This window comes from Microbulbifer elongatus, from assembly GCF_021165935.1.
Classification (GTDB): domain Bacteria; phylum Pseudomonadota; class Gammaproteobacteria; order Pseudomonadales; family Cellvibrionaceae; genus Microbulbifer; species Microbulbifer elongatus.
The window spans coordinates 3,627,843-3,685,513 of record NZ_CP088953.1; the positions used below are offsets into that span (position 1 = coordinate 3,627,843).

The 57,671-nt window shown below is 59.6% G+C and carries 43 protein-coding genes and 2 pseudogenes (2 of these 45 cut by a window edge); 17 read left to right on the forward strand and 28 right to left on the reverse strand.

Going from position 1 to position 57,671, the window contains the following annotated elements:
* From LRR79_RS15000 to LRR79_RS15010, 3 genes are all read left to right on the forward strand, one after another.
* Positions 1-1,254, forward strand: the 3' portion of a protein-coding gene (locus LRR79_RS15000; protein WP_231757984.1) for a BCCT family transporter. The gene continues 738 nt to the left of window position 1, outside the view; only the last 1,254 of its 1,992 coding nucleotides appear in the window; the start codon falls outside the window, past its left edge; it ends in the stop codon at positions 1,252-1,254.
* Between the two features lie 62 nt (positions 1,255-1,316).
* On the forward strand, positions 1,317-3,305 hold the full coding sequence (locus LRR79_RS15005) for a BCCT family transporter (RefSeq protein ID WP_231757985.1): 1,989 nt from the start codon (positions 1,317-1,319) through the stop codon (positions 3,303-3,305).
* A gap of 83 nt (positions 3,306-3,388) precedes the next feature.
* Entirely contained in the window at positions 3,389-3,907 is a 519-nt protein-coding gene (locus LRR79_RS15010; protein ID WP_231757986.1) for a GNAT family N-acetyltransferase, read from the forward strand.
* Between the two features lie 94 nt (positions 3,908-4,001).
* On the opposite strand, the pseudogene LRR79_RS15015 reads toward LRR79_RS15010, so the two are convergent.
* The 3 genes and pseudogenes from LRR79_RS15015 to LRR79_RS15025 form a co-directional block, all read right to left on the reverse strand.
* A pseudogene (locus LRR79_RS15015) lies at positions 4,002-5,701 on the reverse strand (sodium:solute symporter family protein).
* A 3-nt stretch (positions 5,702-5,704) separates the two neighbouring features.
* Positions 5,705-6,067, reverse strand: coding sequence for a DUF4212 domain-containing protein (locus LRR79_RS15020; protein WP_407665216.1), 363 nt, complete (start codon positions 6,065-6,067; stop codon positions 5,705-5,707).
* Positions 6,068-6,125: 58 nt separating this feature from the next.
* Positions 6,126-7,415, reverse strand: a complete 1,290-nt coding sequence (locus LRR79_RS15025; protein WP_231757987.1) for a DcaP family trimeric outer membrane transporter — start codon at positions 7,413-7,415, stop codon at positions 6,126-6,128.
* A 223-nt stretch (positions 7,416-7,638) separates the two neighbouring features.
* On the opposite strand from LRR79_RS15025, the gene acs reads away from it, so the two are divergent.
* On the forward strand, positions 7,639-9,594 hold the full coding sequence (gene acs, locus LRR79_RS15030; RefSeq protein ID WP_231757988.1) for an acetate--CoA ligase: 1,956 nt from the start codon (positions 7,639-7,641) through the stop codon (positions 9,592-9,594).
* A gap of 149 nt (positions 9,595-9,743) precedes the next feature.
* Positions 9,744-10,469 carry a response regulator transcription factor gene (locus tag LRR79_RS15035; protein ID WP_231757989.1) on the forward strand — a complete coding sequence of 242 codons (726 nt, stop codon included), beginning with the start codon at positions 9,744-9,746 and terminating at the stop codon, positions 10,467-10,469.
* A 5-nt stretch (positions 10,470-10,474) separates the two neighbouring features.
* Here LRR79_RS15035 and LRR79_RS15040 read toward each other — a convergent pair whose 3' ends face one another.
* Positions 10,475-14,071: a hybrid sensor histidine kinase/response regulator gene (locus tag LRR79_RS15040; RefSeq protein WP_231757990.1), complete on the reverse strand. Its 3,597-nt coding sequence runs from the start codon at positions 14,069-14,071 to the stop codon at positions 10,475-10,477.
* Between the two features lie 180 nt (positions 14,072-14,251).
* On the opposite strand from LRR79_RS15040, the gene LRR79_RS15045 reads away from it, so the two are divergent.
* Complete coding sequence (locus LRR79_RS15045) at positions 14,252-14,542, forward strand: DUF1540 domain-containing protein (RefSeq protein ID WP_043320249.1); 291 nt, start codon at positions 14,252-14,254, stop codon at positions 14,540-14,542.
* 125 nt (positions 14,543-14,667) lie between these two features.
* Here LRR79_RS15045 and LRR79_RS15050 read toward each other — a convergent pair whose 3' ends face one another.
* Positions 14,668-16,725, reverse strand: coding sequence for a cellulase family glycosylhydrolase (locus LRR79_RS15050; RefSeq protein ID WP_231757991.1), 2,058 nt, complete (start codon positions 16,723-16,725; stop codon positions 14,668-14,670).
* 422 nt (positions 16,726-17,147) lie between these two features.
* On the opposite strand from LRR79_RS15050, the gene LRR79_RS15055 reads away from it, so the two are divergent.
* Positions 17,148-18,452, forward strand: a complete 1,305-nt coding sequence (locus LRR79_RS15055) for an IS4 family transposase (RefSeq protein WP_407665239.1) — start codon at positions 17,148-17,150, stop codon at positions 18,450-18,452.
* Between the two features lie 46 nt (positions 18,453-18,498).
* Here the strand turns inward: LRR79_RS15055 and lipA are convergent, their stop codons facing one another.
* The 14 genes from lipA to LRR79_RS15125 form a co-directional block, all read right to left on the reverse strand.
* On the reverse strand, positions 18,499-19,560 hold the full coding sequence (gene lipA / locus LRR79_RS15060; protein ID WP_231757993.1) for a lipoyl synthase: 1,062 nt from the start codon (positions 19,558-19,560) through the stop codon (positions 18,499-18,501).
* Positions 19,553-20,311 carry a lipoyl(octanoyl) transferase LipB gene (gene lipB, locus LRR79_RS15065; RefSeq protein WP_231757994.1) on the reverse strand — a complete coding sequence of 253 codons (759 nt, stop codon included), beginning with the start codon at positions 20,309-20,311 and terminating at the stop codon, positions 19,553-19,555. Before lipB ends, lipA begins: the two co-directional genes overlap by 8 nt.
* Complete coding sequence (locus LRR79_RS15070; protein ID WP_231757995.1) at positions 20,311-20,592, reverse strand: YbeD family protein; 282 nt, start codon at positions 20,590-20,592, stop codon at positions 20,311-20,313. The genes lipB and LRR79_RS15070 overlap by 1 nt, the downstream gene beginning before the upstream one ends.
* Before the next feature lie 382 nt (positions 20,593-20,974).
* A complete protein-coding gene (locus LRR79_RS15075; protein WP_231757996.1) occupies positions 20,975-22,123 on the reverse strand; it encodes a D-alanyl-D-alanine carboxypeptidase family protein in 1,149 nt (382 codons plus the stop codon).
* Positions 22,124-22,204: 81 nt separating this feature from the next.
* Positions 22,205-23,107: a septal ring lytic transglycosylase RlpA family protein gene (locus tag LRR79_RS15080; RefSeq protein ID WP_231757997.1), complete on the reverse strand. Its 903-nt coding sequence runs from the start codon at positions 23,105-23,107 to the stop codon at positions 22,205-22,207.
* Positions 23,108-23,219: 112 nt separating this feature from the next.
* Entirely contained in the window at positions 23,220-24,209 is a 990-nt protein-coding gene (gene mltB / locus LRR79_RS15085; protein WP_231757998.1) for a lytic murein transglycosylase B, read from the reverse strand.
* 213 nt (positions 24,210-24,422) lie between these two features.
* Complete coding sequence (rodA, locus tag LRR79_RS15090) at positions 24,423-25,568, reverse strand: rod shape-determining protein RodA (RefSeq protein ID WP_231757999.1); 1,146 nt, start codon at positions 25,566-25,568, stop codon at positions 24,423-24,425.
* Positions 25,569-27,482, reverse strand: coding sequence for a penicillin-binding protein 2 (gene mrdA / locus LRR79_RS15095; protein ID WP_231758000.1), 1,914 nt, complete (start codon positions 27,480-27,482; stop codon positions 25,569-25,571). It lies immediately after the preceding gene.
* Positions 27,483-27,690: 208 nt separating this feature from the next.
* Positions 27,691-28,167, reverse strand: coding sequence for a 23S rRNA (pseudouridine(1915)-N(3))-methyltransferase RlmH (rlmH, locus tag LRR79_RS15100; protein ID WP_231758001.1), 477 nt, complete (start codon positions 28,165-28,167; stop codon positions 27,691-27,693).
* Between the two features lie 18 nt (positions 28,168-28,185).
* Complete coding sequence (rsfS, locus tag LRR79_RS15105; RefSeq protein ID WP_231758002.1) at positions 28,186-28,548, reverse strand: ribosome silencing factor; 363 nt, start codon at positions 28,546-28,548, stop codon at positions 28,186-28,188.
* A 33-nt stretch (positions 28,549-28,581) separates the two neighbouring features.
* Positions 28,582-29,238 (reverse strand): nicotinate-nucleotide adenylyltransferase, encoded by a 657-nt coding sequence (gene nadD, locus LRR79_RS15110; RefSeq protein ID WP_231758003.1) that lies wholly within the window; start codon positions 29,236-29,238, stop codon positions 28,582-28,584.
* A gap of 13 nt (positions 29,239-29,251) precedes the next feature.
* On the reverse strand, positions 29,252-30,490 hold the full coding sequence (locus LRR79_RS15115) for a glutamate-5-semialdehyde dehydrogenase (protein ID WP_231760040.1): 1,239 nt from the start codon (positions 30,488-30,490) through the stop codon (positions 29,252-29,254).
* A 206-nt stretch (positions 30,491-30,696) separates the two neighbouring features.
* Positions 30,697-33,393, reverse strand: a complete 2,697-nt coding sequence (locus LRR79_RS15120) for a DUF2339 domain-containing protein (RefSeq protein WP_231758004.1) — start codon at positions 33,391-33,393, stop codon at positions 30,697-30,699.
* A gap of 76 nt (positions 33,394-33,469) precedes the next feature.
* Positions 33,470-34,045 (reverse strand): LON peptidase substrate-binding domain-containing protein, encoded by a 576-nt coding sequence (locus LRR79_RS15125; protein ID WP_231758005.1) that lies wholly within the window; start codon positions 34,043-34,045, stop codon positions 33,470-33,472.
* A gap of 151 nt (positions 34,046-34,196) precedes the next feature.
* On the opposite strand from LRR79_RS15125, the gene ypfJ reads away from it, so the two are divergent.
* Both ypfJ and LRR79_RS15135 read left to right on the forward strand, forming a co-directional pair.
* Positions 34,197-35,102: a KPN_02809 family neutral zinc metallopeptidase gene (gene ypfJ, locus LRR79_RS15130; RefSeq protein WP_231758006.1), complete on the forward strand. Its 906-nt coding sequence runs from the start codon at positions 34,197-34,199 to the stop codon at positions 35,100-35,102.
* 285 nt (positions 35,103-35,387) lie between these two features.
* Positions 35,388-35,669 carry a peptidylprolyl isomerase gene (locus LRR79_RS15135; protein WP_231758007.1) on the forward strand — a complete coding sequence of 94 codons (282 nt, stop codon included), beginning with the start codon at positions 35,388-35,390 and terminating at the stop codon, positions 35,667-35,669.
* 214 nt (positions 35,670-35,883) lie between these two features.
* On the opposite strand, the gene LRR79_RS15140 is transcribed toward LRR79_RS15135, so the two are convergent.
* The 7 genes and pseudogenes from LRR79_RS15140 to LRR79_RS15170 all read right to left on the reverse strand — a co-directional run bounded on the left by LRR79_RS15140 (position 35,884) and on the right by LRR79_RS15170 (position 45,868).
* Positions 35,884-36,723, reverse strand: a complete 840-nt coding sequence (locus tag LRR79_RS15140; RefSeq protein ID WP_231758008.1) for a hypothetical protein — start codon at positions 36,721-36,723, stop codon at positions 35,884-35,886.
* Positions 36,724-36,880: 157 nt separating this feature from the next.
* The gene (locus tag LRR79_RS17330) at positions 36,881-40,996 is read right to left on the reverse strand and encodes a YhdP family phospholipid transporter (RefSeq protein ID WP_322790449.1); all 4,116 of its coding nucleotides are present in this window, start codon (positions 40,994-40,996) and stop codon (positions 36,881-36,883) included.
* Between the two features lie 57 nt (positions 40,997-41,053).
* Positions 41,054-42,538, reverse strand: a pseudogene (rng, locus tag LRR79_RS15150) (ribonuclease G); the annotation flags it as partial.
* 11 nt (positions 42,539-42,549) lie between these two features.
* Complete coding sequence (locus tag LRR79_RS15155; RefSeq protein WP_231758009.1) at positions 42,550-43,119, reverse strand: Maf family protein; 570 nt, start codon at positions 43,117-43,119, stop codon at positions 42,550-42,552.
* 249 nt (positions 43,120-43,368) lie between these two features.
* Complete coding sequence (mreD, locus tag LRR79_RS15160) at positions 43,369-43,848, reverse strand: rod shape-determining protein MreD (protein ID WP_231758010.1); 480 nt, start codon at positions 43,846-43,848, stop codon at positions 43,369-43,371.
* A gap of 4 nt (positions 43,849-43,852) precedes the next feature.
* On the reverse strand, positions 43,853-44,644 hold the full coding sequence (gene mreC / locus LRR79_RS15165; protein ID WP_231758011.1) for a rod shape-determining protein MreC: 792 nt from the start codon (positions 44,642-44,644) through the stop codon (positions 43,853-43,855).
* Between the two features lie 189 nt (positions 44,645-44,833).
* A complete protein-coding gene (locus LRR79_RS15170) occupies positions 44,834-45,868 on the reverse strand; it encodes a rod shape-determining protein (protein ID WP_231758012.1) in 1,035 nt (344 codons plus the stop codon).
* 364 nt (positions 45,869-46,232) lie between these two features.
* Between LRR79_RS15170 and gatC the strand changes: the two genes are divergently transcribed.
* From gatC to LRR79_RS15200, 6 genes are all read left to right on the forward strand, one after another.
* A complete protein-coding gene (gatC, locus tag LRR79_RS15175; RefSeq protein ID WP_231758013.1) occupies positions 46,233-46,520 on the forward strand; it encodes an Asp-tRNA(Asn)/Glu-tRNA(Gln) amidotransferase subunit GatC in 288 nt (95 codons plus the stop codon).
* 62 nt (positions 46,521-46,582) lie between these two features.
* A complete protein-coding gene (gene gatA / locus LRR79_RS15180; protein ID WP_231758014.1) occupies positions 46,583-48,037 on the forward strand; it encodes an Asp-tRNA(Asn)/Glu-tRNA(Gln) amidotransferase subunit GatA in 1,455 nt (484 codons plus the stop codon).
* A gap of 11 nt (positions 48,038-48,048) precedes the next feature.
* Positions 48,049-49,512, forward strand: a complete 1,464-nt coding sequence (gene gatB / locus LRR79_RS15185; RefSeq protein WP_231758015.1) for an Asp-tRNA(Asn)/Glu-tRNA(Gln) amidotransferase subunit GatB — start codon at positions 48,049-48,051, stop codon at positions 49,510-49,512.
* Positions 49,513-50,022: 510 nt separating this feature from the next.
* Entirely contained in the window at positions 50,023-50,319 is a 297-nt protein-coding gene (locus tag LRR79_RS15190; protein ID WP_231758016.1) for a PA4642 family protein, read from the forward strand.
* A gap of 3 nt (positions 50,320-50,322) precedes the next feature.
* Positions 50,323-51,225 (forward strand): sulfate transporter CysZ, encoded by a 903-nt coding sequence (gene cysZ / locus LRR79_RS15195; protein WP_231758017.1) that lies wholly within the window; start codon positions 50,323-50,325, stop codon positions 51,223-51,225.
* Between the two features lie 241 nt (positions 51,226-51,466).
* Entirely contained in the window at positions 51,467-52,345 is an 879-nt protein-coding gene (locus LRR79_RS15200) for a PPK2 family polyphosphate kinase (protein ID WP_231758018.1), read from the forward strand.
* 71 nt (positions 52,346-52,416) lie between these two features.
* On the opposite strand, the gene rhlB is transcribed toward LRR79_RS15200, so the two are convergent.
* Together rhlB and LRR79_RS15210 are read right to left on the reverse strand one after the other, a co-directional pair.
* Positions 52,417-53,961: an ATP-dependent RNA helicase RhlB gene (rhlB, locus tag LRR79_RS15205; RefSeq protein ID WP_231758019.1), complete on the reverse strand. Its 1,545-nt coding sequence runs from the start codon at positions 53,959-53,961 to the stop codon at positions 52,417-52,419.
* A gap of 171 nt (positions 53,962-54,132) precedes the next feature.
* The gene (locus LRR79_RS15210; protein ID WP_231758020.1) at positions 54,133-54,765 is read right to left on the reverse strand and encodes an HvfX family Cu-binding RiPP maturation protein; all 633 of its coding nucleotides are present in this window, start codon (positions 54,763-54,765) and stop codon (positions 54,133-54,135) included.
* A 159-nt stretch (positions 54,766-54,924) separates the two neighbouring features.
* Here LRR79_RS15210 and LRR79_RS15215 point away from each other — a divergent pair, with 159 nt between their 5' ends.
* Together LRR79_RS15215 and LRR79_RS15220 are read left to right on the forward strand one after the other, a co-directional pair.
* The gene (locus LRR79_RS15215; RefSeq protein WP_231758021.1) at positions 54,925-56,277 is read left to right on the forward strand and encodes an MATE family efflux transporter; all 1,353 of its coding nucleotides are present in this window, start codon (positions 54,925-54,927) and stop codon (positions 56,275-56,277) included.
* A 152-nt stretch (positions 56,278-56,429) separates the two neighbouring features.
* Positions 56,430-57,671 carry the 5' portion of a succinylglutamate desuccinylase/aspartoacylase domain-containing protein gene (locus tag LRR79_RS15220; RefSeq protein ID WP_231758022.1) on the forward strand. Its footprint extends 261 nt past the window's final position, so the window shows 1,242 of its 1,503 coding nt (coding positions 1-1,242); it begins with the start codon at positions 56,430-56,432; its stop codon lies beyond the right edge, outside the window.

Here is a 57,671-nt window from a genome sequence, read left to right on the forward strand (position 1 = left end):
ACAGTCTCGGTAGTGCTTGGGCTGGATGCAGGGATCAAGCGCCTTTCACAGCTCAATATGACCCTCGCCGCGATACTTCTGATCATGGTGTTGTTACTGGGCAGTACGGTATACCTGCTGCAGGCGTTCGTGCAAAACTTCGGAAGTTACGTATCGGAAATCGTCAGCAAAACATTCAACCTGTTTGCCTACGAGCCCACCGACTGGCTCGGAGGCTGGACAATTCTCTACTGGGGCTGGTGGATGTCCTGGTCCCCCTTTGTGGGCCTGTTTATTGCACGGATCTCCCGCGGGCGTACCATTCGTGAGTTTGTGATTGGCGCCATGCTGGTGCCGGCATTGGTCACCATGTTATGGATGACGTTCTTTGGCAATTCCGCCATCCATATGATTCTCGATCAGGGAATGACGCAGTTAGGCGAAGTCGTTGCCAGAGACCAGTCGGTGGCCCTTTTCCAGTTTCTGGAGCAGTTTCCCTTTTCTTCTGTCTTCTCCTTTGTCGCGGTCATCATGGTGATCGTCTTCTTTGTCACCTCGGCGGATTCCGGTGCCCTGGTGGTGAATATGCTCTCGTCCCACGGCAGAGATGAAACGCCTCTCTGGCAACGGATATTCTGGTGCGCCTTGATCGGGGTGGTGGCCATTGCACTGCTGCTCGCCGGCGGTCTCGGCTCACTCCAGACCGCAGTGATTGCCAGTGCACTGCCTTTTTCCGCCATTTTGCTGTGTGCCATGTACGGTCTGGTCAAGGCATTGCGCACAGACACGGTAAAACGCACCACACAGTCTGCCATTGTTGCACCGATCAGCGCACGCAACCCGGTAGTGTGGCAACGGCGGCTGAAAAATGCGCTCAAATTGCCCTCCCTGGCCGAAGTGCACGAGTATATTCGCGATGTGGGTAAGCCTGCGCTGGAAGAATTTGCCGAAGAGATGCGCAAAAATGGCTACGAGACCGAAGTCACCGAGAAACACAATCAATGGGTTCAGCTGACCGTATGCCAGGGCGATGAAACCGGATTCGTTTACGGTATTTACCCCAAGGCCACACTCAAGCCCGACGCCAGCCAGCCGGATAAAGAGCTGGCCGACGATTACGATGACGGTTCACCGGATACCTATTTCCGCGCGGAGGTACACCTCTACGAGGGCGGCCAGGATTACGACGTGATGGGGTGGACCAAGGACCAGCTGCTCACCGATATGGTCACCCAGTACGAGCGGCACCTGCAGTTTCTGCACACCCTGCGTTAACCGCCAGGGAAAACTGCTTGAGAGATTGATTTACCCCGACATTTCCCGACCGAGTCAGACCCATGCAATCGCATACCACCGAAGACGGCAAAGCAAAGTTTGATCCGCCGGTTTTCTACACCGCCACCGGCTTACTCCTGCTCCTGGTGGCGTACGCGGTGTTCTTTCCGGAAGATGCCACCGCCCGCTTCCAGAGCATGCAAAGTGGCATTGTCACTTATATGGGCTGGTACTATGTGCTGATTGTCGCGGTACTGTTAGTGACCGTGGTCATCATCAGTATGTCGCGGCTCGGCGACATCAAACTCGGGCCCGAACACGAAAAACCCGAATACGGCTTCTGGTCCTGGCTCGCCATGCTGTTCTCTGCGGGTATCGGCATCGGCCTGCTGTTTTTCGGTGTCGCCGAGCCGGTGATGCACTATATGAACCCGCCGGATGCGGAGCCCGGGACCATCGCCGCCGCGCGCGAAGCCATGATCCTGAGTATTTTCCACTGGGGTTTCCACGTGTGGGCCATTTTTGCCGGCGTGGCGCTGATTCTCGGTTACTTCAGTTATCGCCACAATCTGCCGCTGACACTGCGCTCCGCGCTCTATCCGATGATTGGTGAGCGCATCCACGGTCCCATTGGCCATGCCATTGATGTGTTTGCCATTGTGAGCACCGTGTGTGGTGTCGCCACCACCCTGGGGTTTGGTGTACTGCAGATGAACTCCGGGCTGAATCACCTGTTCGGCATTCCTGTCGGTGAGGTCACTCAGGTGATACTGATCGTCGTCACCACCTCCCTTGCCACCGTCTCTGTCGTAGTTGGACTGGATGCGGGCATCAAACGCCTGTCACAGCTGAATATGGGCCTGGCCGCCCTGCTATGCCTGACCATTCTGGTACTCGGAAGTACCGTGTTTCTGTTCCAGGCGTTTGTACAGAACCTGGGAAGCTACCTGTCGGTGCCGGTCAACCGAACCTTCAATCTCTATGCCTATGCACCTACCGACTGGATCGGCGGCTGGACGATTTTTTACTGGGGCTGGTGCCTGAGCTGGTCACCTTTTGTCGGGTTGTTTATCGCGCGTATTTCCCGCGGCCGCACCATTCGGGAATTCGCTGTGGGCACGCTGCTGATGCCTACACTGATCACCATCATCTGGCTGACCGTGTTCGGCAACTCCGCCATCAAGATGATCCGCGACGAGGGCCTGCAGTCTCTCGCAGACATGATTCAGAAAGATCAGTCGCTGGCACTGTTCCAGTTCCTGGAGCAATTTCCGTTCTCCCAGGCGCTGTCCGGCCTCGCCATTATTTTGGTGGTCATCTTCTTCATCACCTCCGCCGACTCCGGTGCCATGGTGATGAACATGCTCTCGTCCCATGGGCGTGACGATACCCCGGCCTGGCAGCGGATTTTCTGGTCAGCCATTATCGGCGTGGTCGCGATTGCCCTGCTGCTCGCCGGTGGGCTTGCGTCACTGCAAACCGCTGCCATTGCCAGTGCGCTGCCTTTCTCGATCATCCTGTTGGTGGCCATCTACGGACTCATCAAGGCACTGCGTATGGACTCCGCCAAAAAGGATGCGCAATCCGCACCGGTGGCCCCGATCAGTGCCCGAAACCCGGTCTCCTGGGAACGCCGCCTGCGCAATCTGGTACAGCTGCCTTCCCTGCAGGAAGTCCACGAATACATTCACGAGACAGCCGAGCCCGCCCTGCGTAAATTCGCCGCACAGATGCAAAAAAACGGGTTTGTCGCCGAAGTCACGGAAGACGAAAACGCGGTGGTACATCTCACCGTGTACCAGGGTGACGAAGTGGACTTTCTCTACAGCATCTACCCCAAAGCACATCTGAAGCCCAATGCCAGCAATGCGGATACGGTGCTGGACGATAACCACGACGACGGCTCACCAGACATCTATTTTCGTGCGGAAGTCCATTTGAGCGAGGGCGGCCAGGATTACGATGTGATGGGCTGGACCAGTGACCAGCTGTTGACCGACATCCTGTCGCAGTACGAGCGGCATCTGCAGTTCCTTCACTCCCTGCGTTAATCGGCGGGTTTGCAACGATTACTTGAAACCAGGCTAATCAATACCAGTACAATGGCCGGGTTATCCACAGGATGATTCCGGCCATGTACTTACTGCACACACCACGACTGCAATTGCGCAGACTCACTGATAGTGACGACGACGCGCGCTTTACCCTCACACTGCTCAACGATCCGGATTTCCACCGTTTTATCGGTGACCGCGGTGTGCATTCCCTCGAGGATGCACGCAATTACCTGCTACAAGGCCCCATTGCCATGTACCAGAGTCACGGTTTTGGCATGTACCTTGTGGAGCTGAAGGATGGTACGCCCATCGGTCAGGCGGGATTGCTACGCAGGAACGGGCTCGATGACGTGGATATCGGCTTTGCCTTCCTGCCGCAGTATCGCGGCCAGGGATTTGCAAGGGAATCCGCCACGGCGGTAATGGACTGGGGGAAACAGCAGCTGGCATTAAAGCGCATCGTCGCCATTGCCTCACCGGACAACCAGCGTTCCATTCACCTGCTAGAGAAACTTGGCCTTGAGAAAGAAAGGCCGGTCACCTTGCCCGGTAGCGATGAGCAGCTATTACTGATGGGATGGAATCAGTCGAGCTGAACGCTCTCCCGTGTCCCTCCCAGTCCCGTCCTGAAATAAAAAAGCGAGCCGAAGCTCGCTTTTTTACTGGTTACACATTTAGTCGATTGCAAATTCAGTGCGCGCTGGCCTGACCTGCCCCCTGCGGGAAACGAATACTCTCCACCATTTCCTGTACATCCTGGGGCGCCTGCCGGGTCACTTTTGCCACCCCGATGGCCACCGCGAAGTTGATGATCATCCCCAGGGTGCCAATGCCCTCCGGGGAGATACCAAACCACCAGTTATCCGGAGAGTTGGCCGCCGGGTTGATAAACTTGAAGTAGCAGATGTAAGCGGCGGTAAACAGGATACCGGAGACCATACCGGCGATGGCGCCTTCCTTGTTCATCCGCTTGGAGAAGATCCCCATGATGATCGCCGGGAAGAAGGACGATGCCGCGAGCCCGAAGGCAAAGGCGACCACCTGCGCCACAAAGCCCGGCGGGTTGATCCCCAGATAACCGGCAATACAGATGGCCACGGCGGCGGCACCGCGGGCGTAGAGCAGTTCCTTCTTCTCGCTGATATTGGGCATCAGATTGCGCTTCAGCAGGTCGTGGGAGATGGATGTGGAGATCACCAGCAGCAGGCCTGCAGAGGTCGACAGTGCGGCGGCCACACCGCCGGCAGCTACCAGGGCGATCACCCAGGCGGGCAGATCGGCAATTTCCGGATTTGCCAGCACCATGATGTCGCGGTCGACGCTCATCTCATTGCGCTCATCCCCGGAGTAGAACATCTTGCCGTCGGCATTTTTGTCTTCCCACTTGATCAAGCCGGTTTCTTCCCAGTTGGAAATCCAGCTGGGGGCTTCCGCGTGGGCGGTGCCCTGTCCATCCGGGCCGTTGATGGTGTCGATCATGTTCACCCGCGCGAAGGAGGCGATGGCCGGTGCGGTGGTGTACAGCAGGGCTATAAACAGCAGTGCCCAACCGGCGGACTTCCGCGCGTCGCGCACTTTCGGCACAGTAAAGAAGCGCACGATGACATGGGGAAGACCGGCGGTTCCCACCATCAGTGCGGCAGTGATAAAGAAGACATCGATGGTGCTTTTGGTACCGGAAGTGTATTCGGCAAAGCCGAGTTCTGCGGAGAGTCCGTCGAGTTTATCCAGCAGGTAGGTGCCGTCCGACAGCATGCCACCGAAGCCGGTTTGCGGCAGGGGGTGTCCGGTCATCATGATGGAGATAAAAATCGCCGGCACCATGTAGGCAAAGATCAGCAACAGTACTGGGCAACCTGGGTATAGGTAATGCCTTTCATACCGCCGAGCACCGCGTAGAAGAACACCACCCCCATACCGATAATGACACCAGTGGCAATATCCACTTCCAGGAAGCGGGAAAACACCACACCGACACCGCGCATCTGCCCGGCCACATAGGTAAAGCACACGAAGATGGCACAGACTACAGCCACGGTCCGTGCGGCCTGGGAGTAGTAGCGATCACCGATAAAGTCCGGCACGGTAAATTTACCGAACTTGCGCAGGTAAGGTGCGAGGCACAGTGCCAGTAGCACGTAGCCCCCGGTCCAGCCCAGCAGGTACACCGCGCCGTCGTAACCCATAAAGGAAATCAGGCCGGCCATGGAAATAAACGAGGCCGCCGACATCCAGTCCGCCGCGGTGGCCATGCCGTTGGCCACCGGGTGTACGCCGCCGCCGGCGACGTAAAAGTCGTTGGTGGAGCCGGCACGGGCCCACAGCGCGATGCCGATATAGAGAACGAAGGTCGCACCGACAATCAGAAAAGTAAGGCTCTGTACGTCCATGATTTAGTGACCTCCCTGCAGCTGTTGTGCTTGGGATTGCTGTGCATGGGATTGTTGCACTTCGGGTGCAGCGGCGGTATTCGTCTGCTCGGCAGGTTCGTCGTCTTCGTAGACGCCGTACTTTTTATCCAGCTGATTCATTTTGTAGACGTAGACAAAGATCAGCACCAGGAACATGTAGATGGCGCCCTGCTGGGCAAACCAGAAACCGAGCTTAAAACCGCCCATGCGGATCTGGTTCAGCTCGTCCACGAACAGAATGCCGCAGCCGAAAGACACCACAAACCACACCACCAGCAAGCTGAACATCAGCTTGAGGTTCTCCCGCCAGTAATCACTGGCCTTCTGTTTACTCTCGAAACTCATCGTTTTCACTCCACTTTATTGTGCACTTATTGTTGGTTTGAAATTGGATCCGGGTTGATCAAAAAACATATTTCACTGACAGCTGCATACGGTGTAGCTCACCCTGATCGTTCTTCAGTAATCCACTCAGGTTTTCCACTTCCTTACTGGCAAAAATATACTCGCCGCCCAAGGTCATCTTCGGCACCGGTGAATACATCAGGTTCAGGTGCAGGCTCTGGTAAGACGAAGGCGTCATATCGCCAACCGTATCCGGGTTGTCCGCCGTAGTGGCGGAAAGCACCAGGTTACTGCGCCACTGGTCACTCCAGAAATGACGCAGTGCCACGTAGCCTCCGTGCTGGTCGATCAGATCGATACTGCCATCAATGGGATCGATAATACCGCCGCGGTAGCTGTTTAACCCCAGGTAGCGGCCCAGGGCATTGCCGTAGCTGTACATAAAGCGCAGATCGTCGCGACCCAGCTGCCATTTCCCGGCGAGACTGATGGCATAACCCTGCTCGGACTCGTTGCTGCCATCGGCGTGATCATAGGCCAGCTCGCGACTCAGGGAAGCGATGGAATAACTCAGATCACCCAGGCTGTTGTCGTAGCGCAGCACCATATCCGGACGGCTGTTGTCGTCGTAGGGGTTTTCGGCTCCGTTGTACAGGGTCGTGGCCGGGTTTTCCGCGGCAATCATCACCTTGCCACTGCCGAGGCCCTGGGTATAACGCAGCTGCGGCTGGCGCTCAAAAATTGTGCCCACCGGGCCGACAAAATCCAGTCCTTCCGGCAAGGTGCCCACATTGAAAAAAGTGGACCAGGTCTGACCCGCAAGCAGCGCGCGGTCGCCATCCATATTCCAGTTCACATAGGCGTGGCGCAGGCGCTGGGCGTAGGAGTTGCTGATACGCTCATCCCCCTGCCCGCCCGCCATGGCATCGATCTCGATATGGGTCTCTACGCGGCCGGCCCCGGCCTGGGTGGAAGACTTGAAAAACAGCCGGGTGGATTTGGCGTGGGCGTTGTAGTGCACATCGCCACTCTCTCCGCCGACGGGGATGGTGGACGGCACATCGCTGAAGATGCTGTCGAGTTTGACGTAGCCACCGATCTGGATATCGGTGCTGCCGAAGCGAGAGGTTTTTGGCGGTTCCGGGTTTTCAACTACCACAGCCGGCTGGCTCGCGGCCAACTGATCCACCTGCGCCTGAAGCTGGGCAATGCGCTGTTGCAACTGCTCCGCGGTCATTACCCGGGATGAAACATTGTCGGGCTCGGCCGCGAGCGCGGGCAAACCATTCACCATCGCTACCAGCGCCACTGCGCTGGCCAAACTGCTTTTTATTATTCTTTCCGACATAGTCTTTGTCCTTGCCGTCGTTTGTTGGAGTGAGCACTCCAAGCAAACAACTTCGCGGATCCATCGGGTATTAGCCAATGGTCTAAATTCGACCAATGGCTATACCAAAGATGGTAACTGCGCCGTCCTTTTCCCGCCTTTCGACTTTTGTCTAATACGACCTGTCGCGGCGCCGGTGCCAGAATGCAGCGCATAAGAAATTGCACTGATGAGAGGCCTACCCGTGACCAGTCAACCAGAGACATACCTCGTACCCGACAGCTACGCCGCCAGTTCACTGCTGGACGAAGCGGGTTACTTCGAGATGTACAACCGCTCAATTCAAGACCCGGATGGCTTCTGGCGCGAGCAGGCCCAGCGCATCGACTGGATGGAGCCCTTCAGCCAGGTGCAGGATGTTTCCTTTGCCAAAGACGACCTGCATATCCGCTGGTTCGCCGACGGCAAGCTGAACGTGGCCGCCAACTGCCTGGACCGGCACCTGGAGCACCACGGTGACGACACCGCCATCCTGTGGGTGGGCGACGAACCGGGCACTTCCCGGGAGATCAGCTACCGGGAACTGCACCGGGATGTCTGCCGCCTTGCCAACGGCCTCAAGAGCCTGGGTGTGCAGAAAGGCGATGTGGTCACCATCTACATGCCGATGGTGCCGGAAGCGGCGGTCGCGATGCTGGCCTGCGCCCGCATTGGTGCGGTGCACTCGGTGGTGTTTGCCGGCTTCTCGCCGGAGGCCCTGGCCGGACGCATGGACGACGGCCAGTCCCGCGTACTGATCACCGCCAATGCCGGTCGCCGCGGCGGCCGCTCGGTGCCGCTGAAGCGGAACGTGGACCGCGCCATTGCCCTGTGTCAGGAAACCAATGTGGAACACGTGGTGGTGTTTAACTACACAGACGACGCCACCGACTGGAACCCGACCATTGATCGCGACTATGCGGAACTGGTGTCCGCCCAGAGCGACGACTGTCCGGCGGAAGTGATGGGCGCGGAAGACCCGCTGTTTATCCTCTACACCTCCGGCTCCACCGGTAAACCCAAGGGGGTACTGCATACCAGCGGTGGTTACATCACCTACGCTTCCCTGACCCACGAATACGTCTTCGACTACCGCCGCGGCGAGCGCTACTGGTGCGCAGCGGACGTAGGCTGGATCACCGGTCACAGCTATATCGTCTACGGGCCTCTGGCCAACGGTGCCACCACCGTAATGTACGAAGGCGTGCCCCATTACCCGGACGTCACCCGGGTCGCACAGATCATCGACGACCACCAGATCAATATTCTGTATATCGCCCCCACCGCCATCCGCGCACTGATGGCCGAGGGCAACAAACCGGTGGCCGGCGCCAGTCTGGAGAGCCTGCGCCTGCTCGGCACCGTGGGCGAACCGATCAACCCGGAGGCCTGGAAGTGGTTCCATCGCACCTTCGGTCGCAGCCAGTGCCCCATTGTGGATACCTGGTGGCAGACGGAAACCGGCGGCCATATGCTCACCCCCCTGCCCGGTGCCACCCCTCTCAAGCCCGGCTCCACCACCCGCCCCTTCTTTGGGGTACAACCGGCGCTGGTGGACAACGACGGCAATCTGCTCGATGGCGCGGCCGACGGCAATCTGGTGTTGCTGGGCAGCTGGCCGGGACAGATGCGCACGGTCTTCGGCGACCACCAGCGCTTTGTCGATACCTACTTCAGCACCTTTGAAAACATGTATTTCACCGGCGACGGCGCGCGCCGCGACGAGGACGGTTATTACTGGATCACCGGCCGTGTGGACGATGTGCTCAATGTCTCCGGCCACCGCATGGGCACCGCAGAGCTGGAGAGCGCACTGGTGGCACATGAAGCGGTCGCCGAAGCCGCGGTGGTGGGCTACCCCCACGATATCAAGGGTCAGGGAATCTACGTCTACGTCACCCTGAACAACGGTGTGGAACCCAGCGAGGAAATGCACCAGACCCTGCGCAACTGGCTGCGTTCGGAGATTGGCCCCATCGCCACACCGGACTTCATCCAGTGGGCACCAGGGCTGCCCAAGACCCGCTCAGGCAAGATCATGCGCCGTATCCTGCGCAAGGTGGCCGCAGACGAGTGTGAGCAGCTGGGGGACACCTCCACCCTGGCCGACCCGGGCGTGGTGGATAATTTGGTGTCCAACCGCGCAGCGGCAACGGTTTAGCCGACCCACCCACAGCCCAAAGCAGCAGTCCCCAAAAAATAACAAGCAGAAAAATAACAGCAGGAAGCGGTGGGGTTTTCCCGTTACACTTTTCATTCCAAGCAGAAAACGTGAACCGGGAAAATCCCACTGACCAGGGATGCAAAGCGATGAACGAGCCAGCCAGTACCGGGCAAGCTGCCCGACAATTTATTATTGCGGATGACCACCCCCTGTTCCGCAATGCCCTGCGCCTGTCTATCCAGCAGAACTTTCCCGGTGCCACCATTTACGAAGCCTGCGATATGCAGAGCCTGCAACAGTGCGCCGCGGAGCATCCGGACTGCGACCTGCTGTTGCTGGATTTGCATATGCCCGGCGCCCACGGATTCAGCGGGCTGATATTTCTGAGCGGCCAGTACCCGCAGCTGCCGGTGATGGTGGTGTCCGCCAATGAAAAGCCGGAAATCATGTGTAGAGCCATCGACTACGGCGCCTGCGGTTTTCTGCCGAAGTCCGCCCCGGTAGAGCAGATTGCCACTTCCCTGCAAAAGACCCTGGACGGAGAAATCTGGTTGCCACCAGCCGTGGCGGACCGCTACGAATCCGGTAATACAACGGAAGAAAATGAAGTGGTGGATGTGATTGCCACACTGACACCGCAACAGTTTCGTGTGGCCACCATGCTGGCGGAAGGACTGCTGAACAAGCAGATTGCCTATGAAATGCAGGTCACCGAAGCCACGGTAAAGGCCCACCTCACCGCCCTGTTTCGCAAACTGAAGGTCAACTCCCGCACCCAGGCGGTGTTGGCACTAAGCAGCCTGGATGTGGAAGCCCCGGGACAGTTCGCCCCGCCGCAGAAGCCAGATTCGAAAAACACTCCCTCCAATTGAGACACTCAGTGATGCCGGTTACGCCCGGCGCGCCCCAGGCGTCGCACCAGATTGCGTAATACCGCCGGTTTCACCGGTTTCGGTAAATAGAACCAGCCCCGCTCGGTGGCCGCGCTGCGCACTTCCTCGGAAGTATCGGCGCTGATCACAATACCCGGCAATTCGGCCTGCCAGTATTCACACAGCGACTCCAGAACCTGCACCCCGGTCGCGCCGCGATCCAGATGGTAATCCACAATCACCAGTGCCGGGGGGCTCGGTGCCCCCCAGTTCTCCAGCGCTTCCTCCAGTGATGCCGCAGTCACCACCCGGCACCCCCAACCACCGAGAAGGCTTTGCATACCGCGCAGAATCTGGCGCTCGTTGTCGATGCACAGCACCGGTATCGCCGACGCACTCTCGGTGGCATCGTCGCCCGCGGCCTCCTGCGGCGCCCTCTGACGCTCCCCCACCGGCACACGAATACTGAACATGGACCCGCAACCGGGGGTGGATGCCAGTCCCAAGGGATGGCCCAACAGGTCGGCACTGCGCCGGGCAATGGCAAGCCCCAGCCCGAGCCCCTTGTCGGCGCTGCGCTCGGAACTACCGAGACGCACAAACTCGTCAAAAATGGTTTCTTTTGCTGCGTCCGCGATACCGGGGCCGGTATCCCACACCTGAATTTCCAGTAGCGGCCTGCCCTCCGTATCGGAACGGTGGCGCACCCCCAGCAGTATCCGACCACGGGCGGTGTAATGGATCGCGTTGCTTAGAAAGTTCTGCAGGATTCTGCGCAACAGATAACGGTCGCTGTACACCCAGGTGCTGGTAGGCACGTAGTGCAATGCCAGACCGTGCTCGCTGGCCAGCACGGAAAACTCCGCATTCAGGCCATCCATCAACTGACGCAGGGGAAAGTGCGCGCGCTTCGGTTTCAGGTTACCCGCATCCAGCCTGCTGATTTCCCGCAGTGCGCCAATCAGCTGCTCTGCGGAAGTGAGCGCGCTGTCGATATAGTGAATATCGTCGCCCATTTCCCGCCAGCTGCCTTTTGCGGCCTTGTTCTGCAGCGAGGCAATAAACAGGCGCGCGGCATTGATCGGCTGCAGCAGGTCGTGACTGGTATGGGCGAGGAAGCGGGTTTTTGCCGCGTGTAATTCCCGAATTTTGATTTCCGCTTCCCCGCGCCGGCGGTTCTCTTCCTGCAGCGCGCGGTTACTTTCAGAAAGTTCTGCCGTGCGCTGCTGTACGCGATCCTCCAGGCTGCGCCGGGTTTCCTCCAGAGCATCCACTGCTGCGCGGTATTCACTGATATCGGTAAAGGTCGTGACAAAACCGCCCCCGGGCATGGGGGTCCCGCGCACCTCCACAATAGCGCCGCTGGGCAGGCGGCGTTCAAATCGGTGGGCACTGCCGTGGCGCAACAGGTCGAGGCGTCGCTGTACATGGGCTTCCAACCGCTCGGGGTCGTGAGTGTCACCGTAAAGTCCGCGCTCGGCATTGTGGCGATACAGAGACGCCACCGGACAACCGATATACAGCAACCGCTCCGGGTAATCGAACAGCTCCAGATACTGGCGGTTCCAGGCCACCAGGCGCAGGTCCGCATCCACCACACTGATGCCCTGGCTGATGGTTTCCACCGTGGTCTGCAGCAGTTCCTGGCTGAAGCGCAGGCGCTGGGAAGTGCTGTCTACCAGTCGCGCAATATCTTCCAGTTTTAACGGGCGGTTGCTGTAGAGCAATGCCATGACCTGATTCGCGGCCGCAGACCCCACAATGCCGGCGAGGATACGCTCGGCATCGGCAATCACGAAGCGCGAGGCAGCGTCGTCCGGCAGCAGGCGCTGCTGGCTGCGCAGCTCAAAGTCGTTCCAGATCTCCTCCAGCCGCGACGCGCCCACAAAGGGTTGCAACAGACTCCGCACCTGGCCCATACGGATACCAGTAGGTACCAGGTCCGGTGCCGGGGCATCGGACTGCTCCGGGGTGACAAACGCCAGTGCCTGACACTGATCGTTGTCATTCTGTCTGGAAACCAGAGACACGCCCACCAGCAGCAGAATATTCCCCAGTAGACTCCAGAAGACCCCGTGGCTCAATGGGTCCAGCCCGGACACTCCCAGAAACTGCTGTGGGTGCAGTAACGCCACGCCAAACAGGCCGTGCTGGAGAATATCGGAGTCGGGGTACATGGAGGGCACGACCAGGCAAAAGAGCCACAAGCCATATCCGGCGATCAATCCCGCCCAGACACCACGGCGGTGTGCCCGCGGCCAATAGAGCGCGGCCACCAGCGCCGGTGCCAGTTGCGCTGCGGCAGCAAACGACAGCAGACCAATTGAAGCCAGAGCTTCGGTTCCGGATATACCGTGGTGGACTCCCCAGCTCATCAGCATCAGTAAAAGAATACTGAGGCTGCGAATAAGCCGCAGATGTGTACCCAATGCCACCGCGGTCAGGCGGGTAAAGCGGCTGAGGAACAACCACAGCGGTGCTACCAGTTCATTGGAAACCATGATCGAGAGTGTCAGCACCGCAACGATCACCATTCCGGTTGCCGCAGAAAATCCGCCGATATACGCAAAGGTGGTCAGTGCACTGTTTCCCGCCTGCAGCGGCAGCGTCAGCACCACGCTATCCGGCGCACTCAATCCGGCTGCCACCAGCGGCTGCCCGGCAAGAGAAATCGGCAGTATTAAAATGGAAAACAGAAGCAGATAAGCCGGTAGCAGCCAGCGCGCCGTGTGCAGGTCTTCCGGTTTGCGGTATTCCACCACAGCCATATGAAACTGGCGCGGCAGACAGACAATCGCCGCCATCGCCAGCAGGGTCTGGGTGAAAAAATTGATGTCTGGCGCCAACCATTGCAGCTGTGGCTGCCAGGATACTGCCGGCAGCCCACTTCCCCCGGTTATCAGCAACCACAGTGCCAGTGCCGCCACCGCGGCAAAAGCGAACAGCTTGACGAGAGATTCCAGGGCGATTGCCGCCACGACTCCCACATTGCGCTCCCGCCCCTCCAGATGACGAGTGCCAAAAAGTATCGCGAACAGCCCCATCAACAATGCGGTGGCGAGCGCCGTATCCAGACTGGCAAACCTGTCCGTACCACCGTCCCCGCCACCAATAACCTCCCAGCCCATGGTGACCGCGCGCAGCTGCAACGCGATATACGGCAGGCTACCGACAATGGCCAGCAGGGTGACCAGTGCGGAAAGTCCACGGCTTTTGCCGTAGCGGGAGCCGATAAAATCGGCAATGGAGGTAATCTTCTGACGCTCCCCCACCTGTACCAACTTGTGTAGAAAACCACCGGCAAACAGGAATAACAGAATGGGCCCGAGGTAGATCGGCAGGTAGCTCCAGGTATCGCTCACCGCCTGCCCCACGGCACCAAAAAACGTCCACGAGCTGCAGTAGACCGCGAGAGTCAGGCCGTACAGCAATGGGCGCACATGCTGGATCCACCCCATATGCCACCCCGCCCGCCAGGCGACCACAAAGAGTAGCGCCACATAGAGCAGTGCAAACAACAGCAGAAATGAAGTGCCGACCATGAATTTCTCACGCAACCAGTTCGGCGTATCTGTATAACCGATGGCGAGGGCCAGGAGCAATTAGAGAAACGTCGAAGCCCTGGAAACGGCGTATACGGGGCAGGCCACACGGACTTCCGGCAGCACGCAGGGATGAGTACAACGGGGTAATCTCAGCGGCGCGACTTGACGCACCGGGACGCTGAACTAGGCTTAGTGGGGAAGTTTGGCCCTTCGACAATTATCAAAGAGTATCGCGCCATGATTATCGCCACCGATATGCCCGAAGTATCCAGCTGTACCGCCATCGAATGTGCTTACAATACCGATGCCGCCTGCCACGCCCGCGCCATTACGGTTGGCGATGGCACCAGTCCGGACTGTGACACCTATTTCAGCAACAGCCATCACACCAAGCGCGAACGCAATGCCGGCGTTGGCGCCTGCAAGGTCACCGGGTGCAGCCATAATGTCGATTTCGAGTGTGGTGCAGATCAGATCGAGCTCGGTTACAGCGGCGATTCCGTCAACTGCCTGACCTACGCCCACTGAGCCCAGACAGACACTTTTCTGCGCATGTGGGTGTGCAGCCCTCCTCCCAACATCAAATAGGGCTGGCAGATTGCTTTCTGCCAGCCCTCAACTGCTACCTCAAGATCAATCTCTGAGATTATTGCTCAGGGGTATTGCTCAGGGGTATTGCTCCAGAGACGATTCAACAGGTTGGTTTTCCGCTGATCAAACTCAAGCCACTCACCCCATCCGGCAGTATTGCTCTGCGGATCGTAGGCGTGGCCGTACCAACCACCGGTGTCACCGGATTCCGGGTTGATGGACCAGTAGCAACCCTGGATATTTTTCTCGACCATGTAATCGACAAAAATATCCTGCCACTGAGCATCGACCACGCCGGGCTGGATATGATCCCAGCGCGCCTGATCGCGCAGAGCGGCTTTTGCCGGCCAATCCAGGTTGCCGCCGAACTCACCGACCACAATGGCATAGCCCCTTTCACGCAGGTAGCCAAAGTGCTCGTCCCAACCGGCGCGCAGCAACTCTTCATCGATCACGATATTACAGTCGGCATCACCGGCCGCATCGCCCTCCAGACCCTCACATTCCGGCTGCGACACCGGGTCCATGAAGCCTTTCTGCACAAATACGGACGGACCGTAGGTGTGCGGTGACCATACCAGGCGGTCTTTGGGGATATCCGGCGGGTTGTCACCGGCTTCAAACAGGTTTTCCCCCCAGTTCGGGTTGGTCAGTTCGTTGCCGTGCGGCACCTGGACAATGGTGTCCGGGGTACCGTCCTGATTACCGGCGGTGGCGGAAACACCCTGTACAAACAACAGCATATGCGGGCTGACTTCGTCGATAGCGGCAAACGCATCTTCGGTCAGGCTTTTCCACTCTTCCCAGGTGTAGTCCCAGGGCTCGTTGTAGATATCGATACCGATGATGTTGTCCACACCCAGCGCTTCTTCGAGGCCAGCCAGCTCGCGCAGGTTATCCAGCCAGATGTCACGGTTATACGCCTGCACATTGGTTACCGAATCCGGGTTGCCGGTGGCGGCACAAGAGCTGTCTTCCCGCGGGTAATCGTACATATCCCGATCCGCATCCACGTAGGGAGGACGGGCATCCAGGCGACCCGCACGCCAGCCCACATAGTTGGAGCAGGAATGCACATCGAGCATGACTTCAATGTTGTTCTGATCTGCGGCGATAATAAATTCTTCCATCGCCTGGCGCGCATTCGGTACACGTACCGATTCGTGGTTCTTCAATACTTCGCCACTGGCCTGCGGATCGTCGGGGTCGAGCGTTTGCGGCACCACCGGGAAGCGCACCACGTTCACACCCATTGCGGTGATTTCACTCATGGTCTGCTGGATGGTACGGCCTGTGCCCGCACTGCCATTGGCCCAGAAAGTGTTGCCCACGTAGAGCTCCATTGGCGCACCGCTGGGGTTCACTTCCGCATCGGAAGGCTCATGACGCCCCTCGAGACCGAACCAGGAACCACAATTTACCGGAATGACTTCACCGTTTTTGGTGATGTTACCGGTAGCATCCACGCGGAAGCGACCTGCCGTGGGTTCACCACCGGAACTGCCGCCGGAGGAACTGGAAGAGCTGGACGAGCCGCTGCCTGAGCTGGAACCACCGGAGGAACTGGAAGAGCTGGAAGAACCACTGCCGGAGCTTGAACCACCCGACGAACTGGAGGAGCTCGAGGAACTGGAAGAGCTGCCGCCAGAGGAACCGGATGAACTGGAGGAGCTGGACGAGGAGCTACTGGAGGAGCCGCCGGAGGAAGAGCCACCACCGTTTCCATCTACGCTCACCGGCACGGGCGCCTGGCCGCCAGGGTTGGCAATAAAGCCAATGATCACTTCACCGCCGGGTGCGATGGTACTGTTGTACGAAGCGGCTGCCACAACGTATTGGCTGGCACTCTGCGACTCGAGCACACCATTCCACATGTTGTTGATATCCACATCCATGTTGAAGGATACAGTCCAGTCGGTAAGCGGTTCACTGCCGTCATTGACGACAAGGATTTCCCCCTGGAATCCGCCGCCCCAGTCACTGACAATCCGCATTTCCGCTTCCGCCGCCATCAATGCGGCCGATGATGAGGCCAGCCAGAAGGCCAGCCCGGCCTTGGCGCAGGCCCGGTACAGCGATCGCCGCTGAAAGGTTCGATTACCCGAAACACTTGCTTCCATTTTTCTCTCCGGTCGTTGTAACTGATTCACCACCGATCATCGATCTGTGGAAAACTGATAGGCACCAATTTCCCGACAACAAGCGGCGAAACAACGTATTTTCAATAGTATTTTCATCGCGCGGCTCATTCGAGACGCTCTGATACAACGTGCGGATATTGAAAATGAACCCCGTGAAAAGATGAGTTTCAGGCCATTTTTTTACAGTTGAGAAATAATTTATTTTTCTGGATCACCAGCGTGAACCGTTACGGAAGTAAAGCGCGGGGACTGTCACAGTAAAAAGCGGGCAAAAAAAATCCCGGCACCAGGCCTAATGCTGTTCACTTAAGCATTGCAGCCTAAGGTGGGGCCCCGGAAAATCCGGTTTCCAGATCAGGAAACCGGATTTTTTTGTGTCTCTTCAGCAGTCTCTCTTCGATATTGATGCCCTCCAGTCCTTCTGTGACCTGAGTACCTTCACCCAGAACATTCCCGTTGAATGGGTGGATTCCGCTCTGCAGTTATCCTCGCAAGCCACTATTCGCCGCCGTCGACTTCCCGCCGATCAGGTACTCTGGCTCGTGCTGGGCATGGCCCTGTTCAGGAATGAACCGGTCTCAGAAGTTGCCCGCAGGCTCAATATCTGTGCTCAGGGGCTCGCGAACGATAGCCTGTTGGCCCCAAGCGGGGTATCAAAGGCGCGACAGCGTCTTGGTGCTAACCCCGTTCAGTGGCTATTTCAACGTACCGGGGTGCACTGGGGACATGAGCGTTACCCCGAAGATGAATGGCGAGGATTGCAAGTTCTCGCTGTCGATGGCGCGCTGTTGCGCACTCAAGATACTCCTGAGCTGCGAGATCATTTTGGCTCCGGTAACACGAGCACAAACCGGCAAACTCCGTACCCTCTTATGCGCCTGGTTGCTCTAATGAACGTACGTTCACATGTACTTCTGAATGCAGAGCTAAGCCCTTACCGACGCAGCGAAATACGCCTGGCCGATGAGTTTATGAATCAGGTGCCGGAAGCCTCCGTAACCCTGTTTGATAAGGGTTTTTGGAGTGCAGACCTTTTGCTGCGGTGGGCGGATCAGAACACGCAACGCCACTGGCTGATCCCCGAGCGCAAAGGCCTGGTCAGTGAGACAGTGGAGGTCTACAACAAAAATGATCGACTACTGCGAATGAAGGTCTCCCCCCAGGCTCGGAAGCGCAATCCGGCCCTTCCCGAGTACTGGGAAGTTCGAGCAGTGAGCTACAAGCATAATGGCAAAAACAAAACGGTATTTACCTCGCTACCGGCAGATACTTACGGCACTAAAGCCGTCGCGAAGCTCTACCAAGAGCGCTGGGAAATCGAAATCGGCTTCCGTGACATCAAAAGTTCCATGCAGCACAACGCCGTCACCCTACGTAGCAAGACCGTGGAACTGGTTTATCAGGAAGTGTGGGGGCTACTGTTGGCGTACAACGTGATACGTCGAGAGGCAAGCCAGGCAGCGGTCGCTCACGGGGGAAACCCAGCCAGGATACGCTTTAAGTTCGCATGCCAGTATATTGCTGCGCAGCTGATTGTCATGGCCGCGGCTCAGCCATTATCAAGAACTGGAGCGCGCTTATCGGAGCTTAGGGCGGGGATTGGGAACCTGTTTTTAGAGGACCGTCCTCGGCCTTCTAGGCCGAGGACGGTAAAGATCAGCAAAACCCGCTATCCGGTGAATCGTCGTGCTGCTCCGCTTAAGTGAACAGCATTACGGCACCAGGCCGGGATTTTGCAGGCAGCGTACAGAATCAGCTGACCACTTCGCCATGTGCCTGCTTATCCGCATGGTAAGACGAGCGCACCATTGGCCCACAGGCCGCGTGTTTGAAACCAATTTTCTCGGCATACACACGGTACTCTTCAAACTCATCCGGGTGCACGTAGCGCTGAACCGGCAGGTGCTCCTTACTCGGCTGCAGATACTGACCGATGGTGAGCATGTCGATATCGTGCGCGCGCATATCGTCCATCACTTCAAAAATTTCTTCCTTGGCCTCACCAAGACCTACCATCAGGCCGGATTTGGTCAACACATCCGGACGACGCTTTTTGTACTCCTGCAGGAGTTTCAGCGACCACTTGTAGTTGGCCCCCGGGCGGGATTCCCGGTACAGGCGCGGCACGGTTTCCAGATTGTGGTTAAAAACATCCGGTGCTTCGGCTTCAAGGATATCCAGGGCAATATCCATGCGTCCGCGGAAATCCGGGGTCAGGATCTCCACCTGCAGATTGGGGGAAAGTTCGCGGGAGCGTTTGATACATTCGGCAAAGTGTTCGGCACCGCCGTCGCGCAGATCGTCGCGGTCTACGGAGGTGATCACCACGTAGCGCAGGCTCATGGCGGCGATGGCTTCAGCCAGGTGCTGGGGTTCGTTCGGGTCCAATGGGTTGGGCTTGCCGTGGCCCACATCGCAGAAGGGACAACGCCGGGTACAGATCTCCCCCATGATCATAAAGGTCGCGGTACCCCCGCTAAAGCACTCGCCCAGATTGGGGCAGCTGGCTTCTTCACACACGGTCGCAAGCTTCTGCGAGCGCAGAATGCTCTTGATACGGTCTACTTCCTTGGATGCTTTTACCGAGGGAACTTTTACCCGGATCCAGTCCGGTTTGCGCAGTGTCTGATCGCTGGCGATGACCTTGACGGGGATACGCTCTACCTTGTCACCATCGCGCAGCTTTTCCCCCTGTTGCAGACGGCGGGTGCGCTTTACCGGGGTGATTTCTGGTTTGCTGCCGTTACCGCCCTCACCAGGATTGACGGTGGTCGCCTTGACTTCAGGTTGCTCGGCGTCGAATCGTTCAGACATGGTTGTTTCCTGGTTCCGCGGCCTGCCCAGGGGCGGCCGCTTCAATGATTTTCTTGTCAGACGAAAATTCGTCAAACAGATGCTCGTCCACCGGCTGCCAGTTGGCCTCCGGCAGTTGCAGTTTGTTCAGCAAGGCGGTGACGAAACGTTTCGCGACCGCTTCCCACGCAGGTGTGGGCTGGATTACTTCCGCCATCTGCACCATCTGCATGCCGGCGTAACCACAGGGGTTGATACGCAGGAAGGGCGCCAGATCCATATCGATGTTGATGGCAATACCGTGAAAGCTGCAGCCCCGCCGCACCCGCAGGCCGATGGAGGCGATCTTGTTGCCGGCGCGAGGGCCGTCACTCAGATAGACACCGGGCGCATCGGGGCGCGGCGCGGCGGCAATACCGAACTCGGCGAGCATGGCGACGGTGGCTTCTTCCAGGGCGGTGACCAGGTCGCGCACACCGATTTTGCTGCGGCGCAGGTCCAGCAGCGGGTACACCACCAGTTGCCCGGGCCCGTGGTAGGTCACCTGTCCTCCGCGGTCTACCTGAACGACGGGGATGTCACCGGTATTGAGCAGGTGTTCGGCTTTGCCGGCCTGGCCCTGGGTGAAGACCGGGGGATGCTCGACGCACCAGATCTGATCTTGGGCGTCGTTGCCGCGATTGTCGGTGTAGTGCGACATGGCGCGCCATACGGTTTCGTAGTCGCGACGTCCCAGATTACAGATGACCGGCTTACAGGTGTCTGCGGCCATCAGATCACCATGTATACGCCCGAGTGGGCGGTGAGTTCTTCGGTCAGTGCCTGCAGTTGATCTTTGCCGGTGGCGACAATGAAGAAGGTCACCGAGGTGAATTTGCCGTTGCGGCTGGGCTTGAGCGTCATTTTGCTTTCATCCAGCTCGGGGGCGTGGCGGCGCATTACTTCGAGAACAAAATCGTGAACCTGGTCATCGGAGTCGCGCACGACTTTGACCATGTAGTCTTCACAAGGAAACTCGATTTTGGGAGGCTGCTGTTCTGAATCCTGGGTCATACCACTCTCACTGGGCCGCAGGTCAGAAGTGGAATCGCCGGTCACTATTCCGGCGAGAGTTGCGGCCGGGCGGCGATTATACAGTGCCGACGGGGCACTGGACAGGGAGGATAGATTGCAGATGAAACTGGTTGTTTTAGTAGGTAGCGATGGGTACCGGTTTCTCGGGAAGTTCTATGGCGGCACTGCTAGCAGGCACCGCCTTCTGAGACACGCCGTGCACCCATCCCTGGGGGCTCTGCACCGCCATCCATGGCGGTGACAAAACGTCAGTTTTGGACGCCGAAGGCGCCCGCAGGGTGAGGGCTCTGCCCGAATCAACGTCTCACAAGGCAAAACCCGGTATCAGCACCTTAACGAGCACCATTGGTGCTCAAAAGAACTATTGAAAGAACCCCATCACAAAGCGCTTGATGGAATCCCAAAGACGCTTGAACAAGCCTGCCTCTTCCACATCTTCAGCAACCACCGCCGGTACGTCGGCAACGGTTTCGCCGTCCAGATTGACCACGACTTTACCCACCTGCTGGCCCTTGGCCAGCGGGGCCTTGAGCTCACCGTCAATGATCAGGTCGGCTTTGATGCTCTCTTCACCGCCGCGGGGAATGGTGACGAAAACGTCCCGGGAGACGGCGACACCCACGGTATCGGTCTTACCACCCCAAACACGCTCGGTCTGCAGTACATCGTTGCTGCCGTAGACCTTGTGGGTCTGGTAATAGCGGAAACCATAGGCGAGGAGTTTCTGGGTTTCTGCAGCGCGCTTTTCGTCGCTGTCGGTGCCGACAACCACAGAGATGAGGCGCATGCCCCGTTTCACGGCGGAGGCCACCAGGCAGTAGCCGGCTTCTTCGGTGTGGCCGGTTTTGATGCCATCTACCGCGGGATCGCGCCACAGCAGGCGGTTGCGGTTGGGCTGATTGATGCCGTTAAAGCGGAAGTATTTTTCAGAATACAGGGCATAGTGGCTGGGGTGATCCTGGATCAGCGCGCGCGCCAGTTTGCTGAGGTCTCGGGCGGTGGTGAGATGCCCTTCTGCGGGCCAGCCGGTGGCGTTTACGAAGTGGGTGTCGTCCATACCAAGCAGCTGGGCCTGCTGGTTCATGACTTCGGCAAACACTTCTTCGCTGCCGGAGACGTATTCGGCCAGGGCGATGCTGGCGTCGTTGCCGGACTGGACGATAACGCCGCGCAACAGGTCAATGACCGGCACTTTGTCGCCGACCTTGACGAACATTTTCGAGCCACCCTTGCGCCAGGCCTTCTCGGAGATATTGACCGAGTCCTGCTCTTTGATGGTGCCCTTTTCCAGCTCTTCAGAAACGATGTAACTGGTCATCATCTTGGTGAGGCTGGCCGGGGGAATCTGTTTATCGGCGTCGTGTTCCACCAGTACCTGACCGGTGTGGGCATCTACCAGGATGTAAGCGGTCGCCGCAAGTTGCGGGGGTGCGGGAATCAGGGGTTTATCGGCCTGGGCCACGCTGGCGCTGACAATCAGGAGCAGACAGGCAAATAAGCGTTTGAACATGGGTCTCTCTTTATTCCTTGCAATCAATGTGTGTCAGATCCCCAGCACCTGCCAGGGAAAAAGACGGTGCGAGTATAAGGGTTAATCCACCACTACCTGAGGTTGACCGAAGTTTTTCTGTTCAACGGATTCCCTCAAGGCAGCCAGTGCCCGCTGCTGTTCAATAGGCCCGATCCGGACCCGGTACAGCATTTTCCCGCCGCGATTTACCGGACTAACGGATACAGGATAGCCGAATGCAGCGGCGAGCTGCGCACGAATCTCTTCTGCCTGACTGGATGAGCTATAGGCCCCGACCTGCAGGAAGGTATTGTCGGGCAGTTTGAAGCTGGCATCCTGCGGCAACCCCTTGCGTGCTGCGGCATCTTTTTCTACCGCGAGGGTCTCAATGGCGCTGGGCAGGCTTTCGGGATCGAGCGCCTCGACTTCGACGCGGGCTACGCCTTTGTCGATATAGCCGAGCTTCTGCGCGGCGGTGTAACTGAGGTCGATAATGCGCCCGGGTACGAATGGGCCGCGATCGTTGACGCGCACGATAATACTGCGGCCGTTATCCAGGTTGGTGACCTTGGCGTAGCTCGGCAGGGGCAGCGTTTTGTGGGCGGCAGACATGGCGTACATGTTGTAGACCTCGCCATTGGCGGTCTTGCGCCCGTGAAACTTGGTGCCATACCAGGAGGCGTGGCCCCGTTCGCGATAGCCTTTGACGTCCTCGCGGACACGGTACTTAACACCATTGACGACATAGGGAGATTTGTTGCCAGCGACACCGATTAGCTCGCGCACCGGCGTCACCTCCGGCGTTGCCAGCATATCCACCGGTACCGCTGGACCGCTGTCGCGAATCTGATCGAACGGTACCTCGTCCGGCTCTACCTTGGCACTGCCGGTGTCATTCAGCGGCACGGTGCTACAGGCCGACAAGAGTACGAGCGCACAGGCGCTCGCTATCCGGGCACTATGCCCGAGTCGCGTTTTTATCATGACTTCCCCCTGGTGCCGGGCAAAACGCGCCCGCAACCGTGTGTTATCGCTCTGATCGTTATTTAATGTCGGTATCTGTTAACGCTGCGTTATTCCGCGAGCGCGCGGCGGTTCAGGACCGCCCCCCGCGGGCTTTGATTATTTCCTGTCCCAGCTCGTAGACCGCCATGGCGTACAGGCGGCTGTGGTTATAGCGGGTGATGGTGTAGAAATTATTCAACCCGATCCAGAACTGTTCGCCCTCTTCGGTTTTCAGTGAAAACACATTGGCCGGCATGTCTTTGGTCACCTGCGCGGTGGTAGGGAAGCCCTTGGCCTCCACTTCACCCACAGTCCAGTTGGGCTTGAGATCATCGTTGACGATGGTCATATCCGCGTTGGGTAGTGGCTGGGTAATCACGGTAACCGGTTGACCGGTCTTCCAGCCGTGCTCCACAAAGTAGTTGGCCACGCTGCCGATGGCATCTTCGGTATCCTCCCAGATGTCCACGCGGCCATCGCCGTTAAAGTCCACCGCATAATGGCGGTAGCTCGATGGCATAAACTGGCCGAACCCCATGGCACCGGCATAGGAGCCCTTGAGGCTCACAGGATCGATTTTCTCGTCCCGGGTCAGCAGCAGATAGTTTTCCAGCTCCTTGGTAAAAAACTTGGAGCGGCGCGGATAGTTGAACGCGAGGGTAGACAGCGCGTCGATGACCCGATAGCTGCCCATGTTGCCCCCGTAGCGGGTTTCCACACCTATGATGGCAACAATCAGCTCCGGCGGAACCCCGTATTTCTCTTCTGCGGCTTTCAGCGCCTCGGCATTTTTATCCCAGAAATCCACACCTCCGCGAATGCGGGTATCGGTAATGAAGATTTTGCGGTACTCGTACCAGGGCTTGGCTTTTTCCGCCGGGCGCTTGATCGCTTTGAGAATGGACTCCTTGCGCTTGGCTTCCCGCATCAGACCCTGAAGTTCATCGCGGCTGAAATTGTGCTCGGCCACCATGTAATCCACAAAGGCCTTGGCCTGGGCATTCTCATCGTGCCCCTGCTCCTGGGCACAGGCGCCAAGCACCAGCCCCAAGCCGGCCAACAATCCCGTGGTCCACTTCAAAACAACCGCTCCTGTCTTCATAAAGTACTTCCAACTTCTTATCACTATTTGAGGCCTGTTGCGCCGCCGCACCCGCAGGCCGGCTTACGACCGTGGCGAATGGCTATTGTGACTGCAGCCGCGCCAAAAAGTGGCACGATACACCCGAAAAAGTGAAGGCAGGCTGAACCGGCTCACGTTCTTGCGTTCGCGATGCAATTCAAGCCTACGAGGTCAGAAAAGTACTCTGCGCCTTTCCGTGCTGACGGCCATGAGAATGCCGAACCCCGCCATCAGGGTAATCACCGAGGTGCCGCCGTGGCTCACCAGGGGCAGAGGAACCCCCACCACCGGCAGCAAGCCGGTCACCATACCGATATTCACAAACACGTACACGAAGAAGGTCAGCGTGATACTGCCCGCCAACAACCTTCCGAATACATGCTGGGCCATAAAACTAATATAGATGCCCCGGGCGATGATCAACAGGTACAGGGCCAACAGGATCAGCGCACCGCGCATTCCCCACTCTTCCGCGAGTACCGCAATGATGAAATCCGTGTGACTTTCCGGCAGAAAATCCAGCTGTGATTGGGTGCCCTGCATATATCCCTTGCCGGACCAGCCCCCAGAGCCAATGGCGGCCTTGGACTGGAAGATGTTCCAGCCGGCCCCCAGCCGATCCGCATCCGGGTTGAACAGGGTCAGAATCCGCTGCCGCTGATAGTCCCGCAGCCCCCACATCCACATGGGCCAGGCGGCCAGCAGCCCCATCACAATGGCACTGCCGATCATCTTCCAGCTGAGACCGGAGAGGTACAGGGCGAAGATGCCGGAGGCAGCAATGAGAATGGATGTCCCCAGATCCGGCTGACGGACAATCAACACCGCCGGCACCGCAATAATGACCAGCGCCCCCAGTACCGTGAGAAATGACGGCGGCAGCGTACGTTTGTGCAGATAGGCGGCAACGGCAATGGGCACCGCCAGTTTCAGGGCCTCCGAGGGCTGAAAGCGGAACCCGCCAATTTGCAGCCAGCGCTGTGCGCCCTTGGCACCCACCCCCACGAACAGAACCGCTACCAGCAGGCAGCAGCCCGCCAGATAGAACCAGGGGGACCAGCGGCGGTAGAACTCGAGAGGGATCTGCGCCGCAATAAACATACCGATAAACGCCAGCCCCATAAACACGGCCTGGCGTTTTACATAATGAAACTCCTCACCGGCCGCGCTGTAGAGCACCACCAGGCCGACACCGGCCAGCGCCATCAACAGCAGAAGCAGTGGCAAGTCGACATGCCAGCGGCGGGAAAAACTCTCCGGACGACGCAGGCTGCTGCCGGTATCCGGCAGGCGGTTCATGTAATCGCGACTTGCCATCTAGCCCGCCTCCCGTTGTACGCCCGCAGCGGACGAAACCATCGGCGGTCGCCAGCCATCCACCCTGGCGGTGTCCTCGTAGGTCCGGGACATCCAGTCGAAGAAGACTTCCCGCGCCACCGGTGCGGCCACTCTGCCACCGCCCTCACCGTTTTCGACCAGTACCGACACCGCAATCTGCGGGTCATCCAGTGGTGCAAAGGCGACAAACAACGCGTGGTCCCGGTGGCGCTCTTTCAGCGCTTCGGAGTCGTACTTTTCCCCCTGGGCAATACCCACCACCTGAGCGGTTCCGGATTTACCCGCAACCTTGAAATCGAGGCCGGCGCCAGCGCGCTTGCCGGTACCGTGGGTGCTGTACACCACGGCTTCCATTCCTTCAAACACCAGGTCCCAGTGCTCGGGGCGCGCGTCCACGTGTTGCAGGACTTCCGGCGGCTGTTCGATACCATCCACCGCCATCACCACCTGCGGCCGATAGTGAGTACCGCGATTGGCGATGGTTGCGGTCATTACCGCCAGCTGTAGCGGCGTCGCCAGCACAAACCCCTGCCCCAGTACCGCATTCAGGCTGTCGCCCGGGAACCAGGGCACACCACGCGCACCGCGCTTCCACTCACGGGAGGGAAAAAGCCCGGGATATTCCCGTGGCAGGTCAATGCCGGTTTTCTCACCGAGGCCGAACCGGGTGGCAATGTCGTGCATGCCGTCGATACCCCAGCGATGCGCCATATCCCAGAAGTACACATCACAACTCTGCGCCAGGCCCTGGATCAGATCCACGTGCTTGCCGTGGCCCCAGCGCTTCCAGTCGCGGTAGATTCGGGAGTCATTGGGCAGTTTGAAGAACCCCGGGTCGGCGACCTGGGTCTCTGCCGTGATCACACCGTCAGCGAGACCACCCAGCCCCATCATGGGCTTCAGCGTGGAACCCGGCGGGTATTGCCCCTGCACCACCCGGTTGAACAGCGGCACGTCCAGGGAATCCCGCAGGGCACTGTAGTCCGTGAAGCTGATACCGGTGACAAACAGATTGGGGTCGAAGGAGGGCTGGCTGACGAAGGCGAGCACGCCGCCGGTTTTCACATCAATGGCCACCACTGCGCCGCGGTTATCCCCCAGAGCCTCGGTGGCCACTTGCTGCAGACGGGTATCCAGGTGCAGTGTCAGCTCGGAGCCCGGTTTCGGATCCTGACGCTCCAGCACCCGCAGCACCCGGCCACGGGCATTGGTTTCGACGTTTTCGTAACCCACCTCACCCAGCAGTACACCTTCATAGGAACGCTCCAGCCCCACCTTACCGATACTCTGGGTACCACGATAACGGCTGACTTCTTCCTCGGAAAAACTCGACAGTTCGCGCTCATTGATCCGCCCCACATACCCGACACTGTGGGCAAACAGTTCCTTCTCCGGGTAGTAGCGCACCAGCTCGGCTTCCACAGATACGCCGAGCAGGTGGAATTCGTTGACACTGATGCGGGCGATTTCTTCCTCGCTCAGGCGATAGCGCAGGGGGACCGGCTCAAAGGGACGTCGCCGCGGCAGGCGGCGCTTGAATTTTTCCACATCACTGTCATCGAGCTCGACCAGCTGGCCGAGCAGTTCCAGAGTCGCGTCCAGGTCTTTGACCCGCTCACGCACGATCGACAGGGTGTAACTGGGGCGATTGTCGGCGAGTAACTCGCCATTGCGGTCATAGATCAGCCCACGGGTGGGGGGGACCGGACGCACCTGGATGCGATTCTGATCGGACTGGGTACGGTAATCCTCGTAATTGACCACCTGCAGATTGTACAGGCGCGCCACCAGCACACTCAGCAGTGCCACGACACCGAAGATGGCCACCAGCATACGGTTGCGGAATAGCCGCTGTTCCGAGTGGTGATCTTTAAAGTGCAGGTTTTCAGACATGCTGGTGAAAACAGATTCTTCGGTGGCGCGAAAATGACCACGGAGTGTACACAAGTTTGCCGCCCATGCGGAAATCACGACGGCAGAGATGACGCAAAATCCAAAGCCGGTCTCCAGTGGAGATGGTTAAATATCGCGCCATGGAATTATGACAGTCACCGAGGGCGGTGGTTCAGTGAGACGCCCCCGGCAAAGCATCGGAAACCAGTTATTTGTGGTAGGGATGCCCGGCCAGCAATGTCCAGGCGCGGTAGACCTGCTCCGCCAGCAGCACTCGCACCAGCGGGTGGGGCAGTGTGAGTGCAGACAGGGACCACTTCTGGTTGGCCCGCGCCACGCACTCCGGCGCCAGCCCGTCTGGGCCGCCAATGAGCAGGCACACATTGTCGCCGCCCATCTGCCAGTTCGCCAGCTCGCGGGACAGCTGCTCCGTGCTCCAGGCCTTGCCTTTCACTTCCAGCGCCACCACGTGCTCCCGCGGGTTGATCGCCGCGAGCATCGCCTCCCCTTCTTTCTGGCGGGCCTTTTCCACCAGGGCCGGGGAGTTTTTCTGACCGCGATTACCAAGGGGGACTTCCACCATCTCCAGAGTCAGTTCCCGGGGCAGGCGCTTGGCGTACTCGTTGTAGCCCTCCTGTACCCACCCGGGCATCTTGCCGCCAGCGGCGATGATTCGCATCTTCATGGGAAGTGTACGAACGCTTCAGGCTTGGTGCGGGTCAGACCCGTCCGCGTCTTCACGGGTATTCGGGGTCATGGACCAGAGTTTTTCCAGGTCGTAGAAGCCGCGGGTTTCCGCCTGCATCACATGTACCACCACATCACCGTAATCGACCAGTACCCACTCACCCTGCTCCATACCTTCCACACCGATAGGACGAATGCCCGCTTCCTTGCCATCCTCGACCACATTGTTGGCCAGGGACTTTACCTGCCGGTTGGAGGTGCCGGTGCAGATGATGAGCGTATCCATCACGTCGCTGAGCTCCGAGACGTCCATGGAAACGATGTCTTTACCCTTGAGGTCTTCCAGTGCGTTTACTGCAATTGATCTGATATCTGTCATAACACCTGTATCGGGAGCCTGTGCTCCCCCGTTCTAGGACTCTGTCGATTGATAGAGCCGATGAGTTTGAATGTAGTCCAGCACCCGCTCCGGCAGTAGAAACTGCGGGGAGCGGCCGCCTTTGATTTGTGTGCGGATGTCTGTGGCTGAGATCGGCAGCAGACTGAGTTCCTGTAGCAGAATCCGGCCCGCTGGCTGCCGCTGAATATCCGCCAGCGATCCACCCTGTGCTGCCAGTAGTTCCGCCACCTCACCCGCTGTGGGTACTTCCCAACCGGGGCGGGCCACCACCACCAGGTGCGCCAGTTGCAGCAACCGCTGCCAGCGGTGCCAGCCGGGCAGGCCCAGCAGGGAGTCCATCCCCATGCAAAAGCTGATGGACACTCCGTCTCCCAGCTCTCTGCGCAATTCTTCCAGGGTATCCACGGTGTAAGTGGGGCCGGCGCGCTGTAGTTCGCGGGCATCCAGCACCAACTGCGGGCAATCCTGCAATGCCAGTGCCAGCATGTCCCGCCGCCGCCCGGCGGTCACACCGGGAGCGGCGCGGTGGGCCGGCTGGTGGGACGGCAGCAGGCGCATCTCGTCAAAACCCAGGCGCTGCTTCAGTTCCAGCGCCATACGCAGGTGACCGAAGTGCACCGGATCAAAGGTGCCGCCAAACAGGGCCAGAGTTTTTGACGTCGGGTTCATTACAGGTTCGGGCTCACTGACGAATCTGTCCGTCCCCGAACACGATCCATTTCTGCGAGGTCAGGCCTTCCAGGCCCACCGGGCCGCGGGCGTGGATCTTGTCGGTGCTGATACCGATCTCCGCACCCAGACCGTATTCAAACCCGTCTGCAAACCGGGTGGAGGCATTGACGATCACCGAGCTGGAATCCACTTCCGCCATAAAACGGCGGGCGCGGCTGTAATCCTCGGTGACGATGGCCTCGGTGTGGCCGGAGCTGTACCGGGCGATATGGTCCATGGCGCCATCCATATCCGTCACCACGCGAATCGACAGCACCGGTGCCAGGTACTCGGTACCCCAGTCTTCCTCCGAGGCCGGCAGTGCCTGGGGCAGGATCGCGCGGGTCTTTTCGCAGCCGCGCAATTCCACGCCCTTTTCAGCATAGGCGGCAGCCAGGCGCGGCAGGAACTCTGCCGCAACGGGTTCCGCCACCAGCAGGGTTTCCATCGCGTTGCACACGCCATAGCGGTGGGTCTTGGCGTTCAGGGCAATATTGAACGCCTTTTCGGTGTCCGCCCGATCATCCAGGTACACGTGGCAGATGCCATCCAGGTGCTTGATCACCGGTACCCGCGCGTCGTTACTGATGCGCTCGATCAACCCTTTTCCGCCGCGGGGCACAATCACGTCCACGTATTCCGGCATGGTAATCAGCGCGCCCACTGCAGCGCGATCCGTGGTACCCACCACCTGCACCGCCGTTTCCGGCAGCCCTACCTGCCTGAGTCCCGCGGCAATGCAGGCGGCAATCGCACGATTGGAATGCAGCGCCTCGGAACCACCGCGCAGAATGGTGGCGTTGCCGGATTTCAGGCACAGGCTGGCGGCATCGATGGTCACGTTCGGGCGGGATTCATAGATGATCCCCACCACCCCCAGGGGCACACGCATTTTGCCCACCTGAATACCACTGGGGCGGTATTTCAGGTCGCTGATCTCACCTACCGGATCCGGCAGTTCGGCAATCTGGTTGAGTCCGTCGATCATCCCGTCGATACGCGGGTCGGTGAGTTCCAGGCGGTCCAACAGGGCCGCATCCAGACCGCTGTCACGGCCATTCTGCATATCCTGGGCGTTGGCCGCCGCCAGCTGTGGTCGCTGTCTGTCCAGCTCCGCGGCGATTGCCTTGAGCGCCGCGTTTTTGATACCAGTGTCAGCGCACGCCATCAGGCGGGCGGCGGCGCGGGCCGCGCGACCCATGGCCTGCATCGTCGCACAAGTCGAAGAGGCTTCGTTCGATTCCTGTTCACGCTCGGTGGCACTGACACTGTTCATTGCTGATCTCCATGCAAAACACGCTATCTCGCCGGGATTTTCGCCAATCCCGGATAAAATCTCCCGCTCCCGGTCTTGCCGCCGGAAAACGGCCGCGCAGTATACCGCAACAGCGCCGGAAAATTGCCCGGTAAACCGGGTTATTGGGCCGATTGCGGTGGCTTGTGGTGAAGCGCGCTCAGTTTCTGATGCATAAACGCAATCCCCAGCAGCGCCAGTCCCATCCCCATAAACGACGCCACCCGCAGCAGCCCCTCCAGGCCAGACATATCCACCAGAAACAGTTTTACGATCACCAGTGCGAGAACCGCCATACCGCCCTGATAACAGCTGCGCCATCCGCGCCAGCTGCCCAGTAAAATCGCGGCGACAGCCAGCGCCAGCCAAACGGCGGAATAGGTATAGAGCTCGCCGGTGGCTGCAGAGGTATCCATGCGGATATTGCCCTGCCACAGGTGGCGCACTTCCACAGACACCCACACAAACGCCGCCAGTGCGGCCAGCAGCGCAGCGTAGCGGCGCACCGCGGGCAGGTAGAAGCGGCTCACCAAAAACGCCAGCAATACCGGACCGGCAAAGGCCGGCAGCAGCATATTCCACAGCGGCTGGTCACCGATGGCACGCCACGCCCAAGGCTCGCTGGTTGCAGTGGCCAGCAGAATCCACAGGTAGTTGACCAGCCCCCCGGCCATCAGCAGGCGTCCGTACCCGTCGTACCAGTTGGCAAAACTGCCAGCGAGCCGGCTTTTGCGGTAATACACCAACCCCAGTGCGGTAAACAGCCACATATTGATTACCGCCTCGGCAAAGCGGTACTGCCCAGCCAGAGCATTGCCGTCATAGAGCCAGTAGCGGCATTCCGCCCAAACCGTCAGCACCAGCAGGTGCAGCGCCGCCGCCTCGGCCCAGCGGGCCAATGGCAGGTGCCGCTCCCGCAACAGGTGCGCCGCCAGCCAGGCACACAGGGCGGAACCGCCGTAGGTCCACAGGGACCAGTGGGCCACTTTGTCGTAAGTCAGCAGCCAGGGGTTCAGCGTAAGCCGCACCACCACCAGAACCAGTACTGCCTTCAGCAACCAGCCCAGTGCGGGCATCTCAAACCGGCGAATAACCCAGGCGAGGGAGATGGCCTGCAGGGCCAGAGCGAGGGTCAGGCTCGCCTGCTTCAACCACAGACAGACCGCCAGGCTGTAGGCGAAGTGCGCGGCGATAAACAGCCACACCACCATGCCCCGGGACCAGTGCCGGCCCACACCGCGACTGCCCAGATACATGAACACGGCACCGAAAATGGCGGCATACAGGCACCACCAGAATTTAGACAGGAAATCTCCGGCCAGTGCATAGCCCACCAACAGTGACATCAGCGGTGCCATAACCGCCAGCGATGCCCACCAGGCACCGGGCGCCCCGCGGCGGTGCCCCTCACTGGCATCGCCATCGGCAAAATAGTTGTAGACCGCCAGAGCGCTGAAGAGGGCCGCAGTAATCAGCAGATACAGCAGGAATCCCCGCTGCAGTTCTGGCGCCACCGGTACCAGGCGCAGCCCCTCCCCGCCCCACTGATCCAGGCGACTGCCAAACCAGGCTGCCAGCTGCCCGATAAACAGCGCCCAGGGTACCGGCACCAGAGTCGGGTTGCGGCGTGCGGTGATCAGCGCCACCAGGGCCAGAGGACTCCAGGTACTGAGCATCGCCGCAGTGGCGGGTTCGATACCTTCACGGAAAATCGACAGACACTGGGCCACCACGACCGCCAGCAGGCCCGGCAGAACCAGTGCGGCGCCGGCCCCCTTCTCCGGCAGCCGCCCCCGCAGCCGCCAGTTCCCGGGTATCACAGCGACCATCAAGTAGGCCAACGCCGCGAGGTAAGGGCCACGCCAGCCGTCTGCCTGGTGCCCGGCCAGAGAAATCAACCACCACCCCAGTGCGCCGGCCAACAACCCAAGCCAGAGCCAGCTGCGATAGACGTACCGCAGTAACAGCAGTACCGAGGTGGAGATAATCAGTGCATACACCATCGCGCCCAGCACATTGCCGGAGCCGCTGGATACCAGAATGGGCACCGCGTATGCACCGAGCATGCCGATGGCGGCGAGTACCGGGCCGTGCAGGCGCGCCAGCCACATGGTGATCAGCGCCACCAGTGCCAGCACTCCAAAGGCAACCCCGGGCGCCATCAGTTTGTAGAGGTGTACGGCGGAGAGCACCGCGGCAAAGGCGGTAATGGCACCACCGCCCGCCAGGGCAGCGAAGGTGGGGTGCGTGCCACCGGTTTTGCGCCGCAGGAATTCTGCGGCCCCGTATAGCGCAAGTGCGATTAGCAGTCCCGCCACCACCCGCACCTTGGGCCCCAGCAATCCCTGCTCGATACCGTAGCGGGCGAGGAACACCCCGGAGAGTGCGACACAGGTACCTCCCAGCCACACCATCCAGTTTTTCTGCAGGTGTTCCAGGAAACGGGTGCCCGCGGCGGGCCCGGCGCACGTCTGCGCCTTCCCACCGGCAGCGCCGGACCGGCGCGGGTGGGCCCAGTCGGTCGGTGCCGCTGGCGCTCCGCGGGAGTCACCGCTGCTGGCAATATCGTCCTCGATATCGAGCGTCAGGTCCTCCGAAGAAGCCTCTTCCCGCTGCGCTGGCGCAGGTGGCGCCGGGCTGTCCATGGCGTCCGCCCGCTGGGTGTCCCGGACACCGTCCATGACTGCATCCAGGCGCTCACGCAGGCGCGTGACTTCCCGCCGCAACTGCCTGACCTCGGCGAAGGCAAAGATACCCAGAAAAGAACCGATGACGATGGCGAGAATCAGCATCACGCCAACAAAAACAAAATTATCCATAGGAAGCGGTCGTTTCTTCTTGTTTATTTATTGTTGGCCGGAGCGCACTCAATTCACGCCATCTGCGCGGCGAGTATCACTCCTTGGCCCAGCGATCCAGATTGGCCGCAATATTCGCCAGTCGCTCCAGTGGATCGTGACTCGCCAGCAGCTCCACCCGCGCGGCATCATCCAGCGGCAGCAGTTGCGCCAACTGCCAGGACAGAGCCTCGGCCGTTTCCACCGGCGCAAACTTGAGGGCGAGCATCGCGGTGTGCTGCTTCAATTCGTCCAGCACCGCCATTAATCCATCAAAGGACTCGGGCACCGGATGGGAGTCCTCGTCCGGCAACCACTCCACTTCCGCCATCAACAGGCCATCTTCTTCGCGGAAGGTCTCGAGCACGCGAAAACGGGAATCCCCCGCCACATCGATATGTAACAGCCCTTCCTCGCCCTGGCTCCAGTCGACGATACGCACGTACAGACCCAGCGGCCAGACCTCCGCCGGCCCCACTTCCCTGCCCGAACGAATCAACACCACCCCAAATCCGGTATCGGATTCGAGCGAGTCCGTCACCAGGCGCAGATAGCGCTGCTCAAAAATCCGCAACGGCAGGGTCACGCCGGGAAACAGCGCCATGTTGAGGGGAAACAGTGGGATAAGGGACAAGACTTCGACTCTCTGGCTTTAGGGGATGGTGACAAAGATACCACTGCTGTGGATGGCACAAGAATAATCTCCCCACCCCAAAACAAAAACTCGCGCCAACTGTTCTATGCTCAAAACTGTATACGAACGATTATCCGGTGAGAGGTATCCCATGCGCTGGCGTGAAGGTCGCAGAAGTTCGAACGTTGAAGATCGTCGCGGGCAGCGCTCTCCCGGTGGTGGTGGCACAGGCGGCCTGGGCAACCTGCTGGCTCTGGCACCGTTTTTACTGCGCAGCAAAAAAGGCTGGCTGATCCTGCTGGTGCTGGCGGCACTCTATTACTTCGGCGGCAACCTGTTCAGCGGCATGCCGGGCACGGAGTCCCCGAGCCTCGGACCGGATACCCAGACAACCCCCGGTGCACCAGCGGCCGACGATGAGGTGGCGCAGTTTGTCTCGGTAGTTCTGGGTACCACCGAGGATGTATGGGGGCAGATATTCCAACAGGCGGGGTCACAGTATTCTGCCCCCAAACTGGTGCTCTATACGGATGCGGTGCGCTCGGCCTGCGGCCTCAGTTCGGCTGCGGTAGGGCCTTTTTACTGCCCCGGCGACCAGAAGGTGTATCTGGATTTGAGCTTTCTGAACGAGCTGAAGAAGCTGGGCGCACCCGGAGATTTCGCCTTCGCGTATGTGATTGCCCACGAGGTGGGTCACCACGTACAGAACCTGCAGGGCATCTCATCCAAAGTACAGCAGGCGCGGATGCAGGCGGACAAGGTCACGGCGAACCGTCTGTCAGTAATGCTGGAGCTGCAGGCAGACTGCTACGCAGGTGTGTGGGCTTTCTACGCCAACCGTGACAAGCAGATGCTGGAGCCCGGCGATGTAGAAGAGGGCCTGCGTGCAGCTGCAGCCGTGGGCGACGACCACCTGCAACGCCGCGCCGGCCGCGCCGTCTCCCCCGACGCCTTCACCCACGGCAGCGCCGAACAACGGGCCCACTGGTTCCAACAGGGGTTCTCCACCGGTGACGTCAACAAGTGCAATACCTTTGCGGCACTGTCTGGGCAATGAATCGTACCCACATCCAAACTACAAGTCTCAAGTGAACCTCGGACAGGCCCCGGTGGCAGCGCCGCTACCGGGTACAGCTTCGCGAGACACACCGTAAACCCATCCCTGGGGGCTCTTCTAAAACATCCCTGTTTTAGAAGGTCTCGCGAAGCCGTACCCGGTATCGACGCTTTCGCTTCGGCGTTTGGGTCCTTTACAGACTTCGTATACTGGCCCCTTTGTTCGTTACACACTAAGCTTGCCGCTCACGAAATTATTCATCACCAATAAGTTAGGGAGATTCCCGTGCCAAGAGCAACAGCCCGCCACATTCTGGTAGAAAGCGAAGCCCAGTGTCAGGATCTGAAAAAGCAAATTGAAGACGGCGCCGATTTCGGAAAAATTGCCCAGCAATATTCCAAATGCCCCTCCGGCCGCAATGGTGGCGATCTGGGTGAATTTGGCCAGGGCCAGATGGTGCCGGAATTCGACAAGGTGGTTTTCAACGATGAGCTGAACAAGGTACACGGCCCGGTGAAAACCCAGTTTGGTTATCACCTGTTGGAAGTTACCAGCCGTACGGATTAAGGACAGTCATTCAGACTCTTAGCTGCCGGTTAAAAACTTGGCAGCTAGAAGCTAAGGCAAGGTGCTGGTGCGAGTATTTCGAACCGTCGTCGCCATGGATGGCGGCGCCGGAGCGTACAGGGATGTATTCACAGCGATTCGAAATACTCGCACCAGCATCTTGGCGCCACTTAAGTGGCTTACAGGGCTCCACTGTGGAAGCCCTTAATCCCAATTACTCCGCGCTGGTCTCAGCCTGCCACTCAAACAGGTTCATCTCGATAAAGAAGAAAGCCACCAGCCACAGGAAGGCGTCCCAGAAATCCAGGAAGCTGCCGTTGAGTCCCCAGTAGATCGCACACAGCAGCAGGGTAAAGTAGAGCAGGCCCTTAATGACCTGGGAATAGCGCATAATCGAATCGGACAGCTGGTGTCGCAGTTGCAGCCAGACATCGAAAGCCAGGATCGCCACCACCAGCAGCCACGCGCCCGCATTGATCACATCCACCCACGCCAGCCAATGGATCTCTCGCCAGATCTCCGCATCCCCGACAACATGCGCATCCGCCAAACGCAGCAGACTCGCCTCGGAAAGCGAACCGCAATTCGCCGCCGTCAGCGCCACATAATCATCCTGCTCCAGCACCATAGACCAGCCACCACTGGCCGCAAGCTCGCAGGCAGAACCGGCTACCGGCAACAGATGTGTCAGCGACACCATCTCCGAAAAGTAACCGTAAAACGAATACACGATAAAGACATAACAGAACGCCGAAACCGCATTGAGCGCCCACTTGGTACCGCCCTTCAGGCGCTCGTCAGAGAGTACCCAGGTTTCCAGCTCAAACACCAACAGCAGTAACACCCATGCCAGCGTATCAATGGAATCGTTATAGGCCTCAATGATTTTGCCCAGACTGACACCATCGGCGAACACCGTACCTGCCGCCCCGTGGTTCTCCACAAAGAACGCATACACGTTGTACACCAGCAGACAGTACACGGTGTATTTAAAGATTTTGAACAGGGTATAGCGGTTCGCGGAGAGACCGGCCAAAGAAACCACCTCGGACATTGGCGACGCACCTCGATAGCGTGATTATTATTGTTACGCTGCTTCTATCGCAGCCCATGCCTAAACCGCAGGCCTGCACTCCATTGCGAGATACGTCAATATCGAATAATTATTCGGTTTTTGCAAGCGTCTGTCTCAAGGTCGACCGACCACCCACTCAGTCTGCCCCCGCGCGCTCCACCTGCTGAGCACCGGCACCATCATCAAACAGGCGGTCGAAGCGCACCTTCGGGTCTGACCATTCGCCGCTGATGCGGTAACTGACACTGGCCACCCGGTCCACCTGCTTTTTGAACACCTTACTGATCAGATAGACCCCCGCCGCTGCGGGGAGGCCGCCGGCGAGTGCGGCGACAAAGGCCAGGTTATTCCCCACCGGCAGCGTCGCCACCAGGGTCAGGTTCAGATCCTCACGGCGCAGATTCACCCGACCCGCCATCTGCAACTCACTGGTGGGGCCTTCCACCTGGATTGGCACGGCGATCAACAGCTCGCCATCCCCCTCGAAATACACCTCACCGCGCACCTGGTCAAAGGTTAGACCGCTCTGCACCAGATCGGAGAAATCCAGGCGCAGGCGCCGCGCCCAGGTATCGAAATTGAACAGAGACAACAGGCGCAACAACGAAGTACCGGCGTTGTCGCTGGCACGCAGGAAGCGTCCATTACGGATATCGATCGCAATCTCACCGTTCATGTCATTGGGACTGACCATCGCCGGGGAGCCATTCCAGCGCAGCGCGGTATCAAAAACAGCGCTGCGACTCTCCATTACCGCCTCCTGCCCCCAGGCCTGTAGTACGCTGCCGAGGTTATCGCCGCGCAGACGGCCGATAAACTGCGAAGATTCTCTGCCGTCCGCATCGCGCATCCACATCAGCTGCGCACCGAGTTTGTTTTCTCCCTCGCCCCGCCCCTCAATGCGGATGCCGCGCATGGCGCCCTGGATCTCACTGATCACCAGGCGCTCTTCCGATGGCCGCAAACGGAAAGACCAGGGCCCCATGGATTCCTCACCCAGCCACAGGCGGTCAGTGGAGAAATCCACCCGCGGCAGGCTGGCGAAGTCGAAGCCCTTCCAGCGGTCTTCCCGTTGCTCTGCAGTATCGGTTGTCGCCGCATCGGCCTCTGCGTCCACGGCGTCACTCGCGGTGGTGGGAGGCAGTGCGGGCAGACGCAAGTGGGCCAATTTCAAACGCAGGGGCGAGACGCTATTCAGCATCCCACTCAGTTCGCCCGCGGCCATTTCACTGTCGAAATCAAGGTGCCAATCGGCGCCGAGGCCGCGGCCGCCTACGTGAATATTCTCGATCTGCACCGACTCCGAGACCTGTAGCAGATCGGTACTGAGGTCCAGCTGGATGGGCAACGGCGCCGTATTCCCGTCCACACTGTCCCCCGTACCCTGCGCCGAATCCGGGGCCGCTGTCGGCTGGGTGTAAATCTCCAGCGCTTTTTTCCACGGTGCCAGCTCTACCCGGGACAGGTCACCCAGCACTGAAATACCCGGGGCATCTGGTAGGGTTGCCGGTGCGTTGAGCGCTATGGCTCCGCGCTCGAGTTTGCCATCCACCTGCCACAACTGCCCCTGCAGGTGCTCCCCATAACTGATGTGATAGAGGTTGCCCTGATCCCCAACCGGTACCCGCATCACGAACCGGGATTTATCACCGCTGGGCTTGCCGAGCGGCGCCGGCAGGTTGACCGCAACCTGTTGCAGATCGGACGTCAGCTCCAGTACCGCGCGATAGGGTTTTTCCTTGGACCTGGCAGGGATGGTGACCAGCGCCTGGTAGTCGAGGGTGCCATCCAGCCACTGCAGTTCAGGGCGCCCGCTCCAGGCTCCAATACCGCCGGTTTCTGCAGTGCCATTAACAACCACCTGAGTGTCCCGATCGCTCCCCTGCCCCAGGTGCTGGATGGAGGCGCGCAGCGGTTGCCCCCACAGCTGACCGCGGAAACGGGAGCCCTCCAGGCCGGTTTCACTGTGGTAGCGCACATTGCCATTGAGCTGCTGGATTTGCAGGTTCAGCCGTTGCAGGTCCAGGCTGGCATCGGAAAGTGCCAGATCGACCTTCTGTTGCGGGTCAAGCCTCGCGCCCCCCAGGGGTTGCGTAATCCGCAGAGAACCCTGCATGGTGCCACCCAGCGACCAGCTGTCGAAGGCATCCCCAAGGCTGTTGCGCAGTGGTGATTCGCGCAACAGCTTCAGGCCATCGGTGGCGGGGCCGTGCAACTCGGCAGCTACATCGAGGCGCGAGCCACCCGGCGCCGGAGATACCCGAACTACCACGTTGGAACCGGCCACTTCCCACAGTCGCGCATTGGGTGCGACCACAACCACCTCGGTATCATTGATCCCCAGATGCCCGTCGACCTCTTCGGCCGCCGGCCAACCGGGGCTGTACTGCAGGTGACTATCGGCGATATCGGCCTGCAGCTGGACGGTCTGCCGCTGGTTATGCTGCCCCAGTGCCAGCAACGCCGGGTCCTCCCCTTCGCGGTAGCTGTAGCCGCGATAGACGAAGCCCGCCGCGGGGATTCGGCCCGGATTGTCTTCACCGATACCGCTGTTGAGCCAACGGCGCAGGTCGTCGCTCACCACTGTGGGCACCAGGTGCCGCTGCTCGGAAACCGCCACATCGCGCAACCCGAGAGCCAGGGTAAAGTCTGCCGCACGGGTGAAGGGCACCAGGGGAATCTGCAGTAGAAACTGCCCCATAAAGGCACCGCCGGTGGGCACGGTTTTGCTGTCTGCTTTATTCGAGGCATCCAGTGACAGGGGACCGGAGTACACCGAGACCGTTTCATGCTCCCGATCAATATCCCAGGCTACGGTGCCCCGCGCCCGGGAGAAGAAAAAGGGATCGTCGTACAGTTTGGGGAAATGGGCACTGAACCCCTGACCGGCATCCAGCTCGACACGCCCGCCCTTCCCGTTCAGGGAGAGGTATCCATCTACGCCGGTTACCGCCGGCGCACCGCGGTGTGCGCCGGCAGCCACATCCCGCAGGTTCGCAGATACCGTGACCTCACCGTCCACGCGGGACAGGCGCACATTCAGCAGTTTTCCGGACGGCTCCAGTGCCTGGAGCCACTCGTCGGCCTTGGCGGGAATCAGCTCCAGTACTTTCAGCACCCGATGCCAGGCCTGTAATTCGATCTGATCCACCGCCAGCTGCAGGTCTCCGGACTGATCGCCACTGGCCTGGATGTTCACTGCCGGAACTTCCAGCTTCTGCCAGTTGAGCCCCAGGTCCTGCAACACCAGCTCCCAGTTTTCCCCCGGTCGCCAGTGGCCGGAAATATTACTGGAGGTGGCGTTTAAAGATTCCAGCGCTCCGGCGACGCTTTCCGCGTCCGGCTGCCCGGACTCTGCCACCGGTTGCTGGGCGAGATTCAGGTTGCCCCGTAGGGTATAGCCCGATTCGGCGTCCGAACTTAACCACAGCCGTCCGCCGGCAAGTTTGCGGCCGGGCCAGTAGAGTTTTTCGGGCAGCGGGGAAAGCTGGTACAGCAGACCGACGAGATCGGCGTCGATCAACAGTTCGTTCAGCTGCACATAGCCACGCAAAGAGAAATCTTCACTGCGCCGCGGGTTGCCCCGCCCTTCCAGCACCAGGCGCAGGCTTTCTTCGCCGCTGTGCAGGCTCTCCATGGCACCGGTCACGAACGCGCGCGCGACCAGACGATGAAACCCTCCGCCATTCTCCAGCAGGATTTCCTTCAGATTCAGGTTCGCCGACTGACCGTCGGTCAAAGAAAGGCTGATGCTGGCGTCCCGCACCAGTACTTTGGGACCCAGCTGAAAGATGCGTGCGGGATCCCCCAGACGCACACCACCACCGCCGCTACCGGCTGCCGGGCGACTGGCACGCGGAAATCCCTGCACCTGCCAGCCGCCCTCTTTGCGCTGCTCCAGTGCCGCAGAGAAGCCGTCGGCTTCCAGGTTTTTCCAGATCAACTCGCGGTTCCACAGGCTCGCCAGCAGATCCAGATGGAACAGGCCGCGCTCCAGTTTTACCTGGCCCTCGGCGCCGATTTTCAGACCGTCGATTTGCAGCGCGACTTCCAGCGCCTGCCATTGCAGAGAAATATGCTCCAGCGCCACCGGCGCCCCCAGCCGCTCGGACAGCCACTGGCCAATCTCCGGGCTGCATTTGCCCACTTGCGGCGACAGCATGCGACCGGTCTGCACCAGAATCGCCAGGGTGATCACCAGGATCACTACCAGCAACCAGAACTTGCGGGCAAACCAGCGCAGCCACAACATCAAGCGACCTCCCCCACTGGGGTGACACGCGCAAATACCACGCTTGTCAGCGAGTAACACCAGAACAATGTCGTACTGCTCCTGGTTGTAGATGGGCTCCACCTGAAACTGGATCGGGCGCGCAATAAACTCTTCCAGATCGGCCACGTTCGCGGACTCTTCGTCCAGCAGCAGGTCGATGACCACCTGACTGGCCAGCACCATGATCTTGTCACTGTCGCAGGCGCGGGCCTCGCGGATGATTTCGCGGAAGATTTCGTAGCAGACGGTTTCCGCGGTCTTCAGGGTGCCGCGACCGGCGCATACGGAACACGGCTCGCACAGCATCTGGCCGAGGGATTCGCGGGTGCGCTTGCGAGTCATTTCCACCAACCCCAACTCGGAGACACCGGTGATGCTGCTCTTGGCGTGATCCCGCTCCAGGGCTTTCTCGAGAGTGCGCAGTACCTGGCGCTGATGCTCGGTATCCTGCATATCGATAAAATCGATGATGATGATGCCACCCAGATTGCGCAGGCGCAGTTGACGGGCAATGGCGGTGGCCGCTTCCAGGTTGGTCTTGAAAATGGTCTCTTCGAGATTGCGATGCCCGACAAACGCACCGGTGTTCACATCGATGGTGCTCATGGCCTCGGTCTGCTCGACGATCAGGTAACCGCCGGATTTCAGTGTCACCTTGTTCTGCAGCGCCTTGCGGATTTCCTCCTCAACGCCATACAGGTCGAATAGCGGTCGCTCACCGGGGTAGTGTTCGATACGCGGTGCGATTTCGGGCGCATACTTGCTGGTAAACTTGGCCGCGCGGGCGTGGGCCTCGCGGGAGTCGATACGGATTTTCTCCGTGTGCGGGCGCGCCAGATCGCGCAGGGAGCGCATAAACAGCGGCAGGTCTTCGTAGATGATCGCCGGCTCTTTCTCCGACTTGATGCGCTGTTCCAGTTCCTTCCAAAGCTTGTACAGAAACGGAATATCCCGCAGCAATTCTTCCTCGCTGACCCCTTCCGCCACGGTGCGCAGGATAAAGCCGCCGTCGCCACTCAGCCCCTCATCGGCGAGTTTGGTCGAGGCCAGATCCACCAGATCGCGCAGGCGCTCGCGCTCGGATTCGTCCTCGATACGATTGGATATGCCGATATGGCGGGTCTGGGGCATATACACCAGATAGCGAGCGGATACAGACAGGTGCGTGGTGAGACGCGCGCCCTTGCTGGAGATGGGGTCTTTGACCACCTGCACCACCAGCGACTGTCCCTCGCGCACCAGGGCGCGGATATCCGCCACCTCCCCTTCGCGGGACTCCATGCCCTCATCGTCCAATGGGGCGATGTCCGAGGCGTGAATAAAGCCGGCGCGCTCCAGGCCGATATCCACAAACGCCGCCTGCATCCCCGGCAGCACCCGCACCACTTTGCCCTTGTAGATATTGCCGACGATACCGCGGCTGGCGGTGCGCTCCAGGTAAACTTCCTGCAACACCCCGTTTTCCACCAGCGCCACGCGGGTTTCCATGGGCGCCACGTTGATGAGTAATTCTTCGCTCACGGGCGTAACTCCTAAACCGTCCCTGCATCCGCCCCAGAAGAGCGCTTGTCAAATTGCCAGTAGGGAATGCCAGCCCGCTGCAGAAACCCCGCCAGGGTTTCCAGCGGCAGCCCCACCACATTGCTGTAACTGCCGTGAATAGACTCTACCAGCAGTGCGCCCATGCCCTGAATGCCGTAGCCGCCGGCCTTGTCCCGGGGCTCACCGGTGTTCCAGTAACCCTCGATCAGCGCGCGATCCAGCGTGCGGAAGCGCACCCGGGTTTCGACCACATCGCTAAAGGATTGATCGCTCCCGCTGAGGCAGATGGCGGTGAGTACCGAGTGCTCGCGGCCGGACATCAGGCGCATCATGCGGGCAAAATCGGTGAAATCACGGGGTTTTTCCAGAATTTCATCGTCCACCAGCCCCAGTGTATCCGCCCCCAGTGACCAGACTGTGGCATCGTCGCCGACCAGGGCGAGGCCCGCGCGGGACTTTTCCTGAGCGAGCCGCAAGACATAGTCGCGACCGGATTCATCCCCCTGGCGAATCTCTTCCACGGCGGTGGCAGCAGAGGAAAAAGGTACTCCGATCTGCATCAACAGCTCGGCGCGCCGGGGAGAACCTGAGGCCAGAATCAGGCGCGGGGGAAAACTGGGCTGTGGAGAATCTGGTGGTGGCACGGGCGACGCTTATGATTATGTGTTTGTTAGCAGAAGGCCTGATTATAGCGGCCGCGCTCGAAAAATAACCGGCCTGCGCGGACACTTAACACTATTTTTCAATTGTTTTTTTGGTTGCCGAGAATATCGGACGATCGTCCGGCAATATCAATTGCCCGGCGACCGCTAACGGATCCGCAGACCGGTCGCCATACGGTGCAGCCAGGGGGTCACCAGAGGCCACAACAATGCGGTGGTCAGCGCCGGCCACAAAAAGGTCAGCCCGGGCACCGGCTTGCCCGCCAGGCTGTGCACCCAGTTTCCGAGCAGTTGGTTGATCCCCACCAGCACAAACACCCACATCAGTTGCTGCCCCGGATTGAACGCGCGGGTGCGCCGGTAGGTCAGCAGGCTGAAATAGGCGAGTACGGCCAGGGCCAAGGCGTGGGCCCCCAGCGTGGCGCCGGTGACCAGGTCCTCCGCCAGCCCCACCATCCAGGCAAACCCCACACCCAGCTCCTGCGGCATGCGGGTGGTCCAGAAAATCACCAGCAGTGCGCAGAATGCGGGGCGGAACCACAACCAGTTGGTAGGCAGGGGCATCACCGCCAGCAGCAGGGCGATGACGAAGGTAAACAGGATAAACCAGCGGTTGTGGGCATCCATGGGATCAGTTCTGCTCGTCCGTCAGGGGCTCGCTGAGCACCGCCAGCACAAACCGGCTGCGGTTCATCAGGCCGCGCGGCTGCACGTCCACATCGGCGAAGGCTCTGCCCGGGTCGCGCTTGACGGAAATCACTTCGCCCACCGGGTAACCCGCCGGGAAGCGGCCGCCGAGGCCCGAGCTCAGCAGCAGGTCACCCTCCCGGATATCGCTGGTATTGGCCAGGTGACGCAGTTTGAGGCGGTAAAGATCACCGGTACCCTCTGCCACGGCCCGCACACTGTTGCGCAGCACCTGCACCGGCAGAGCGTGGTTGGCATCGGTAATCAACAGTACCCGGCTGGAAAAATCCCCCGCTTCGATGACCTGCCCCAGCAAACCGCTGGCATCCATGATCGCGGTGCCCTGCTGAACGCCGTCGCTGCGGCCCTTGTCAATGATCAGCACATGCTCGAGGGGATCCGGGGAGACACCAATCACCTGGGCCACCAGTACCCGTTGATCCACGCTCTCGGCCGAGTTCATCAGTTCTTTCAGCTGGGTATTTTCCGCGCGAACCGCAGCCAGCAGCTGAGTCTGCTGCTCGAGCAGCATTACCTGATGCCGGAGGCGACTGTTCTCTTCCACCAGCTCTTCGCGGGTGCGCAACTGCTCACCAGCCCAGTCGCCCACGCGAGACGGGGTGCCAGTGATCCAGTAGAAAGGGGCGGCGAAACTGGAGAGGCGCTCGCGTACGGGGTCCAGCCAGTCGGTGTAGATATTGACCAGGATCAGCGCGGTCGCCAGCGCTCCCAGCACGATGATGCGGGACTCCGGTGACGGACCTCGGGTAAATAGCGGTTTAATGGGCAGCTCCCATTGACCAGTTCAGCAGTGGAATTGTTATTGGCTTGTAGTGCGCTTCCATACGCGAGAGATGCGGCGGTGCTCTTGAATCCATGCCCTGCCCGGGCCTCCCTGAGCACCGCCATCAACCGGCAAAACGTATCAGTTCGTCACCAGGTACAGACGGCTCTTGTCCATCATATCCAGTGCCTGACCGCCGCCCCGGGCGACACAGGTGAGCGGGTCGTCGGCGACGATCACCGGCAGGCCAGACTCTTCCATCAGCAGACGATCCAGATCCCGCAGCAGCGCGCCGCCGCCGGTGAGCACCATACCGCGCTCGGCGATATCGGAAGCCAGCTCGGGGGGAGACTGCTCCAGAGCACTCTTCACCGCCTGCACAATACCGGTCAGGGGTTCCTGCAGGGCTTCCAGAATCTCGTCACTGTTCAGGGTAAAGCTGCGCGGCACGCCCTCCGCAAGATTGCGACCGCGCACGTCGATTTCGCGCACTTCGCTGCCGGCGTAGGCACAGCCGATTTCTTCTTTGATGCGCTCGGCGGTCGCGTCACCGATGACACTACCGTAATTGCGGCGCACATAGTTGACGATGGCCTCGTCAAAGCGGTCGCCACCGATGCGCACAGAATCGGAATAGACCACGCCGTTCAGGGAGATGATTGCAATCTCGGTAGTACCACCACCGATATCCACCACCATGGAACCGGAGGCTTCTTCCACCTTCAGGCCTGCCCCGATCGCAGCGGCCATGGGTTCTTCGATCAGCCACACCTCGCGGGCGCCGGCACCCAGGGCGGATTCGCGAATCGCGCGGCGCTCCACCTCGGTGGACTGACAGGGCACACACACCAGCACGCGCGGGCTCGGGCGCATCCAGCTGTTCTCGTGCACCTTCTTGATAAAGTGCTGCAGCATCTTCTCAGTAACCTGGAAGTCTGCAATCACGCCATCTTTCAGCGGGCGGATGGCGGTAATGTTGCCCGGGGTACGGCCGAGCATGCGCTTCGCCTCAACACCCACCGCTTCCACGATCTTGGTGCCGTTGTAGTGGCGAATGGCGACAACAGAGGGTTCATCAAGGACTACGCCGCGATCGCGCACGTAGATCAGCGTGTTGGCAGTACCCAGGTCAATGGAGAGATCACTGGAGAACATGCCCCGCAAACGTTTAAACATGGAATTCGATTACCTTAATCTGAAGTACAACACCCAATCCGGGTCAGGTGCCGCAGGCGCCGACTGGAGCCCCGGGCGAAGATGCGCCACAGGGTAATTAGTCCACGCAAATAATTCTGTGTTCCGGACGGCGTTTTCGTCCGATTTACGACAAATTAGCCAGCCGCAGTCGTAGCCTGGCCAGAATCGGCAAACTCTAACAACGGCGTGGGTTCAGAGCAAGGCTCAGGAGCCCCTTAATAAATAAGCATAAAGAGATTCCACCACAGATATGCTAAATTTGCGCTCCTTCTGATCCGGCCGGCCCCGTTGATTCCGGGCCTGGCCGCAAATTAGCCAATGAGAAGCTGGAGTCTCTATCCCCATGGCCGTGGACGCGCAAACCGTTGAAAAGCTGGCCGAACTGGCCCGCATCGCCATTTCCGAAGAAACCATAGACGAAGTCAGCAGCCGCCTGGGCGATGTCCTGCAACTGGTGGACCAGCTGCAGGCCGTCAACACCGACGGCGTCGAGCCCATGGCCCACCCGCTGGACGAGGTGCAGGTACTACGCAAAGACGAAGTCACCGAGCCCAACCGTCGCGAAGAGTTCCTCGCCCTGGCCCCACAGACCGAAGCGGGCCTGTATCTGGTGCCCAAGGTGATCGATTAAGAGCCTATCGACCCTCTCACCACCCTGAGCGAATACAGAATAGACAAGAAACCGGATTTCCCATGCATCAGTTGACCATCGCCGAGATCATTCGCGGCCTGCGCGACAAACAGTTCTCCAGCGTCGAGATCACCAGCCATCTGCTGGAGCGCATCCAGGAGCTGGACAGCCAGTTCAACAGTTTCATCACCGTCACCGGTGACCAGGCCATTAAACAGGCCGCCGCCGCCGATGCCCGCCTGGCGCAGGGCGACGCCCCGGCCCTGTGCGGCGTACCCATCGCCCACAAGGACATCTTCTGCACCAATGGCGTGCGCACCAGCTGTGGCTCGAAGATGCTGGACAACTTCGTGCCGCCCTATGACGCCACCGTTGTGGATAACTTCCAACAGGCCGGCGCCGTCAGCCTGGGCAAGACCAATATGGACGAGTTCGCCATGGGCTCTTCCAACGAATCCAGCTTCTACGGCGCGGTGAAGAACCCCTGGGATGTGGAACGCATTCCCGGCGGCTCCTCCGGCGGTTCCGCCGCCGCGGTCGCCGCACAGCTGGTACCGGGCACCACCGCCACCGATACCGGCGGCTCCATCCGCCAGCCCGCGGCCATGACCGGTACCACCGGCCTCAAGCCCACCTACGGCCGGGTCTCCCGCTGGGGCATGATCGCCTTTGCCTCCAGCCTCGACCAGGGCGGCCCGATTACCCGCACCGCCGAAGACGCAGCACTGATGCTGTCGGTCATGGCGAGCCCGGACAAGAAAGACTCCACCTGCCTGGACCGCCCGGCAGAGGACTACACCGCGAAACTGAACGACGCCATCGATGGGCTGAAAATCGGCGTACCGTCCGAGTACCTGAGTGACGGCCTCGACAGCGAAGTGCGCGCGCGGGTACAGGAAGCCCTGAACGAATACGAAAAGCTCGGTGCCAAGCTGGTAGAAATCAGCCTGCCCCACAGCAAGCTCGCGGTGCCCTCCTACTACGTGATCGCGCCGGCGGAGGCCTCCGCCAACCTGTCCCGCTTTGACGGTGTGCGCTACGGCTATCGCTGTGAAAACCCGGCAGACCTGCGCGACCTGTATATGCGCTCCCGCGGCGAAGGTTTTGGCGAGGAAGTAAAGCGCCGCATCCTCGTAGGCAGCTATGCCCTGTCCGCCGGTTACTACGACGCCTACTACAACAAGGCCCAACAGGTGCGCCGCCTGATCAAACAGGATTTTGTCGACGCCTTCGACAAAGTCGACGTGATCATGGGCCCCACCGCGCCCAATCCGGCGTTCAAGCTGGGCGAGAAAAACGCCGATCCGGTGGCTATGTATCTGGAAGACATTTACACCATCGCCACCAACCTGGCCGGCCTGCCCGGCATGTCCATCCCCTGCGGTTTCGCGCGCGGCCTGCCCGTGGGCCTGCAGATCATTGGCAACTACCTGGACGAGGCGCGCATGCTCAACATCGCGCACCAGTTCCAGCAAGCCACTGACTGGCATCAGAAAACCGCCCCGGCAGCAGAATAAGGAGACGAGACGTGGAATGGGAAGTCGTCATCGGGTTGGAAGTGCATGTGCAACTGGCCACCCAATCAAAAATTTTCTCCGGCGCCAGCACCGCCTTTGGTGCCGAACCCAACACCCAGGCCTGCGCGGTCGACCTGGCCATGCCAGGCACCCTGCCGGTCCCCAACGAAGAGGCCTTCCGCTATGCGGTGATGTTCGGCCTCGCCATGAACGCAGAAATCGGCAAACGCTCGGTATTCGAGCGCAAAAACTATTTCTATCCGGACCTGCCCAAGGGCTACCAGACCACCCAGCTGGAAAAACCGATCGTCGGCGCGGGCCAGATCGAGATTCACCTGGAAGACGGCAGCAGCAAGACCGTGCGCTTGCACCATGCCCACCTGGAAGAGGACGCGGGCAAGTCTTTACACGATGCTGTTTTTGATTCTGGCCACGGCATGTCCGGCATCGACCTCAACCGTGCCGGCACACCACTGATCGAAATCGTGTCCGAACCGGATATGCGCAGCGCCGCGGAAGCCGTTGCCTACCTGAAAAAGATCCACAGCATCGTCACCTACCTGGGCATTTCCGACGGCGACATGTCCCAGGGTTCCCTGCGCTGTGACGCCAACGTTTCTGTTCGCCTCAAAGGCGAGGAGGAATTGGGTACCCGCACCGAGATCAAAAACCTGAACTCCTTCCGCTTTATCGAGAAAGCGATCAAGGTGGAAGCCCAGCGCCAGATTGACCTGATCGAAGACGGCGGTAAGGTGACCCAGGAAACCCGCCTGTACGATGCGGACAAAAACGAAACCCGCTCCATGCGCAGCAAGGAAGTGGCCAACGACTACCGCTACTTCCCCTGCCCGGATCTGCTGCCGGTGGTTCTGACGGACGATTATGTGGAGCAGGTGCGCGGCGAACTGCCGGAATTGCCGGATGCGAAGTGTGCGCGCTTTGAGAAAGACTATGGTCTGTCCGCCTACGATGCAGATCAGTTGACCCAGGAGCGCGCCACTGCGGATTACTTTGAACAGGTAGCGGCGAAATCCGGCGAGCCGAAACTCGCGGCCAACTGGGTAATGGGTGAACTGGCGGCGCTGTTGAACCGCGAGGAAAAATCCATCGAGAATTCTCCGGTTTCTGCGGAACATCTGGCAGGCCTGATTGCGCGCATCAAGGACAACACCATTTCCTCGAAGATTGCCAAGCAGGTGTTTGAGGCGATGGCCAATGGCGAGGGTGATGCGGACGCGGTGATCGAGGCCAAGGGCCTGAAGCAGGTTTCCGACACGGGCGCCATCGAAAAGATGGTAGACGATGTGATCGCGGCCTCTTCTTCCCAGGTGGAAAACTACCGCAATGCCGATCCGGACAAGCGCCCGAAAATGATGGGTTTCTTTGTCGGCCAGATCATGAAGGCCTCAAAGGGTCAGGCAAATCCACAGATGATCAACAAGATTCTGAAAGAGAAATTGGACGCACTGCTCTGACGATTTATCCCGGAGGTATTGGTGGCCTTACCCACCTCCGGTGGCGGTCGGGCACCGGGTAAAGCTTTTCGAAACCGAACTAGGCGTCCCCCTGGGAATACCCGCAGGCGGGGCCGGTCGCCAATCACAGATTGGCGCCGTTAGGCTGCACGCGAAGCGATGCTTCGCAAACGTTTGCCTAACCCATGTACGCTGCGTCAGCGACGTCCCTGTCGCTGACGCTTTCGAAAAGTCTCCCCCGGCACTTGCCCTTAGATTTGAACAATTGCTCTTCGTAGCAATCCACAACAGCTTCTCGGAAGCACTACACCTCGATGCGAAGGTGGTGCGGCCGGGGCTTGTTTGCGAAACCTTCCGCGAGAGGGACCTCGCGGAAGAGCCCCCAGGGATGGGTTCACGGCGTGTTTCGCAAACAAGCACCGGCCGCACCACCGCCACAGGGCACCCCAGCAGCGGGCTGACCTGAAAATGAGCACTAAAGTAAGATCAGAGCACGAAAGGAATTAACAAGTGAGCCTGAAAAAAGACAAGCAAAAAGTCCTCGGTGAAGTATTCGACGATGAGCGTATCGCCGGTTTTCTGGTGGGAGAAGCACCAGAAGGATTCAATCGGGATTTTTACCTGCTGGAGCGCGCCTACCGCGGTATGAAAGCAGAAAACTTTGAAACCTTCGTGCGCCTGTTCAAAGAACAGGGCCTGGACCTGAACAGCCAGAGCCCCGAAGGCCAGACACTGCTCGCGCGTATCAGCGAACACGAACAGAGCACCGAGTACGCCGACATCCTAAAGGCCGCGGGAGCGCAGTAACCCATGACCTCTAACCCGGCACATGGCGTACACGCACTGATCCGGGGGGCGCAGCTGCTTACCCGGAAAGAGCTGCGCCCATTCATCATTATTCCCCTGCTCATCAACCTGGTGCTGTTTATCGCACTGGGCGCCCTGATGATCAGCCAGTTCGACGACCTCGGCCGCTATATCGGCAGCCTCCTCTCCGACACCCCCGTCGACACCGCCAACATGTCCTGGTGGCGCGCCATCCTCGCCAAGGGCGCAGACTGGGCTGCGGGCGTATTCCAATGGCTCGCATGGCTGATCGCCATCGTCGTCGTACTCCTGTTCTTCTTCGTCTACGGCTACCTGTTCGGCATTATCACCAACATCATCGCCGCCCCGTTCAACGGCTTTCTCGCAGAGAAAGTCGAAGAGCTCCTCACCGGCCATCCCCCGCCCCCGGAAGCCCTGCACAGCATGATTTTCCGCACCCTTGGCCGGGAACTGCGCAAGCTGATGTACTTTATCGGCTGGGGTCTGGTAATTTTCGTGATTGCCCTGCTCACCAGCTGGACCGTATTTATTCCCGCCATCCTCGGTGCCGTATGGGGCGCCTGGTGCATGGCGATTCAGTATGTGGATTATCCCCTCGACAACCACCAGCGCTCCTTCGGCGAGCTGAAAAGGGTATTGATGCGCAAGAAGTTCACCACCCTCGGTTTCGGCGGCGCGGTGATGCTGGCGAAAATGGTGCCGATCCTGAACATCTTTGTCATGCCCGCGGCGGTGGCGGGCGGAACCGCGCTGTGGGTAGAGCGAATCTGGACCGAAGGCGATCCCGGCCAGGGACCCAATGGTGGCGGTGATGTGAGCCCCGCCATTTCCCAGACTCGTGAGAAAAAGAAATGGCCCAAGGGAATCGACGGTCCCAAAAGATAACTGGCACCGCCAGCCCTCTGCCGTGCTGCGATTGACTAGTGGTCCATGCGGAAAGTTCGGTAACTAAGGAGCACAGCCAAAGTGTTCAGATCAAGGCGAGAAAGCGCAGGAATAGTGGTTCTATTTCAAGCTTTCTCAACGCAGAGCAGGACACTTTGGCGAAGCGAACAGTTACACAACTTTCCGTATGGACCACTAAGCTTTACCTGAAACCAGGCAATCGCGCAGGCAGACAGGGTTTATGGAAATCGACTGGGGTGAAATCCGCTTCGAGGGTGACAAACGCTACCGCAAGGGCGACTGCCCCACCAGGATGACCCCGCTGTATCGCGATAAAAAAGACTACAAGAAGAAAATACGGCAACTGCGCAAGGCGATCGACGAGCGACAGCGGATCATGTATGCCCACGACCGCTACAGTCTGCTCAGTATTTTTCAGGCATTGGACGCCGCCGGAAAAGACGGCACCATTCGCGCGGTGTTCAACGGCGTCAATCCCCACGGTGTGGAAATCACATCATTCAAACGCCCCAGCGAAACAGAGCTGGAGCACAACTTCCTCTGGCGCACCTCCGTCGCCATGCCCAGACGCGGCAATATTGGTGTATTTAACCGCTCCTACTACGAGGAAGTACTGGTGTGCCGGGTACATCCGGAACTGGTGACTCAATATCAGAAAATTCCCGGGGAGCAGACCCGCGATCTCGATGCCCTGTTTGCCAGCCGTTTCGAAGCGATCCGTACCATGGAACGCTATACCGCCGATAATGGCACCGTAACCCTCAAGTTTTTTCTCAACCTGTCCCGCGACGAGCAGCGCACCCGGTTCCTCTCCCGCATTGATGAGCCAGACAAGAACTGGAAATTTTCCGAAGCGGACCTGAAAGAACGCAGATACTGGGACCAGTACCAGGACGCTTTCGAAGACATGATCAATGAAACCGCCACCCCCCACGCCCCCTGGTTTGTGGTGCCGGCGGACGACAAAATGAATATGCGATTGATCGTGGCAAGCGCGGTACTTCAGGCGCTCAATGAAATGGAAATGCGCTACCCGAAAGTGTCCGAAGCACGCCGAAAGGCACTCAGGGAATACCGCAAGCAGCTTCAGGGGGACTGAGAAAGCCAACAGGAAAGGGGATGAGCGCGCCCCGGAACGGAATGCCCAGGGCGCCACAAGCGGTAAAGAACTTAGCGGCGTGGACGTCCACCACCGCGGCGCCCACCGCGATTTCCGCCACGATCATTGCGATCGCCTCCACTACTACGCTTCACGTGGACTTTGGGCGGTTTTACCAGCAGCTCCTCCGGCGGCACTTCGCACTTCAGCTTGCTGCCCAGCAGTGCCTCGATGGGTTCCAGACGCATGGCGTCGTCTTCACACGCGAAGCTGATGGAGGTACCGCTCTTGCCGGCGCGGCCAGTACGGCCGATGCGGTGCACATAATCTTCCGGCTCTTCCGGCAGGGTGTAGTTCACCACGTGGCTGATGCCGTCGATGTGAATACCGCGGCCCGCCACATCGGTGGCGACCAGTACCTTGGACTTGCCGGTCTTGAAATCTTCCAGGGTGCGCACACGTTTATTCTGCGCCACTTCACCGGACAGCAGTCCCGCAGCAATACCATGAGCCACCAGGTTTTCGTGCAGGCGGCGGCACTGGTCGCGACGGTTGGCGAACACGATCAGGCTTTCCACATCCTCCTGCTGCACGATGTTGTACAGCAGAGGGTATTTTTCGTCGCTCGACAGCATGTAAACGTGCTGGGTCACCGTATCGGTGGCGACGTGTTCCGGTTCGATTTCCACAATCACCGGCTCCGACGTCCACTGCTCTACCAGGTCGTCCACTTCCGGAGTGAAAGTGGCGGAGAAGAACATGGTCTGGCGGTGGGTCTTGCGCGGGGTCTGACGCACAATGCGGCGCACATCGGGGATAAAGCCCATATCCAGCATCCGGTCGGCCTCGTCGATGACCAGGATCTCGGTCTGGTCGAGGAAGCAGTCGCGTTTGCTGACGAAGTCCAGCAGGCGACCGGGGGTGGCCACGAGGATATCCACCAGACGCTCGTTCAGTGCCTTCTGCTGTTTCTGGTAATCCATGCCACCCACCAGGGTGTGGATCTCAAGGTCGGTGTATTTACACAGCCCTTTGGCATCGTCGGCGATCTGCATCACCAGCTCGCGGGTCGGCGCAATGATCAGCGCACGGGCCTCGCCGGCGTAGCGCTCCCCTTCAAACGGGTTCTTGAGCAGATCGTCGATCACCGTGATCAGGAAGGCCGCGGTCTTGCCGGTACCGGTCTGGGCCTTGCCCACCAGATCGTGGCCATTGAGGGTATGGGGGAGTGACTGGCCCTGAATGGGCGAGGCGTATTCGAAACCCAGGTCGGCGATGGCGTGCATCAGGGGCAGCGGCAGATCCAGGTCGTGGAAGCGTACCTTGCCTTCCTGCTCCGGTACCTGGAAGTCGTCCAGGCTCCAGGGCGTTTGCGGTGCCTTCTGACGCGTATCCTTGCGCTTGTCGCGCCCACCTTCGCCACCACCGCGGCGACGGTTGCGCTGGCGGCCAGCGCCGGAACGACCTTCTGTTTTGCCGCGATCGGCGGAGCGCTTTTCAGCACCAGCATCGGACTTGCGGGAGCCGGAAGCCTCGGGCTTTCGCCCCTTGGGTGCGCGATCAGATTTGTCTGCGCCAGATTGTTCAGAGGAACGACGGAAAAACTTGCCTATCAAAAGATTGCTCGCTCAATTGCGCCGGCGCGCCCACAGATGGCCGGGCCGGGGTTGCAGCCGTGACCATCTGGCCACGGAAACGGGTTAAATAATCGGCGAGTATATCATCTATATGCGAATTGCGAGTTACTGGCGCAAACACCCCTGCGGCCCCCTTTGCTCAGTGGCCACTCACCATCCCTTCTCCTGCAATCCACGGCGGCGGGCGATCCAGTAATCCAGGCTGACAAAGCGCCCTCCTCCGGTAAACAACAGCGCCAGCAGCATCACAAAGTAAGTGGCCGCAAACTCGATCCCGTTTTTGAGCACCGTAAAATTGCCTGCCTGAGTCAGCCATTCATAGTTGCCGTGGGCCTTGAGCAGTTCCACCGCCTTGTCCTTGCGCACCACACCTTCGTCGATCAGGTCCTTACGCCACTCCCATGGCATGGTGAGTGTCTGCTCCGGTAGCGCATGCCAACCGTACTGCCAGTGGGCAGTGACCGCCGCCACCGCCATGGTAAACATCAGCGGTATGGCGGCGAGACGCACTCCCAGCCCCAGCACCAGGGCAATCCCCCCGAGAAACTCAGTGAGCGCCGCCAGCCAGGCCATCAGCATCGGCGCGGGCAATCCCAACCCCCAGTCGGGGTTGCCGAACCAGGCCGCTACATTTTCGATACCGGTGATCTTGTTCCAGCCCGCGAGAACGAAAATCGGCCCCAGAAACAGACGCAGAGCGAGAGGACCCAACCCGTCCAATGGCCGCAACAACTGCAGAAAACAGCGATAAATCCGATTGAACCCGTTGTGCACCCCATCCATAATCCGCTCCCGTTATCACCCATACTGGCTTGTTGAACATTTCATCGGTTCAAGACTGGTCGCCAGAGACTCCGGTTTCTTACACACCGCTCGTGTTCCCGTTTGATCAGTTTAGCCAGCCTCTACCGGTTACCCGTAGCAGATTCCCAAGCCAGTCCCATGTTCAGATTCTACAAACGCGCCACAGCCACAGAGCTGCGCCATCTCGCCAACCTCGGTGGGCCACTGGTTGTGAGCAACCTGGCGGTGGTCAGCATGGGGGTCACCGACACCATCGTGGCCGGGCAATCCGGTGAGATTGATCTGGCCGGACTGGCGCTGGGCTCCAGTATCTGGGCGGTATGCGCGGTGGTACTGATGGGGATGCTGGCAGCACTGTCGCCCATCGTGGCCAACTTGCGCGGCGCACGCGATGAACAGGGCTGCGCACAGCAGATGAGCCAGTCGGTCTGGATCGCTCTGATCGGCGGTATTCTGGTGGCCGGCGCACTGCTATTGGCGCCCCAGTGGAGTCAGTGGATACAAACCGAGGAGCCAGTGCGCAAGGTGATGGTGCAGTATCTGCTGGCACTGGCCACCGGCGTACTGCCGTTTGCCTTTGGCAGTGCTCTGCGCGGCTATTGCGAGGGCATGGCGCAGGTGCAGCCGGTGATGCGTATCTATCTCGCCGCCGCGGCGTTGAATATTCCCCTGGATATCCTGCTGGTATTCGGCTGGGGACCGATTCCCGCCATGGGCGGCGCCGGCTGTGGCTGGGCCACCAGCCTGGTGTGCTGGTGTATCGCCATTGCCCTGTTCTGGCATGCGCGCAAGGGCCCGGCCTATCGTGCGCTGAACCTGACGCTGCTGCCACCGCGCCCCCACTGGGCCACCCTGAAGCACCTGCTGGCGGTGGGCATGCCCATCTGTATTGGTGCCGCCAGTGAAGTCACTTTTTTTGCCAGCCTGACCCTGTTACTAGCCTCATACGGTGCGACCATTGTCGCCGCCCACCAGATTGGCCTGAGCATCGGCTCCACCTTCTACCTCGTTGCCCTTGCCCTGGCTCAGGCGGTGAGTATCCGTACCGCCCAGGTACTGGGACAGCATCGCCCCAGGCGGGCGCGTTTTGTGAGCATCGTCGGTGTCGGCAGCGGGCTGATCTACGCGCTGTTCACTGGAGTGATATTGATCGGCCTGCGCCATGTGTTGGTACTCGCTTACACCGATAACCCGGACATCATCGCCATTGCCAGCAACCTGCTGCTACTTGCCGCCGCGTTCCAGCTGGTGGACGTCACCCAGGCCATGGTGTGGGGCGCACTGCGCGGCTACAAGGACACCCGGGTACCCATGTATATGCAGTTGGTTTCCTACTGGGGTGTGGGGCTGACCACTGCCTACTGGCTGGGCGAACAGTACTGGGGCGTGTATGGGTACTGGACCGGTCTGTGCATCGGCCTCGGTGCCGCCGCGCTATTGCTACTGTTGCGGCTGCGCCACACCAGCCGCCGCGCGCTTCTCCGAAGCTGATCACCCGTTTCGCCAATTACCGCGCAAATTCCCGGGAACCGATTGGCTATACTCGCGCTCTCAGCAACCCGACCTCGGAATCATCCCGCCCGACACTGTCACCCGCGTACAATGATTCCGGTCACCGGCCACATCCACAAACGGAGCTTTTCATGCGTCATCGCTCTCTGAGCATTTCCCTGCTGTTCACCCTGTCCTGTTTTGCCTCCCCGGCACTGCTTGCCGAAGAGTCCGATGAAAATGGTGAACCGGTAGAGATTCAGGAACCGGCAGAAACGGTCCCCGAGCAGTCGCAGGAAGGTGAACCATTACAGGAAGGCGCACAGCTGGAATCCAGCGACCAGCCGGAAAAGCCGATGCCGAAGGCCAAGAGCATCGAGCTGGACAAACCGGTGAGCGAACAGGAGCTAGTGGCGCCACCGCAGACAGACGATACCGAGACGGGAACCGAAGCCGCGCCTGAGACAGCAGCGGAGCAAGCGGCCACGGAAGTGCCAAAACCTGAGAAGCCCGTGGGCCACCCATTGCAACTACTGGGTTCGGAAGTGCCTTCCGCTACGTCTACCCGCCTGGCCTGGTCTCCCAGCCAGCATTTTGAAGGCGTCTACAGTGCAACACCGGTACTGGTGGTGAACGGCGCCGAAGCCGGTCCCACCCTGTGTCTGTTCGCCGCCATTCACGGCGACGAACTGAACGGCATCGAAACCGTGCGCCGGGTCATGTACAACCTGAACCCGAAAACCCTAAAGGGTGCGGTGATCGGCGTACCTATCGTCAACCTGCAGGGCTTCCACCGGGGCTCCCGCTACCTGACCGATCGCCGCGATCTGAACCGCCACTTCCCCGGGCACAATCAGGGGTCGTCCGCCTCCCGTATCGCGCGCTCATTTTTTGACGAAGTGGTGACCCACTGCAATGCCATCGTGGATCTCCATACCGGGTCCTTCTACCGCACCAACCTGCCCCAGCTGCGCGGCGATCTGAAAAATCCGAAAGTGGTGAAACTCACCAAAGGCTTCGGCTCCACCGTGGTACTCCACAGCGACGGCGCCAAAGGCACCCTGCGCCGCGCCGCTGTCGAAGCGGGTATCCCCACGGTCACCCTGGAAGCCGGTGCGCCCATGGTGCTGGACGAGCCCTCTGTCAGCCACAGCGTAAAAGGAATCCGCACCCTGCTGAACCAGCTAGGCATGGTGAGCAAATTCCGCCTGTGGGGCGACCCCGAGCCGGTGTACTACAACTCCACCTGGCAGCGCGCCACCACCGGCGGAATCATTTTCAGCAAGGTGCAGCTGGGTGAATCCGTCAGCAAAGGCGACCTGCTGGGCACCGTCACCAACCCAATCACCAACGTGCGCACGGAAATCCGCTCCCAGTACAACGGGCGCATTCTC

Excerpts from the sequence above, each read along its gene's own strand:
- rlmH (WP_231758001.1), bottom strand. The coding sequence starts at position 28,167 with ATGAAGATGCGAATCATCGCCGCTGGCGGCAAGATGCCCGGGTGGGTA.
- LRR79_RS15080 (WP_231757997.1), bottom strand. The coding sequence starts at position 23,107 with ATGATAAAAACGCGACTCGGGCATAGTGCCCGGATAGCGAGCGCCTGT.
- LRR79_RS15170 (WP_231758012.1), bottom strand. The coding sequence starts at position 45,868 with ATGTTTAAACGTTTGCGGGGCATGTTCTCCAGTGATCTCTCCATTGAC.
- mrdA (WP_231758000.1), bottom strand. The coding sequence starts at position 27,482 with ATGTCTGAAAACCTGCACTTTAAAGATCACCACTCGGAACAGCGGCTA.
- LRR79_RS17330 (WP_322790449.1), bottom strand. The coding sequence starts at position 40,996 with ATGTTGTGGCTGCGCTGGTTTGCCCGCAAGTTCTGGTTGCTGGTAGTG.
- gatC (WP_231758013.1), top strand. The coding sequence starts at position 46,233 with ATGGCCGTGGACGCGCAAACCGTTGAAAAGCTGGCCGAACTGGCCCGC.
- lipB (WP_231757994.1), bottom strand. The coding sequence starts at position 20,311 with ATGGCCGCAGACACCTGTAAGCCGGTCATCTGTAATCTGGGACGTCGC.
- LRR79_RS15075 (WP_231757996.1), bottom strand. The coding sequence starts at position 22,123 with ATGTTCAAACGCTTATTTGCCTGTCTGCTCCTGATTGTCAGCGCCAGC.
- LRR79_RS15210 (WP_231758020.1), bottom strand. The coding sequence starts at position 54,765 with ATGGATGGGGTGCACAACGGGTTCAATCGGATTTATCGCTGTTTTCTG.
- LRR79_RS15045 (WP_043320249.1), top strand. The coding sequence starts at position 14,252 with ATGATTATCGCCACCGATATGCCCGAAGTATCCAGCTGTACCGCCATC.
- cysZ (WP_231758017.1), top strand. The coding sequence starts at position 50,323 with ATGACCTCTAACCCGGCACATGGCGTACACGCACTGATCCGGGGGGCG.
- LRR79_RS15025 (WP_231757987.1), bottom strand. The coding sequence starts at position 7,415 with ATGTCGGAAAGAATAATAAAAAGCAGTTTGGCCAGCGCAGTGGCGCTG.
- ypfJ (WP_231758006.1), top strand. The coding sequence starts at position 34,197 with ATGCGCTGGCGTGAAGGTCGCAGAAGTTCGAACGTTGAAGATCGTCGC.
- LRR79_RS15035 (WP_231757989.1), top strand. The coding sequence starts at position 9,744 with ATGAACGAGCCAGCCAGTACCGGGCAAGCTGCCCGACAATTTATTATT.
- nadD (WP_231758003.1), bottom strand. The coding sequence starts at position 29,238 with ATGAACCCGACGTCAAAAACTCTGGCCCTGTTTGGCGGCACCTTTGAT.
- rsfS (WP_231758002.1), bottom strand. The coding sequence starts at position 28,548 with ATGACAGATATCAGATCAATTGCAGTAAACGCACTGGAAGACCTCAAG.
- LRR79_RS15115 (WP_231760040.1), bottom strand. The coding sequence starts at position 30,490 with ATGCAGGCCATGGGTCGCGCGGCCCGCGCCGCCGCCCGCCTGATGGCG.
- LRR79_RS15010 (WP_231757986.1), top strand. The coding sequence starts at position 3,389 with ATGTACTTACTGCACACACCACGACTGCAATTGCGCAGACTCACTGAT.
- LRR79_RS15020 (WP_407665216.1), bottom strand. The coding sequence starts at position 6,067 with ATGAGTTTCGAGAGTAAACAGAAGGCCAGTGATTACTGGCGGGAGAAC.
- gatA (WP_231758014.1), top strand. The coding sequence starts at position 46,583 with ATGCATCAGTTGACCATCGCCGAGATCATTCGCGGCCTGCGCGACAAA.
- LRR79_RS15140 (WP_231758008.1), bottom strand. The coding sequence starts at position 36,723 with ATGTCCGAGGTGGTTTCTTTGGCCGGTCTCTCCGCGAACCGCTATACC.
- LRR79_RS15070 (WP_231757995.1), bottom strand. The coding sequence starts at position 20,592 with ATGACCCAGGATTCAGAACAGCAGCCTCCCAAAATCGAGTTTCCTTGT.
- mreD (WP_231758010.1), bottom strand. The coding sequence starts at position 43,848 with ATGGATGCCCACAACCGCTGGTTTATCCTGTTTACCTTCGTCATCGCC.
- LRR79_RS15155 (WP_231758009.1), bottom strand. The coding sequence starts at position 43,119 with ATGCAGATCGGAGTACCTTTTTCCTCTGCTGCCACCGCCGTGGAAGAG.
- rodA (WP_231757999.1), bottom strand. The coding sequence starts at position 25,568 with ATGGCAAGTCGCGATTACATGAACCGCCTGCCGGATACCGGCAGCAGC.
- LRR79_RS15005 (WP_231757985.1), top strand. The coding sequence starts at position 1,317 with ATGCAATCGCATACCACCGAAGACGGCAAAGCAAAGTTTGATCCGCCG.
- LRR79_RS15215 (WP_231758021.1), top strand. The coding sequence starts at position 54,925 with ATGTTCAGATTCTACAAACGCGCCACAGCCACAGAGCTGCGCCATCTC.
- lipA (WP_231757993.1), bottom strand. The coding sequence starts at position 19,560 with ATGTCTGAACGATTCGACGCCGAGCAACCTGAAGTCAAGGCGACCACC.
- LRR79_RS15200 (WP_231758018.1), top strand. The coding sequence starts at position 51,467 with ATGGAAATCGACTGGGGTGAAATCCGCTTCGAGGGTGACAAACGCTAC.
- LRR79_RS15120 (WP_231758004.1), bottom strand. The coding sequence starts at position 33,393 with ATGGATAATTTTGTTTTTGTTGGCGTGATGCTGATTCTCGCCATCGTC.
- LRR79_RS15050 (WP_231757991.1), bottom strand. The coding sequence starts at position 16,725 with ATGGAAGCAAGTGTTTCGGGTAATCGAACCTTTCAGCGGCGATCGCTG.